The 57,671-nt window shown below is 53.2% G+C and carries 49 protein-coding genes and 1 tRNA gene (1 of these 50 cut by a window edge); 38 read left to right on the top strand and 12 right to left on the bottom strand.

What is annotated here, in order from left to right; all coding sequences use genetic code 11:
* The first annotated feature begins 158 nt into the window (after positions 1-158).
* The 5 genes from HMPREF2981_RS10160 to nrdR all read left to right on the top strand — a co-directional run bounded on the left by HMPREF2981_RS10160 (position 159) and on the right by nrdR (position 6,973).
* Positions 159-743, top strand: a complete 585-nt coding sequence (locus HMPREF2981_RS10160) for a DivIVA domain-containing protein (RefSeq protein WP_013398846.1) — start codon at positions 159-161, stop codon at positions 741-743.
* Between the two features lie 170 nt (positions 744-913).
* Positions 914-1,537, top strand: a complete 624-nt coding sequence (gene lspA / locus HMPREF2981_RS10155) for a signal peptidase II (protein WP_070662802.1) — start codon at positions 914-916, stop codon at positions 1,535-1,537.
* Between the two features lie 66 nt (positions 1,538-1,603).
* Complete coding sequence (locus tag HMPREF2981_RS10150; protein ID WP_246825467.1) at positions 1,604-2,512, top strand: RluA family pseudouridine synthase; 909 nt, start codon at positions 1,604-1,606, stop codon at positions 2,510-2,512.
* Positions 2,513-2,568: 56 nt separating this feature from the next.
* Positions 2,569-6,111 (top strand): DNA polymerase III subunit alpha, encoded by a 3,543-nt coding sequence (gene dnaE / locus HMPREF2981_RS10145; RefSeq protein ID WP_013398849.1) that lies wholly within the window; start codon positions 2,569-2,571, stop codon positions 6,109-6,111.
* A 250-nt stretch (positions 6,112-6,361) separates the two neighbouring features.
* The gene (gene nrdR / locus HMPREF2981_RS10140; RefSeq protein ID WP_013398850.1) at positions 6,362-6,973 is read left to right on the top strand and encodes a transcriptional regulator NrdR; all 612 of its coding nucleotides are present in this window, start codon (positions 6,362-6,364) and stop codon (positions 6,971-6,973) included.
* A gap of 103 nt (positions 6,974-7,076) precedes the next feature.
* On the opposite strand, the gene ppgK is transcribed toward nrdR, so the two are convergent.
* Positions 7,077-7,868, bottom strand: coding sequence for a polyphosphate--glucose phosphotransferase (ppgK, locus tag HMPREF2981_RS10135; RefSeq protein WP_172461400.1), 792 nt, complete (start codon positions 7,866-7,868; stop codon positions 7,077-7,079).
* A 123-nt stretch (positions 7,869-7,991) separates the two neighbouring features.
* Positions 7,992-8,888 (bottom strand): type I methionyl aminopeptidase, encoded by an 897-nt coding sequence (gene map, locus HMPREF2981_RS10130; protein WP_070662796.1) that lies wholly within the window; start codon positions 8,886-8,888, stop codon positions 7,992-7,994.
* Between the two features lie 228 nt (positions 8,889-9,116).
* Here map and HMPREF2981_RS10125 point away from each other — a divergent pair, with 228 nt between their 5' ends.
* Positions 9,117-9,311, top strand: coding sequence for a hypothetical protein (locus tag HMPREF2981_RS10125; protein WP_004004406.1), 195 nt, complete (start codon positions 9,117-9,119; stop codon positions 9,309-9,311).
* Between the two features lie 107 nt (positions 9,312-9,418).
* Here the strand turns inward: HMPREF2981_RS10125 and panB are convergent, their stop codons facing one another.
* A complete protein-coding gene (gene panB, locus HMPREF2981_RS10120) occupies positions 9,419-10,342 on the bottom strand; it encodes a 3-methyl-2-oxobutanoate hydroxymethyltransferase (protein WP_004004407.1) in 924 nt (307 codons plus the stop codon).
* A 331-nt stretch (positions 10,343-10,673) separates the two neighbouring features.
* Between panB and HMPREF2981_RS10115 the strand changes: the two genes are divergently transcribed.
* From HMPREF2981_RS10115 to HMPREF2981_RS10105, 3 genes are all read left to right on the top strand, one after another.
* Positions 10,674-12,014, top strand: coding sequence for a glutamine synthetase family protein (locus HMPREF2981_RS10115; protein ID WP_004004410.1), 1,341 nt, complete (start codon positions 10,674-10,676; stop codon positions 12,012-12,014).
* A gap of 27 nt (positions 12,015-12,041) precedes the next feature.
* Positions 12,042-15,428 carry a bifunctional [glutamine synthetase] adenylyltransferase/[glutamine synthetase]-adenylyl-L-tyrosine phosphorylase gene (locus tag HMPREF2981_RS10110; RefSeq protein WP_070662793.1) on the top strand — a complete coding sequence of 1,129 codons (3,387 nt, stop codon included), beginning with the start codon at positions 12,042-12,044 and terminating at the stop codon, positions 15,426-15,428.
* Positions 15,429-15,618: 190 nt separating this feature from the next.
* Positions 15,619-16,614, top strand: coding sequence for a hypothetical protein (locus HMPREF2981_RS10105; protein ID WP_141756684.1), 996 nt, complete (start codon positions 15,619-15,621; stop codon positions 16,612-16,614).
* Between the two features lie 312 nt (positions 16,615-16,926).
* Here HMPREF2981_RS10105 and HMPREF2981_RS10100 read toward each other — a convergent pair whose 3' ends face one another.
* Entirely contained in the window at positions 16,927-17,394 is a 468-nt protein-coding gene (locus HMPREF2981_RS10100; RefSeq protein ID WP_246825456.1) for a hypothetical protein, read from the bottom strand.
* 120 nt (positions 17,395-17,514) lie between these two features.
* The gene (locus tag HMPREF2981_RS10095; RefSeq protein ID WP_246825455.1) at positions 17,515-17,931 is read right to left on the bottom strand and encodes a hypothetical protein; all 417 of its coding nucleotides are present in this window, start codon (positions 17,929-17,931) and stop codon (positions 17,515-17,517) included.
* A gap of 353 nt (positions 17,932-18,284) precedes the next feature.
* Here HMPREF2981_RS10095 and HMPREF2981_RS10090 point away from each other — a divergent pair, with 353 nt between their 5' ends.
* Together HMPREF2981_RS10090 and HMPREF2981_RS10085 are read left to right on the top strand one after the other, a co-directional pair.
* Complete coding sequence (locus HMPREF2981_RS10090) at positions 18,285-18,539, top strand: type II toxin-antitoxin system Phd/YefM family antitoxin (RefSeq protein WP_070662783.1); 255 nt, start codon at positions 18,285-18,287, stop codon at positions 18,537-18,539.
* Positions 18,540-18,541: 2 nt separating this feature from the next.
* Positions 18,542-18,802, top strand: coding sequence for a Txe/YoeB family addiction module toxin (locus HMPREF2981_RS10085; protein WP_013398864.1), 261 nt, complete (start codon positions 18,542-18,544; stop codon positions 18,800-18,802).
* A gap of 89 nt (positions 18,803-18,891) precedes the next feature.
* Here the strand turns inward: HMPREF2981_RS10085 and hrpA are convergent, their stop codons facing one another.
* Complete coding sequence (hrpA, locus tag HMPREF2981_RS10080; RefSeq protein WP_070662781.1) at positions 18,892-23,331, bottom strand: ATP-dependent RNA helicase HrpA; 4,440 nt, start codon at positions 23,329-23,331, stop codon at positions 18,892-18,894.
* A 111-nt stretch (positions 23,332-23,442) separates the two neighbouring features.
* Between hrpA and HMPREF2981_RS10075 the strand changes: the two genes are divergently transcribed.
* Positions 23,443-24,093, top strand: a complete 651-nt coding sequence (locus HMPREF2981_RS10075) for a GNAT family N-acetyltransferase (RefSeq protein WP_070662778.1) — start codon at positions 23,443-23,445, stop codon at positions 24,091-24,093.
* An 86-nt stretch (positions 24,094-24,179) separates the two neighbouring features.
* Here HMPREF2981_RS10075 and HMPREF2981_RS10070 read toward each other — a convergent pair whose 3' ends face one another.
* The 3 genes from HMPREF2981_RS10070 to HMPREF2981_RS10060 form a co-directional block, all read right to left on the bottom strand.
* Positions 24,180-25,124, bottom strand: a complete 945-nt coding sequence (locus tag HMPREF2981_RS10070) for an NADP-dependent oxidoreductase (RefSeq protein WP_210398826.1) — start codon at positions 25,122-25,124, stop codon at positions 24,180-24,182.
* Positions 25,125-25,346: 222 nt separating this feature from the next.
* The gene (locus HMPREF2981_RS10065) at positions 25,347-25,865 is read right to left on the bottom strand and encodes an HXXEE domain-containing protein (protein ID WP_070662775.1); all 519 of its coding nucleotides are present in this window, start codon (positions 25,863-25,865) and stop codon (positions 25,347-25,349) included.
* A gap of 126 nt (positions 25,866-25,991) precedes the next feature.
* Positions 25,992-26,064 (bottom strand) — tRNA-Arg (locus HMPREF2981_RS10060).
* A 118-nt stretch (positions 26,065-26,182) separates the two neighbouring features.
* Here HMPREF2981_RS10060 and argS point away from each other — a divergent pair.
* The 10 genes from argS to HMPREF2981_RS10015 all read left to right on the top strand — a co-directional run bounded on the left by argS (position 26,183) and on the right by HMPREF2981_RS10015 (position 39,218).
* Positions 26,183-27,847: an arginine--tRNA ligase gene (gene argS, locus HMPREF2981_RS10055; RefSeq protein ID WP_180950105.1), complete on the top strand. Its 1,665-nt coding sequence runs from the start codon at positions 26,183-26,185 to the stop codon at positions 27,845-27,847.
* Positions 27,847-28,002, top strand: a complete 156-nt coding sequence (locus tag HMPREF2981_RS10910; protein WP_168165929.1) for a hypothetical protein — start codon at positions 27,847-27,849, stop codon at positions 28,000-28,002. Before argS ends, HMPREF2981_RS10910 begins: the two co-directional genes overlap by 1 nt.
* A gap of 27 nt (positions 28,003-28,029) precedes the next feature.
* Positions 28,030-29,544: a diaminopimelate decarboxylase gene (gene lysA / locus HMPREF2981_RS10050; protein ID WP_070662769.1), complete on the top strand. Its 1,515-nt coding sequence runs from the start codon at positions 28,030-28,032 to the stop codon at positions 29,542-29,544.
* 206 nt (positions 29,545-29,750) lie between these two features.
* Positions 29,751-31,034: a homoserine dehydrogenase gene (locus HMPREF2981_RS10045; RefSeq protein ID WP_070662766.1), complete on the top strand. Its 1,284-nt coding sequence runs from the start codon at positions 29,751-29,753 to the stop codon at positions 31,032-31,034.
* Positions 31,035-31,113: 79 nt separating this feature from the next.
* Entirely contained in the window at positions 31,114-32,214 is a 1,101-nt protein-coding gene (thrC, locus tag HMPREF2981_RS10040) for a threonine synthase (RefSeq protein WP_013398873.1), read from the top strand.
* Between the two features lie 195 nt (positions 32,215-32,409).
* Positions 32,410-33,390: a homoserine kinase gene (gene thrB, locus HMPREF2981_RS10035; protein WP_070662764.1), complete on the top strand. Its 981-nt coding sequence runs from the start codon at positions 32,410-32,412 to the stop codon at positions 33,388-33,390.
* Positions 33,391-33,780: 390 nt separating this feature from the next.
* Positions 33,781-35,871, top strand: coding sequence for a transcription termination factor Rho (gene rho, locus HMPREF2981_RS10030; protein WP_070662762.1), 2,091 nt, complete (start codon positions 33,781-33,783; stop codon positions 35,869-35,871).
* 163 nt (positions 35,872-36,034) lie between these two features.
* The gene (gene prfA / locus HMPREF2981_RS10025) at positions 36,035-37,117 is read left to right on the top strand and encodes a peptide chain release factor 1 (RefSeq protein WP_004004426.1); all 1,083 of its coding nucleotides are present in this window, start codon (positions 36,035-36,037) and stop codon (positions 37,115-37,117) included.
* 17 nt (positions 37,118-37,134) lie between these two features.
* Entirely contained in the window at positions 37,135-38,076 is a 942-nt protein-coding gene (prmC, locus tag HMPREF2981_RS10020; RefSeq protein ID WP_070619960.1) for a peptide chain release factor N(5)-glutamine methyltransferase, read from the top strand.
* A gap of 92 nt (positions 38,077-38,168) precedes the next feature.
* On the top strand, positions 38,169-39,218 hold the full coding sequence (locus HMPREF2981_RS10015; RefSeq protein WP_048780200.1) for an L-threonylcarbamoyladenylate synthase: 1,050 nt from the start codon (positions 38,169-38,171) through the stop codon (positions 39,216-39,218).
* Between the two features lie 121 nt (positions 39,219-39,339).
* Here HMPREF2981_RS10015 and HMPREF2981_RS10010 read toward each other — a convergent pair whose 3' ends face one another.
* The gene (locus HMPREF2981_RS10010; protein ID WP_070662758.1) at positions 39,340-40,350 is read right to left on the bottom strand and encodes an NAD-dependent epimerase/dehydratase family protein; all 1,011 of its coding nucleotides are present in this window, start codon (positions 40,348-40,350) and stop codon (positions 39,340-39,342) included.
* A gap of 307 nt (positions 40,351-40,657) precedes the next feature.
* Here HMPREF2981_RS10010 and HMPREF2981_RS10005 point away from each other — a divergent pair, with 307 nt between their 5' ends.
* The 13 genes from HMPREF2981_RS10005 (at position 40,658) to HMPREF2981_RS09945 (ending at position 53,752) form a co-directional block, all read left to right on the top strand.
* On the top strand, positions 40,658-42,577 hold the full coding sequence (locus HMPREF2981_RS10005; RefSeq protein WP_246825454.1) for a glycosyltransferase: 1,920 nt from the start codon (positions 40,658-40,660) through the stop codon (positions 42,575-42,577).
* Positions 42,578-44,488 (top strand): polysaccharide biosynthesis protein, encoded by a 1,911-nt coding sequence (locus tag HMPREF2981_RS10000; protein WP_048751860.1) that lies wholly within the window; start codon positions 42,578-42,580, stop codon positions 44,486-44,488. It begins immediately after the preceding gene.
* Between the two features lie 150 nt (positions 44,489-44,638).
* Positions 44,639-45,745 (top strand): MraY family glycosyltransferase, encoded by a 1,107-nt coding sequence (locus HMPREF2981_RS09995; protein WP_070662756.1) that lies wholly within the window; start codon positions 44,639-44,641, stop codon positions 45,743-45,745.
* Positions 45,742-46,233 (top strand): hypothetical protein, encoded by a 492-nt coding sequence (locus tag HMPREF2981_RS09990; protein WP_048754811.1) that lies wholly within the window; start codon positions 45,742-45,744, stop codon positions 46,231-46,233. Before HMPREF2981_RS09995 ends, HMPREF2981_RS09990 begins: the two co-directional genes overlap by 4 nt.
* 39 nt (positions 46,234-46,272) lie before the next feature.
* On the top strand, positions 46,273-46,527 hold the full coding sequence (locus HMPREF2981_RS09985; RefSeq protein ID WP_048751857.1) for a DUF2339 domain-containing protein: 255 nt from the start codon (positions 46,273-46,275) through the stop codon (positions 46,525-46,527).
* Between the two features lie 99 nt (positions 46,528-46,626).
* Positions 46,627-47,424, top strand: a complete 798-nt coding sequence (gene atpB, locus HMPREF2981_RS09980; RefSeq protein WP_004004435.1) for a F0F1 ATP synthase subunit A — start codon at positions 46,627-46,629, stop codon at positions 47,422-47,424.
* A gap of 129 nt (positions 47,425-47,553) precedes the next feature.
* Positions 47,554-47,745, top strand: a complete 192-nt coding sequence (gene atpE, locus HMPREF2981_RS09975; protein WP_004004436.1) for an ATP synthase F0 subunit C — start codon at positions 47,554-47,556, stop codon at positions 47,743-47,745.
* 50 nt (positions 47,746-47,795) lie between these two features.
* Positions 47,796-48,353, top strand: coding sequence for a F0F1 ATP synthase subunit B (locus tag HMPREF2981_RS09970; protein WP_048754810.1), 558 nt, complete (start codon positions 47,796-47,798; stop codon positions 48,351-48,353).
* Positions 48,353-49,168 carry a F0F1 ATP synthase subunit delta gene (locus tag HMPREF2981_RS09965; RefSeq protein WP_013398886.1) on the top strand — a complete coding sequence of 272 codons (816 nt, stop codon included), beginning with the start codon at positions 48,353-48,355 and terminating at the stop codon, positions 49,166-49,168. The genes HMPREF2981_RS09970 and HMPREF2981_RS09965 overlap by 1 nt, the downstream gene beginning before the upstream one ends.
* Positions 49,169-49,320: 152 nt before the next feature.
* Positions 49,321-50,946 carry a F0F1 ATP synthase subunit alpha gene (gene atpA, locus HMPREF2981_RS09960; protein WP_037230835.1) on the top strand — a complete coding sequence of 542 codons (1,626 nt, stop codon included), beginning with the start codon at positions 49,321-49,323 and terminating at the stop codon, positions 50,944-50,946.
* Positions 50,947-51,025: 79 nt separating this feature from the next.
* Entirely contained in the window at positions 51,026-51,970 is a 945-nt protein-coding gene (locus HMPREF2981_RS09955; RefSeq protein WP_037230839.1) for a F0F1 ATP synthase subunit gamma, read from the top strand.
* A 55-nt stretch (positions 51,971-52,025) separates the two neighbouring features.
* Positions 52,026-53,468, top strand: coding sequence for a F0F1 ATP synthase subunit beta (atpD, locus tag HMPREF2981_RS09950; RefSeq protein WP_013398888.1), 1,443 nt, complete (start codon positions 52,026-52,028; stop codon positions 53,466-53,468).
* 2 nt (positions 53,469-53,470) lie between these two features.
* Positions 53,471-53,752, top strand: coding sequence for an ATP synthase F0F1 subunit epsilon (locus HMPREF2981_RS09945; protein ID WP_048780182.1), 282 nt, complete (start codon positions 53,471-53,473; stop codon positions 53,750-53,752).
* Positions 53,753-53,865: 113 nt separating this feature from the next.
* Here the strand turns inward: HMPREF2981_RS09945 and nucS are convergent, their stop codons facing one another.
* The gene (gene nucS / locus HMPREF2981_RS09940) at positions 53,866-54,579 is read right to left on the bottom strand and encodes an endonuclease NucS (RefSeq protein WP_048780206.1); all 714 of its coding nucleotides are present in this window, start codon (positions 54,577-54,579) and stop codon (positions 53,866-53,868) included.
* A gap of 124 nt (positions 54,580-54,703) precedes the next feature.
* On the opposite strand from nucS, the gene HMPREF2981_RS09935 reads away from it, so the two are divergent.
* Complete coding sequence (locus HMPREF2981_RS09935; RefSeq protein WP_048780180.1) at positions 54,704-55,030, top strand: hypothetical protein; 327 nt, start codon at positions 54,704-54,706, stop codon at positions 55,028-55,030.
* 66 nt (positions 55,031-55,096) lie between these two features.
* Positions 55,097-55,915, top strand: a complete 819-nt coding sequence (locus tag HMPREF2981_RS09930) for an alpha/beta hydrolase (RefSeq protein WP_048780178.1) — start codon at positions 55,097-55,099, stop codon at positions 55,913-55,915.
* Positions 55,916-56,001: 86 nt separating this feature from the next.
* On the opposite strand, the gene HMPREF2981_RS09925 is transcribed toward HMPREF2981_RS09930, so the two are convergent.
* Positions 56,002-57,237, bottom strand: a complete 1,236-nt coding sequence (locus HMPREF2981_RS09925) for an AI-2E family transporter (protein ID WP_070662754.1) — start codon at positions 57,235-57,237, stop codon at positions 56,002-56,004.
* A gap of 300 nt (positions 57,238-57,537) precedes the next feature.
* On the opposite strand from HMPREF2981_RS09925, the gene HMPREF2981_RS09920 reads away from it, so the two are divergent.
* Positions 57,538-57,671 carry the start of a co-chaperone YbbN gene (locus HMPREF2981_RS09920; RefSeq protein ID WP_070662746.1) on the top strand. It continues 823 nt past the right edge of the window, so only the first 134 of its 957 coding nucleotides appear in the window; it begins with the start codon at positions 57,538-57,540; its stop codon lies beyond the right edge, outside the window.

The raw sequence follows: 57,671 nt of genomic DNA, 5'->3' as shown, positions 1-57,671 counted from the left end.
AGGTTCTCTGCGCCGAATTCCTGGAAAATCGGGTCTTGAAGTGTAGAGAAGAGTAGAATAATGGGCGGTACCCTAGCCAGCACCGTAAGTTTACTTAATAAATTTATGGGCATCCCAAAACCTATTCACAGATAACTTTATTCCAAAGGAGATAAGCTGTGGCTATCACCCCCGAAGATCTGATTAACAAGAGCTTCAAAATTGTGAGAAACGAATCCGGGTACGACCGCGATGAGGTTGATAATTACCTTGATGAGCTTGTTGTTGAGCTCCGCGCACTGTACACCGAAAACGAATCCCTCAAGCGTAAGCTTGCGGCCGCCCAGTCTGGTTCGGCAACTCCGGCGACCAACAATACGTCTTCTTCGTCTGCAACGGCTAAGTCCGCTGCACAGGATAAGACCAGCACCCCAGCACCCGTCGCTGCTGGCGGCGCTCAGGATGCAGCAGGTCTGCTTGCCATGGCTCAGAAACTCCATGACGAATACGTCTCTCAGGGTGAAAAAACCCGTGCAGAACTCGTTGCTAAGGGTGAGAAAGAAGCTAAAGATCTGGTGGCAGCTGCACGTTCTCAGCGTGATGAGGTTCTTTCCAAGCTCACCGATGAGCGTGACAGTTTGGAAATCACCGTGGAGTCCCTGCGTGGTTTTGAGTCGCGTTACCGTTCGAAGTTGCAGGAACACCTCACCTCTCAGCTTGAAGAGCTGAAGACTCTTAAGTCTTTTGAAGCAGATGCTCGCTAAGCTCTAAGTTTCGATACCTTTTTATAAACACCGTCCGCATCCGTGGCAAGAAGAACTTTGCTACTGGCTTTGCGGGCGGTTGTTTATACCTGGCTTAAGATAAGCTAGAGGAGGGCGAATTCAGGTACAACATCCGCCGCCCCGCTCATTGCCCTTCACCGAGGAGATACATGGAATCTGAAGAGACCACTGCGTCTGCCGCTGGTTCAACAGCATCGCATAAGTCTGTTACGCGCATACTCTCATCACGCGGCGCATGGGTAGTCGGGATTCTAACGGCTCTTATTATTTTTTTCATTGACCAGGGCACAAAGCTTCTGGTGGTTACCAAGATGCAGATTGGGGAGCGCATCCCCGTGATCGATGGTCTTCTGTGGTGGTATTCCATCAGGAATTCTGGCGCTGCCTTTTCTCTCGGCGAGAATGCAACCTGGATATTTACGGTTATTATGGCGCTTGCCGCTGCAACCGTCCTTTACCTCTTCCGAAGGACGCGGGCTCTGAACTGGACCCTTGCCCTTGGAGGGCTGCTGGGCGGTGTTCTCGGAAACCTTTTTGATCGTCTTTTCCGTGAGCCAGGATTCGGTATGGGACACGTGGTGGACTTTATTTCGGTGCCTAACTTTGCCATCTTTAATATTGCCGATTCGGCGATCTGCGTTTGTATGGCTTTAATCGTACTGCTTAACTTCCGTGGCATAACGCTGCTTGGTACACGTGCTAAATCCTCTGCGAAGAAGGTTTCCGCACTATCTACCCACGTGAAAACTCAGAAGATCTCCGAAGGGGAATAATTGACCGATAATGTTGCGCCAGCAGGCATAACCGCCGAGTTCGATGTTTCTGAGGCTCTAGTAGGTATGCGATTGGACGCTGCTCTCGCCGGTGCCCTTGAGATACCGCGTACCCGCGCATCCGGCTGGATTCGCGACGGGCATGTGCGTGTGGTTCAGCGTGGAAATGAGCTGAAAATCGGTAAATCGCATAAACTTTCTGCGGACGAAACTGTAATTGTGAATGCGCCTGCTCCGCGTGACCTTGCCGATATTCAGCCCGAAAAGGTAGATGGCTGCGGCATAGTCTATTGCGATGACGATATTGTGGTGGTCGATAAACCTGCTGGTGTTGCCGCGCATCCTTCTCACGGGTGGCATGGGCCCACTGTTCTTTCGGCTCTTCTGGGAGAAGGCGTTACCGTGGCTACCTCCGGGGCGGCAGAGCGTCAGGGGATTGTGCACCGGCTGGACGTCGGCACTAGCGGGCTTATGGTGGTGGCGCGCAGCGAGCGGGCATATACCGAGCTTAAACGTGCCTTTAAGGATCGTACCGTTGAGAAGGTATATCATACCCTGGTACAAGGACTGCCGGATCCTCTCATGGGGACTATTGATGCTCCCATCGGTAGGCATCCCGGGCATGAATGGAAATTCGCCGTTATTGAGGATGGACGTTCTTCTATTACCCACTATGAAACTTTGGAATCTTTCGGGTCTGCCTCTCTTGTTGAGGTGCATTTAGAAACGGGACGGACTCACCAGATCCGTGTGCATTTCTCTTCATTACGGCACCCCTGTTGCGGCGACCTCACTTATGGAGCCGACCCCCGGTTTAGCGCCGAACTTGGCCTGACCCGGCAGTGGCTGCATGCGCATCGCCTAGGGTTCACTCACCCTACCACCGGAGAGCGCGTTGAATTTGAGAGCCCCTATCCGCAGGATTTAGACTATGCACTTGAGGCGCTTCGCACCGGGAACATCACCAGAGCATAACTAAAACTCAGTCAGCACACTAAGAGACCAACAACCACAGCTAATGAGGAGAAAACGTGGCTAAGAAGGGCTTCGCGCATCTGCACGTGCATACCGAATATTCCATGCTGGACGGCGCTGCCCGCCTAGGCGACCTCTTTCAATACGCACGGGAACTCGGAATGGACTCTATGGCCACCAGCGATCACGGGTTCCTTTTCGGCGCGTTCGACTTTTGGCGTCAAGCGAAGGCCAATGACATTAAACCCATTATCGGTGTGGAAGCGTACCTGACTCCCGGAACCCACCGTACCGACCGTTCACGTGTGCGCTGGGGCGATGGCTCTCGCGACGATGTTTCCGGTGGTGGTGCATACACCCATATGACTATGTGGGCGGAAACCACCGAGGGCATGCACAATCTTTTCCGCGCATCATCTGTCGCCTCTCTGGAAGGTCAGCTGTACAAGCCGCGTATGGACCGCGAAGTACTGCAAACCTACTCTAAAGGGCTCATCGCCACGACCGGATGTCCTTCCGGAGAAATTCAGACTCGTCTGCGCTTGGGTCAGTACCAAGAGGCAGTCGCAGCGGCAGCAGAATTCCGTGACATCTTTGGCAAGGACAATTTCTATTGCGAGGTCATGGATCACGGGCTTGATATCGAGCGTAATGTGCAAGCAGATCTGCACCGTCTGGCCAAAGAGCTTAACCTGCCGTTTGTCGCGACGAACGATCTGCACTACACTCGCCAAGAAGATCACACCGCGCACGCTGCACTTCTGTGCGTGCAGTCTGGTTCGACCCTGACCGACCCTAAACGCTTTAAATTCGATGCTGACAACTTCTACCTGCGCTCGCCGGAAGAGATGTATCAGATATTCGGCGATGTTCCAGGGGCCTGCGAGAATACTCTTGAAATCGCTGAACGATGCAACGTCGAGTTCAATACCAAAGCGAACTATATGCCGAATTTCCCTGTACCCGAGGGGGAAAACGAAGAATCCTGGTTCGTGAAGGAAGTTGAACGAGGACTGCACTACCGATTCCCCAATGGCGTGCCCGATAAGGTACGTGAACAAGCGGAATATGAGGTAGGCGTTATTACCTCCATGGGGTTCCCCGGATACTTCCTTGTGGTGGCGGACTTTATCAACTGGGCGAAGAACAATGGTATCCGTGTGGGCCCAGGGCGTGGCTCCGGTGCAGGCTCGATGGTCGCCTACGCCATGCGTATTACCGATCTGAACCCGCTCAATCACGATCTGATTTTTGAGCGCTTCCTCAACCCCGACCGCGTGTCAATGCCCGACTTCGATGTGGACTTTGACGATCGCCGTCGTGCCGAAGTGATCGACTATGTGACCGAGAAATATGGCGAAGACAAAGTCGCACAGATCGTCACCTTCGGAACCATTAAAGCGAAGCAGGCGCTCAAAGATGCTTCTCGCGTGATGGATCAGCCCTACTCGGTAGGTGAGCGCCTCACAAAGGCGATGCCGCCGGACGTTATGGGTAAGAACATTGCACTTGCCAATGTGTATAACCCCGAAGATAAGCGCTACTCCGAAGCGGGCGATCTGCGTGCACTTATCGAGGACCCGGTCGATAAGATTTACGGCGAAGTCTTCGAGACCGCAAAAGGTCTGGAAGGTCTGAAACGTCAGTGGGGCGTGCACGCCGCGGGCGTTATCATGTCGAGCAAAAACCTGACTGACGTGATTCCCGTGATGCGCCGCGAGGCTGATGGGCAGGTTATTACCCAGTTTGATTACCCCACCTGTGAAGGTCTGGGTCTTATCAAAATGGACTTCTTGGGTCTTCGCAATTTGACGATTATTTCTGACGCACTAGATAACGTCAAGATGAACCGCGGCATAGAGATAGACCTCGAAAACCTAGAGGTTGATGACAAAGAGTCCTATCGCCTACTGGCGCGTGGTGACACCTTAGGCGTATTCCAGCTTGATGGCGGTCCGATGCGCAGCCTACTCAAACTCATGGAGCCTGAAGAGTTCGAGCATATTTCCGCTGTGCTTGCCCTGTACCGTCCTGGACCTATGGGTGCGAACTCACACACGAACTATGCCCTTCGTAAGAACGGTAAGCAAGAGATTCAGCCGATTCACCCCGAGCTTGAAGAGCCTCTTGCCGAGATTCTTGATACTACCTATGGCCTGATTGTGTATCAGGAGCAGGTGATGGCGATCGCCCAGAAGGTTGCAAATTATACGCTGGGTGAAGCGGATCTGCTGCGTCGCGCGATGGGTAAGAAGAAGAAAGCTGAGCTGGATAAACAATATGAGGCTTTCCACGATGGCATGATTTCTAACGGGTACTCGGAGGGCGCAGTTAAGGCCCTGTGGGATATTCTGCTTCCGTTTTCCGATTACGCATTCAACAAAGCCCATACTGCGGCATACGGTTTGGTATCGTACTGGACCGCCTATTTGAAGGCGCATTATCCGCAGGAATATATGGCGGCTCTGCTAACGAGTGTGGGCGATAACAAGGATAAGCTGGCTCTATACCTCAACGAATGCCGTGCCATGGGTATTACCGTGCTGCCCCCGGATGTGAACGAATCCACCCTGACTTTTGCGCCTGTGGGGAAGGATATCCGTTTCGGCATGGGCGCTATTCGTAACGTGGGCGCAAACGTGGTCGACGGCATGATTGCAGCCCGCGAAGAGAAGGGACACTTTGAGTCTTTCAACGACTTCCTGAAGAAAGTTCCGCTGGTTGTGTGTAATAAACGCACCATAGAATCGCTGATTAAGGCGGGTGCTTTCGACGAGTTGAAACATACTCGCCGTTCTCTTTCTCTGGTGCACGAGTCGGCAGTAGATGCTGCAGTCTCCGTGAAACGCAAAGAGGCAGCAGGTCAGTTTGACCTCTTCGGTTCCCTGGGCATGGATGATGCGCTCGGTGACGATCTTTCGGTGACCGTTCCAGATATTCCCGACTGGGAACGCCGCGAGAAACTGAATTTCGAACGTGAAATGCTGGGTCTGTACGTTTCCGATCATCCACTGCGCGGTCTGGAACGTGCGCTTTCGGACGCGGCAACCGCATCCGTGCACGATATTATCGACGAGGACTCGCATATTCGCGACGGCGAAGTGGTAACGATCGCGGGCATGCTCACGAGCGTTTCGCGGCGTATTGCCAAGTCGAGCGGTAATCAGTATGCGTCGGTAGAGCTTGAGGACTCATCGGGTGCTACCCTGACCGTCATGTTCTTCTCCCGTGCATATGAGACGATGGGCAATGCCCTGGCGGATGACCTGATTTGTTCTATTAAGGGCCGTATTCAGAGGCGTGATGACGGTAGCGTGAATATGAGCGCTCAGGAAATGCAGATTCTTGAGCTGAGCGATGATGGTCGCGGCGCCCCGATTACGATTTCGGTGCCCGAGTACCATGTGACGGAGGACCGTCTCAAGGAACTGAAGGACGTTCTGCGTGATCATCGCGGGAATGTGGATGTCCGGATGCTCCTGCGCACTCGTGATAAAGAGCAGCTGGTCCTTCTGGATTCGAGTGTGCGAGTTGATCCCAATCCCAGCCTCTTTGGTGAGATTAAGACGATTTTCGGTCCCAGCTGCATTCGCAGGTAGGGGAGAAGCCCTCAATATCTAGCGGTATAGGTAAGGCTTATTCAGGAGGGATAATTCCCCTGGATAATCCTTACCGAACCGTTAGGTCAGCTCTTCAGAGATCTACACAGCGGGCTAATGCTGGGTGTTAAACCATCGTGGGCGTGGCTGGATGAACACAAGCCTCTGACGGTTCTCTTGACGGCATCTGTAAAATAAGAATGATGATGCTCGACGCGGGTGCTGCACAGTGCCCACCTGAGGAGACACCATGTATTGCCCGTACTGCAAACACACAGACTCTCGCGTAGTAGATTCGCGAACTACCGACGACGGTGCGGCCATCCGCCGCCGTCGTCAATGTACCGCGTGCAGTCGGCGTTTTACAACCGTTGAAACAACTACTATTTCCGTCATTAAACGCTCCGGTGTGACCGAGCCATTCGACCGTTCCAAAATTGCTGCCGGTGTGCGCAAAGCCTGCCAGGGGCGTCCGGTGGGTGAAGACGATTTGGCAAAACTTGCTCAAGAAGTCGAAGAGCTTATTCGGGCCCGCGGACTCGCCGAAATTAACGCGCACGAGGTGGGACTTACCATCCTTGAACCGCTCTCCAAACTGGATGCGGTAGCCTACCTGCGCTTTGCCAGCGTTTACCAAGCATTCGAGAACCTTGAAGACTTTGAATCTGCGATCGCTCTTCTGCGTGAGGACCGCGTGGGAGATGCCGAGCCTCCAGAGGACGCGGTAGCCTCTTCGGATAAAACTTCCCAAGACAAACGAAATAAAGACGCGAAGCCTGCGAAGAAAAATACCGCCAAAACTACCAAGGCTCGCTCTGGGAAATCAAACGAGAGCAACCCGCTTCAGGGGACATTCCTCTAAGCATCAGTTGTTTAATCCCGCGAACAGATAATATTTTGACGAAACAGGGCTACCTGTTTCGTCAAAATATTATCTGTTCGCGCTTTATGAAGTTTTACAGGCTTTAGAGTTCGCCGCGCCGCTGACGTTCGGAAGGCATTCCGCCAGCCCAAAGCGCAGCGCCCACAATGCCTGCATTATTGCGCAGAGTCGCCATCACCATAGGGGTGCGAATCTCGTCCTCGAAGTAGGGCATAAATTTTTCGGGGTTCTTTGAGATGCCTCCACCAATAATGAAAAGGTCAGGGGAGAACAACGCTTCAACATGCTGGAAATACCGGCGCAGACGCTTTTTGGCGTACTTCTTCCACGAAAGATCATGAACTTCGCGTGCTCGCGCGGATGCGCGGGACTCCGCATCATACCCGTCAATTTCAAGGTGTCCGAGTTCGGTGTTCGGCACCAAAACCCCGTTGTTAATCAGGGCGGAACCAATACCGGTTCCTAAAGTGATAACGGCGATGAGCCCCGTCTTGTCTCGTCCTTGCCCGTAGGTGGCTTCGGCAAGACCTGCGGCATCAGCATCATTAATGCCGTAAACAGTCCTTGAATCCAGAGCGTCGCTGATGAGCTGTTCAAGGTTAGTGTTAATCCAGGCGGGATCAACATTTGCAGCTGAGAAAACCACACCATTCTTCACAACGGCGGGGAAATCGACGCCGATAGCAGAATAAGGCTCTGGCGCTATCTCACGTGATTGAAGCTCATCAACAATCTGGCGTGCCACCTGTGCGATAGCCTGTGGGGTTGCTGGCTGCGGGGTGGGAATACGAAAACGCTCGGATACCAGGTTACCGGTTCGCAGATCGACGATACCGCCTTTCATACCGGTACCGCCAATATCAATACCGATCATCAGGTCTTTGGGGGTGGGCGCCGGAACATCGACGTATTCTACCGAGTTTTCGACCGGAGGAATTGCAGCAGTAGTCTCGTTCATAGGTCTCTCTTTCGTCGTGTCTGTGTTATTGGGAGGAAACTAAGGCAGGGTGAGAACATCCACGCCGTCTGCTGTGACAACCATGGTGTGCTCAAATTGGGCGGTACGTTTGCGATCACGGGTGACCACAGTCCAATCATCATCCCACAGATCCCATTCGATCGTGCCGAGGGTCAGCATGGGCTCGATGGTGAAGATCATGCCCTCTTTGATCTCCATATCATAGGCGGGAGCTGCATCGTAGTGAGGAATAATAAGGCCCGAGTGGAATTCGCGCCCCACGCCGTGCCCGGTATAGTCACGCACTACACCGTATCCAAAACGCGCCGCATATTTTTCAATCACGCGACCGATAACGTTGATCTGACGGCCCGGTTTAACCGCCTTCATCGCACGGTTGAGGGCTTCTTCAGTACGTTCGACCAGCAGACGGGATTCTTCATCGACATTGCCCACCAACAAGGTTTTATTGGTGTCGCCGTGCATTCCATCAAGGTATGCGGTGACGTCAAGGTTCAGAATGTCGCCGTCCTCAAGTACCGTGGAGTCTGGAATGCCGTGGCAAATAACCTCATTCAGTGATGTGCATACCGATTTCGGGTAGCCGCGGTAATCCAGGGTGGAGGGGTAGGCACCGTGATCGCAAATATACTCGTGGATCAGCACATCGATCTGATCGGTTGTCGTGCCCGGGACGGCAATCTTTGCCGCTTCCACAATAGCGCCTGCAGCAACCTTACCCGCTGCACGTACTCTCTCAACCTCTTCAGGGGTGTACATATTTGAGTCGTTGCCCTCATTGGGGGTTTTCTTCCCCACGTATTCGGGGCGAACAATATCTGCCGGTACAGTGCGCATGGGGGTGACAACTCCGGGGGTCAGGCACCCTATGGGCGCGGCACCCGGTTCTGCGGGAAGATTATGAGAAGTAGCCATAAAATTATCTTACCGGCAGAACACAGGTGTATCGCTAGGTACCCCATACAAAACCCGAACCTTTTTCCATATATGCAGAATATTTTTCGCCATGCGTGCGCAGGGCCTTAAAGTTGACGAAAATTGGTGAAAGACGGCGCATGAGGATATAAAAGGTGCTACCGTGAAGGACATAAAGAACCTGTGTAGTTTTCTGTCACCAAAACGCAGGCATGCTGAAGGAGAATAATGAGCATTACCGAAGACATCACCCCCGGTCCGCACCCGGTGCAGTACTGGTACAACACCTTTACTGGGCAGGTAGAAGAAGGGCAGCAGAGTAAGATTACCCACCTGTGGGGTCCTTATGCGACACGCGAAGAGGCCGAAAAGGCCATGGAAACAGCACAGAAGCGTAATGAAGAATGGGATAACCAGGACTAGCCGATTTCCGCGCAAATCTATAAGAGCCAGACTCACCGCGTGTGAGGCTGGCTCTTGTGCTTTGTAGATTTTCCGCTGCTCCCTAAGACGGTTTTTCTGAGGAGATCCTACTCAAAAGTGTGTTCTTGGGCGGGGAACTCGCCCGAGCGCACCTCGGCGCGGTAGGCACGTGCCGCATCTTCAAGAAGCGAACCGATCTGCGCAAATTGTTTGACGAACTTGGGGAGTTTGCCCTCGCGCATTCCCATAGCGTCTTGCCAGACAAGCACCTGACCGGTAGTGACGTTGCTTGCGCCAATACCGATAGTAGGAACTGCGCCCACCGCCTGATCAACGCGGCGCGCGGTCTCTGTAGTCACCATTTCAAGAAGCACACAGAATGCGCCAGCTTCGGCGAGGGCGCGTGCATCCGCAACAACGGCATCGCTTTTTTCGCCGCGGCCCTGCACCCGGAAACCCCCGAGAGCATGCTCCGACTGCGGGGTGAAACCGACGTGTGCGACAACCGGAATACCTGCACGAACTATGGCACGAACCCACTCGGTCATAGCGGCGTTGGCCTCGATTTTGATAGCGTGTGCCCCGCCTTCTTTCATGAGGCGCGCCGCCGAAGCGACCGCTTGTGCGGGAGACTGCTCGTAACTGCCGAAGGGGAGATCGGCGACCACCATAGCACGGGATGCGCCGCGTGCTACTGAGGCTACGAGCGGAATCATCTCGTCAAGAGTAACGGTGAGAGTGGACTCATATCCGTAGACGACATTAGCGGCGGAGTCACCGATAAGAAGCATATCGATTCCCGAGCGGTCAAAAATCTGGGCTGTTAAGAAGTCATAGCAGGTGAGCATTGAGAACTTTTCGCCCGCAGCTTTGGCTTGCGCGAGGTGGAGGGTACGCACTTTCTTCACCGCTTCAAGGTTGAAAGGCTTATCCCCGGTTCCTGTGGGGGCGGCGCTCGTCGCGTTGTGCGGGTGCTGTGCAGATGCGGCAGGCGCGGATGGTGCGTAAGGGGCGTTTTCGTTCTCGCTCATGGGGTCTATTTTATCGTGGTTGCTCCGGTAGTGCTGGGGAGCGGTTCGCTGATAGATAACGCCTGATGCTATGGCTGCGCCAATTCATCGAGGAGTCTAATGTCCTTTAGCGTGAACGAAACATACAACAGCTGAGCTAAGATGCTTACCTGACCCACAGAATTTACATAAACGAAACCTGAACATCAGGCTTTTGCGGGAAGAAACCGATAGTCTAGAAAGAGACATAAAACCGTGCCAGCGCACTCGCGTCTTGCGGCACCAACATATGCGTGAGCACGGCATCACTCACCGCCGAGTCAGCTACCGCCCGGAATACAGGGAGATATCTATGGACCGTCAACAGGAATTTGTACTGCGCACCATCGAAGAGCGCGACATTCGCTTTATTCGGCTGTGGTTTACCGACGTGGTGGGAACCCTCAAATCCGTAGCATTAGCCCCAGCTGAGGTTGAAAGCGCCTTCGAGGAAGGGCTCGGCTTTGACGGTTCCTCTATTGAGGGTCTTTCACGCGTGTACGAATCCGATATGCTGCTTCAACCCGATCCCTCCACATTCCAGATATTGCCTTGGCGCGGGATTGAAGACCATACCTCCCGCATGTTCTGCGATATTCTTACACCCGATGGTGAGGCGAGCGCATCCGACACTCGCGGCGTACTCAAGCGAACCCTCAACAAAGCGGCTGAAATGGGATTCACTTGCTATACCTCGCCCGAAATTGAGTTTTATCTGCTCAAATCTGCTCAGCTGGGTGATGACGGTTTTCCGGTACCGGTAGACTATGAATCCTATTTTGATCACACACCCGGCGGGATTGTGCAGGATTTCCGTCGCAAGGCAGTGACCATGCTTGAAGAGGTTGGTATCTCGGTGGAGTTCAGCCACCATGAAACTGGTCCCGGGCAGAACGAGATCGACCTGCGCCACGCTGATGCCCTGCAGACCGCCGATAATGTGATGACGTTCCGCACCGTCATCAAAGAGGTTGCATACACACGGGATCTTTACGCAACTTTTATGCCTAAGCCTTTTACCAAATATGCCGGCAGCGGTATGCACACCCATTTCTCGCTTTTCGAAGGCGATACCAACGCGTTCTTCGAGGCCGGGGCTGAGTATCGTCTCTCAAAGACGGCACGGCACTTTATTGCCGGGGTACTCAAGCATGCCCCGGAGTTTACCTCGGTCACCAATCAGTTCATCAATTCATATAAGCGGCTGTGGGGCGGCGGGGAAGCACCCAGTTATGTTTCATGGGGGCACAATAATAGGTCGGCGTTGGTGCGTGTGCCGCTCTATAAACCGAATAAGATGCAGGCGGCGCGCATCGAATACCGCGGGCTTGATTCGGCCTCGAACCCTTACCTGGCATATGCGGTAATTCTCGCTGCAGGGCTCAAAGGTATTGAGCACGAGTATGAGCTCATGCCTGCCGTGACTGAAGACCTTGCCGCCATGACAACCGCAGAACGCCGCGCTATGGGGTACAATCCGCTGCCTGCTTCTCTGCGTGAGGCTATTAACCGTACCGAGGACTCCGAGTTCATGGCAGAGGCTCTGGGCGAGCAGGTTTTCGAACAATTCTTACGCAATAAGCGCGCCGACTGGGAACAATACCAGGCGCAGGTCACTCCGTATGAGCTCAAGCATAATCTGGGTATTCTCTAGCGGATAGGCGAGTTTCGGGAGGGGACCATGCCAGAGCAGCAACCTACTGAAGGCACAACGGCGGCACCGGCGGATGCGGAACGTCAAGAACACGCACGCAGGCGCACGCGCATGGTCGCCGCTGGGTTCTACGATGCCACAAAGAGCGAGCGCTGGCTTGATTCCCCCGAACTCGCCCAAGTTAATATGGATGCCCTCTTTGCCGGGCTGCGCTGGGCACCCTCGCCGGATATCGCGTTACCTTCGTTGGTGAGGCTTATCGAAAAGCACCCCGCAACGGCGGAGCGCGCGAACCGCGGGGATGCCGAATTTAGCATGTTCCGGCTTTTGGGCTCTTCGCAGGCGTTGGGCGATTTTCTGTACCGCAACCCGCATTTAATCGACCAAGTTCTCGACAGCCACGGGCTAGACTCTGAACCCGAGCTTATCGCCACTCAAGAGCCCAGCACCGTTCAGGCGGAGGATATTGAGCCGCAGATAGACCCGCACGATGTTGAAGAAACCCCGCATATTCGCGGGTACAGCGGCACTGCCGGGGGTAAAAAGCTCGACGATATTGATGAGCCTAAGGCCCCGCTGGCAACCGCATACCGTACGGATCTGTTGGAAGCGGTGGGTGCAAATCCCGACGATGAGCGGCCGCGCGCATCACGTGAGATGACGGGTAAAGACGGGTATACGGCGCTGCGCGTGGCGTACCGTGCCGCACTCACGAAAATTGCGCTTGTTGATGTGTGTTCGCCCGATCCTGTGGAACTTATGCCCACGGTTGGGCGGCATCTTGCTGATCTTGCCGCCGCCGCTCTGGAAGGAGCGCTCGCGATAGCCCGCACCGAAGTTGCCGAGGGTCTGGGTGGTGGACTGTGCTCGGCACCCGCGCGGGGTGCATCCGTAGATGCCCTGGATTTGGCGATTATCGGTATGGGCAAATGCGGGGCGCGCGAGCTGAACTATATTTCTGATGTAGACGTGGTGTATGTGATAGCACCCGTTCCCGCCAGTGAACTGCCCGAGGGAGTAGAACCCCTCACCGAGCAGGACTGTGCCCAGATCGGTACTGAGCTGGTTCATGCGCTAACGAAGGCGATTATGGCGCCTGCCTCCGAACCACCGCTGTGGGAGGTGGACGCGAACCTGCGCCCCGAAGGCAAGGACGGGCCGCTGGTGCGCACCGTCGAATCCTATGTGCGGTACTACAAACGTTGGGCTGAGAACTGGGAGTTTCAGGCGCTTTTGAAAGCCCGACCGATCGCTGGGTCTGCGCATTTAGGTGAAAAATATGCGCGCGCAATCGAGCCGTTCGTATGGGAATCAGCCGCACGGGATTCCTTCGTGGAATCTGTGCAGGCTATGCGCGCTCGCGTGACCGATAATATTCCTGCCGCTCAGCTGGAACGTCAAATAAAACTCGGTCCCGGTGGTCTGCGCGATGTTGAGTTCACAGTTCAGCTTTTGCAGCTGGTGCACGGGCGAACCGACTCTGCGGTGCGTACCAAATCTACCCTGGATTCGCTTGCCGCACTTACCCGTGCCAGTTACATTAGTCGCGCCGATACCGAAGCGTTCTCACGCGACTACAAGAAATTGCGTCTGCTGGAGCACCGCATTCAGCTTATGCACTTGCGCCGCACCCACCTGATGCCCGACCGCGCCGGAGAACAGCGCGCTCTTGCCCGCTCCCTAGTGCCCGCTGAGCGTATGGGAACGCTCTCGGCTGAGCAGATGCTCAAAGCATGGCGGAAACTCAAACGCAATGTGCGTTCCCTGCATGAACGTATATTCTTCCGCCCGCTGCTGGCCGCGGTTTCAACACTGAGCCGCGATGAAGTGGCGCTTTCTGACCAGGCGGCGCAGGATCGTCTGGCTGCTCTCGGCTACCGCGACCCGCGCGGAGCCATGCGGCATATCGAAGCGCTCACCAACGGGGTCAGCCGCCGCGCCGAGATTCAACGGCATCTGATGCCTGTGCTCTTGGGCTGGTTTGCTGAGGGCGTAGATGCAGACGCCGGGCTGCTGGGGTTCCGCCTGGTCTCAGAGTCTTTGGGCACCACGAGTTGGTACCTGCGTATGCTTCGTGATTCGCCCGCCGCAGCGGAGCGGCTGTGCCAGATACTCTCAAGCTCACGGTATATTACCGACCTGCTGGAAGACGCGCCCACCTCCATCACCTGGCTTGACAAGGTTGCCGACCTGCAGCCGCTGAGCGCGGGCGCTCTCAAGGCTGAAATTACCTCGCTCCTATCACGACACGAGGACTCTGCGGACGCTATGCGCGCGGTACGGTACCTGCGCCGCCGCGAGATTCTGCGCATTGCGATGGGGGACGCCCTGAACCTGCTGAACGTGCAGCAGGTATGCACCGGGCTGGCGACCGTGGACGAGTGTACCATTGGCGCGGCGCTTGCCCTGGCGGAACGCGAAGAGGTCAAGGCAGGGGAGCGCAACGAGGAAACTGCGCCCCAGAAGAATGACGCACCGCAGAGTGATTCTCAAGAGGCAACGGGGGAGAACCCCGAAGAGGGACAGAGGAACCCGCTACTAACCGAGATCACGGTAATTGCGATGGGTCGTCTGGGCGGTGCAGAGAACGGCTTCGGTTCGGATGCAGACGTGATGTTTGTGCACCGCCCCGTGGAGGGCGCCGATGAGAAAGAAGCCCAGGCGCAGGCGAACCGCATTGTGAACCGGCTGATGCAGCTAATTAAACAGCCGGTACGCCCGGCAATTCGTGCCGAACGCCCGCTTGAGGTAGACGCAGATTTGCGCCCCGAAGGTAAGCAGGGGGCGCTGGTGCGCTCGCTGGATTCGTACCGCGCCTACTATGAGCGCTGGGCTGAGACCTGGGAGTTTCAGGCGCTCTTGCGGGCGCGCCCGATCGCCGGTTCTGAAGACTTGGGGAGCGCGTTTGTTGAGCTGATTAACCCGTACCGGTATCCGCGTGAGTTCACGGTGGAGCAGGTACAGCAGGTGCGGCGCATGAAGGCGCGCGTGGAGCATGAGCGCATGCCGCACGGTGCGGACCGTACCCGGCAGTTGAAGCTGGGGCGTGGCGGCCTTTCGGATGTGGAGTGGCTGGTTCAGCTGATTCAGCTTCAACATGCTCATAAGGTTGAGGGGCTTCGCACAACCTCGACTTTGGAGGCGCTGGATGCTGCTGTTCAGGCTAACTTGGTGGCTGCCGAGGACGCGGAGGTTCTGCGGGATGCGTGGCTGCTGGCAACCAAGATTCGCGGCGGCAACGTGCTACGCGGCGTGCGCCAATCCGATTTGCTGCCGACTCTGCGTGATGCCCTGGAGGCGGTAGCCCGCTGGAGCGGCTACACCCCAGGCAGCGCCCGCCAGCTGGAAGAAGATTATTTAAGGGCTACCCGAAATGCTAGGAAAGTCTATGAAAGGCTTTTCTTTGAGGGGTAATTATTTCTTAAGAAAATAATATAAGTCATATTCTTGTCTGGTTGACATAATTTATGGAATGTTCTACTCTGATGCTAGAGTTTTTTATAAGAGAAGGATATCATGTTGGAATACTTTCCATAGTATATAAAATTGGGTTTGTGTGTAATTACTTTGATGAGCAGGTGGCAGTTGTAGAGGTGAAGTTAAAGTGAATGAAAGAAAAAGAATTCCATCCTATATTAAAGGCATGCCTAGACATGCAGGAAACAACCCCGGTTTATTTAATGTAATACTCCATTCTATGGATAATTGGGATAGGGTGTTAAAAGTTGGTGGTGCGGTTTTTGCATTTTGGGGAGTTATTAATATATTTCTCTGGGGTTTAATAATTACCTCATTTGATTTTCATGCTACTTTATTTTTGGTATCTAAAGAAGGGTTTGGTGGGGGATTAGTAAAGCTTCTTTCGAGCACCATACTTATAGGTGTCTATCTGCTAATACTCTTTGCTGTTTGGAAATTTATTAAGCCGTATATGTCGAATCGCCGTTACAGTGATGGTAGTAGTATGCGTAAGAAGCTTATGAAGCTTTATGGCCAGAGTCTTATTGTGTCATCTGTATCTATGTCTGTGTTTATAATAATTCTATGGTCATTAAGATTTGATATTTTAAATATTTATTACTTTCTAACATTTATAATAATGTTATTTTCTTTAACGTTTTATATTGGAAGTTTATCAGTGGTATCCAATCGTATAATTGAAAGAAAAATATGGAACCGTCAGAATATTCGTTACAAGAAATATTTAGGACTTAAATTTTCACGATGGTTTTTTGTAGCTGTGCTTATATTTTCCTTCTTTGTTGCTATACCATCTATTGAGTATAGTGGAGGATATGGCACTGGATGTATGCGTGTATCAGGTATAAATTTTAGTAATAAAAGTAATGATATCTATCATGGCTCTAAAGGTTACAGTGGTTCTCAAGTATTATCCTATTATTCGTATAATGAAGATAAAGATAATATTAATATTGTTATAATAGATTCGTATAGAGACGAAAAGACAAAATCTGGGTTATGGGTATCTTCAGAAGGATTAATGGGAGAGAAGCGAAATTCTTTGGCGGTTGTACCTAAGAAAAATATTGTTGAATTAACCCAAGATTCTAGTAAGTGTTTTAAATCATATGGTAGATAGGCAAGAAAATATTTATATATACAGTTTTATATATAAAAGTTCTTTGATGCTCTTCATTATGAAAGTAGTGTAAATACTCCCGAATAAAGAAAGGCTCCCACCTTACTTAGATTTAACTTATCTACCCCAAATAAGTGCCGTATCTATATCTATTATCTCCGCAAGCCCCGAACTCTCGGATTCTTTACAAGGTACTGCTGGGGAGCTCTCATGGATGATTTCTCTCCTAAGACTCGTTGTTTCTCCTGGTCATATGGAGAGACAACGGCCACTAATCTAGCGAAACGTTAACGCAACAATCACCCGTTCACTCTATGGAAAACGAGAGTTAAAGGCTATCTTGCGCTTATCTGCTGTCTTGAGAACCAACCATCCACCAGGATGCCCCGAGCTATACGCATACGAATCAATCTCGTGAAAGGGGATACGGGTAACTTTGCCGTACCATGTGCACTGCTCTATGTAATCTACGCCGGTTTCAACATACTGACGTTGGCCCATGAGAATTGCCCAGACGCCAAACACTAAGCAGATTCCAATAACCCCAAACGCCATATATGGAGGCATCGGATTACTGCCCGAGATCAAGGCTGGGGTGATAAGGGCAAAGAGTATTCCCCCAGCGACGAGGAAGTAACCACAAAATCTGTACCAACTGGGCAGCTTTGCCCTGATCGTCCCATCGGGTTGAGGCTTTACCTGTGCGGCATGTTTTCTATAGAAGTATCCGCTAACCGTACCGATACACACCAGAAGAATCGCAGTAATAATAAAAGTCATATATCCATAATACGTGTTCAAAAAACTGAGGAAGAGGAGACCAGATACTTGCGGACCGACCTTAGAGCAAGGTTTTCTTGCCCACCTCCGAATCTCTTGCTGTTGTAGGTACCGTATCTGTTACCGCCGCAAGCCCGGAGCTTTCGGAGTCTTCGCAAGGTACTGCTGAGCAGCTCTCAGGGATGATTCCTCTCCCAAGACTCGTTGTTCCTCCTGGTTGTATGGGGAGGGCCAGCGGCCATTAATCTGGCGAAACGCCAACGCAGCAATCACCCGTTCACCCCGTAGAAAACGAGAGTTAAACGCTATCCTGCGTCTATCCGCCGCCTTAAGAACCAGCCAACCGCCAAGGCCCGCTGGACTATACGAGTACGAGTCAATCTCATGGAAGGGAATTCGGGTCACTTTGCCGTACCAAGCGCGGCGTTCGATATAGTCCACGCCAGTTTCAATGTATTGGCGCTGACCCATAAGAATCGTCACGATACCAAGACCGAAGGTCATAGCAGGAAAGCCAATCGCCATGTTTAGGGGCATAGGATTGCTGCCTGAACTTAAAATAAGTGAAGCAAAGGCTAAGAAGACTCCTGCTGCAATGAGAAAATAACCAAACGCGATGTACCAGCCGGGCAGCTTCGCTCGGACGGTTCCATCAGGCTGAGGTTTTATCCGCGCGGCATGTTGTCTGTAAAAATAGCTGCTTCCCGCACTAATACCTATCAGAAGAACCAACGTAGGGATAAAACTCATACCATCATCATACGTGTTCAAAACTTTCGGACTGGCGCAGAAATAACTGGAGAAACCGGTCTAAATGTATGGTAACCGAGCTTCATTGCTTTCCTATCAAGCCCTCTGTACATTATACTGTACAGAGAAAGAAGGTGTTTATGAAAACCATGTCTTACACCGAGTCTCGGGCTCGGTATGCTGAAGTACTTGACCACGTTGAAGACCACCGTGAAGAAATTGTTATTACTCGATCGGGGCACGAGCCAGCAGTTATCCTCTCCTTGTCTGAATATGAATCTCTTCAAGAGACTGCCTACCTTATGCGCTCCCCGGCTAATGCACGTCGTCTTATGGAATCTATCTCTCGTCTTGAAGTTGGTCTTGGGTCTGAACATCAGCTGATTGAGGAATAGTTGTGAGAATTATTTTTGACGATTCAGCATGGAGCGACTATCTCTGGTGGCAGGTGCAAGATCGGAAGGTTCTCAAGCGCATTAATCTACTGATCAAAGATGTTGAGCGAAATGGTAATGAAGGTATAGGGAAGCCTGAAGCTCTCAGACATCAATTTTCAGGCTGGTGGTCACGCAGAATTACTGATGAACACCGTCTCGTATACAAGCTTACTGACGACTCTATTGTCATAGCTTCATGCCGATATCACTATGGCGCGTAGAAGGGTTGGGTGTTGCCACAAGATTCAGAATCTTGTGGCAACACCCAACCCTTCGAGGAACGAAAACCTAGATAGAGCTCGCCGAAAACCTACCTTTTCACTTGCTCCAGCGCCTCGCGTTGTGCCTTGGCGATGCGCTTCTCAGAGACCGTGTACGCCGTGCCGAGTTCCTGGGCGAAGAAGCTCACGCGCAGCTCCTCAAGCATCCAGTTCACGCGGGCGAGCGCATCGGGAATGAGAGTACCCTCAGGCAGCGATTTGACGGCGAAATCGTAGGAGTCTTCCAAATCCTGCACAGTGAGCATGAGCTGATTATCCCGGTTCAGGTTCGGCCCCAGCTTCGTCAAGCGTATCTGCGCGGCCTTAAGATAGCGCGGCAAGTGAACCAGCTGATCGTACCCGGTATTCGCCACGAATCCGGGGTACACCAGGTTATCGAGCTGCCCCTTCACATCTGAGACGGCGTGCATGGTGCTCAGCGAGGTTGCCTTCTTAATGGCTTTGCGCAGCGCCGCCGCCTCTGAGAGGATTTCGGCAACCAGCTTGGTGACATCAAAGACGGTATCGATCAGCTCGGCGCGCACATGCTCGAACAGCTCGCGGTATTCGCCGCGCGTGAACACGGGCGTATGCGGAACCAGCTTGTCGAGCGCGGCAACCGTGCAGTCCCGAATCAGCTCGTCAATCGAGCCGTGCGGGTTCTGTGTGAACACAATCTTCTCTTTATTTGACAGGTGATCGCTCACATACCGCTCAGGCGAGGGCACCTGCAGCTGCAGAAGACGAATAATACCGCGCCGCTGCGAATGCACCTGCTCGGCCTCGGTGGGGAAAATACGGATGCCCACACTCGTTTTTTCGTCCACCAGCGCCGGGTATCCGCTGACCGCCTGGGTCGCAATAATGCGCTGTACCTTGCGCGGAATCTCTTCGCCAGGAAAGTCGGTCAGGCCCGTGGTTTCGTGGATAGAATCTTGCGATCCTATACCTTGAGCGGCGGTTTTCCCGGGTTTTGCGCCCGATCCTGCGCTGTTTTCCTGCGCGCCCTGCTGCGCCGAACCGGTTTGCGATGAGGCTACCTGAGCGGAGTTCCCACCTGCGAGCGCCGCCATCTTCGCCACCGTATCTTCAGAAGCGCCCAGCGAATCTGCTAGGGCTGAGCGAATCTGCGCATGGAGTTTTTGCTGCAGCTCACGAATATCTTTGCCTTCGCCCAGAATCTTATTGCGGGCGTCACGTACCTGGAACGTGAACTTCAGATGATCCGGCACGGAGTCCCAGTCGAAGGCATCCGGCTCAACCACCACGCCGCGCAGACGACGCAGCACCAGCGCGAACGAGGGCAGAAGCTCGTCAGTCGCGGGGGAGTAGTCAGCCTCTAAAGACTCCAACGCCATGCGTGCAACATCCGGGGCGGGCACAAAATTACGGCGAATCGCCTTCGGAAGCGATTTAATGAGTGCCGTTAAAAGTTCATGGCGCATTCCCGGAATCTGCCAGCGGAACGGCTCGGGGGTCAGCTGGTTCAAGAACAGAATCGGTACCTGAACCGCCACTCCGTCGCGTTTTGCCGCATCCGTGCGGGCACCGCCCAACCCTGCCCCCGGGGCGTATTCGTACCGCAAATCCAGGGTGAGTTCGCCGCCGTCAGTACGCTGTACCCACTGGCGCGGGAACTGCGAATCGTCATAATCGGCGGCGTCCTCATTAATAAGGTTTTCCGGGTTGAAATCGAGCAGGTTATCGTTTTCTAAACGTGCGTGCTTCCACCATTTATCGAAGGAACGAACGTCCGTCACATGCTCGGGGACGCGCGCATTATAGAACTCGAAAAGCACGGCGTCATCCACTCGCAGATCGCGGCGGCGCAGGCGGGCCTCAAGCTCCTCGACCTCAGCCAGGGCACGCAGGTTGCGCTTGTAGAACTTGTGCTGGGTGCGCCAGTCGCCCTCCACCAGGGCGGAACGAATAAAAATCTCACGTGCAGCGGCGGCATCTACCCGGGAATACTGCACTGGACGGTCAGCATAAATCGTCAGCCCGTACAGTGTGCCCTTCGTATACGCCACGGCGGCACCTCGGCTTGCCGACCAATGCGGCTCGGAATACTGCTTCTTCAGCAGGTGCCCGCCCACTTCTTCAACCCACTGCGGCTCAATCGCGGCGTTTGTGCGCGCCCACAGCCGGGAAGTCTCCACAAGCTCGGCAGAAAGCACCCAGTCAGGGTTCTGCTTGAAAAGCCCTGAACCTGGGAAGATAGCGAATTTTGTGCCGCGCGCCCCCAGATATTCACGCGGGCCACGCGGGGCTTTGCCGTAGGTTTTCTCACGCTCCTCCTTAGCGCCCACATGCGAGAGCAGACCCGAAAGCAGGCTCTTATGAATCTCAACCTCACGCCCCGACGCGTCAATATCGCGCCCGTTCGACACGCGGATATTCGCGGTGCGCCCCATCTCACGCAGCTGGGCGAAAAGATCCTGCCACTCACGAATACGCAAAAAGTTAATAAACTCGCGGTGGCACATCTTTCGCAGCTGCGAAGAGGAAAGCTCAGCCTGGCGCTCATTAATGTACTGCCACAGCAGCAGGAACGACGAAAAATCAGATTTATCGTCCGTGAAACGGGCATGCATCTCATCGGCGGTGCCACGCACCTCAGCCGGGCGTTCGCGCGGATCCTGAATCGTCAAAGCAGCGGCAAGAACCATCATCTCTTTAGCACAGTCACGGCGCGAACCCTCAATAATCATGCGTGCCAAGCGCGGATCGACCGGGAACGCACTCATTGCACGCCCCGTAGCGGTCAGCGTCGAGGTAGTACGATGATGCTTCCCCCTTTTATCCGTGCGCGCCGGTTTTTCAGAAAGCGCCCCAAGCTCACGCAGTAGATTCACGCCGTCATTAATCGCGCGTGATGCGGGCGGCTGCACAAACGGGAAACGCGCAATATCGCCGGGCTCACGCACCACGCCGATCGCAATCATCTGCAAAATAACGGCCGCCAGGTTCGTGCGCAGAATCTCCGGGTCGGTAAACTCGCTGCGCGACGCGAAATCCTCCTCAGAATACAGCCGAATTGCAATACCATCGCTCACACGGCCGCACCGCCCCGAGCGCTGGTTCGCGCTTGCCTGCGAAATCCGTTCGATCGGCAGGCGCTGCACCTTCGTGCGCGCCGAATACCGCGAAATGCGGGCGGTACCGGTATCGATCACATACTTGATACCCGGCACCGTCAGCGAAGTTTCCGCAACGTTCGTCGCCAGCACGATGCGCGGCCGACTCCCCGGCGTAAACACACGATGCTGCTCCGCGAGAGACAGACGCGCATACAGCGGCAGAACCTCATAGTTCATACGTGGGGACTTGGCAACCAAAGACTCTAAAGCATCGTGAGCATCGCGAATTTCACGCTCGCCCGAGAAGAAAATCAGGATATCGCCGGGCGCCTCCTTCGACAACTCCTCAACGGCGGCAAGGATTCCATCGGTTGGGTCACGGTCTTCGTCGCCTTCATCTTCATCAGCGTAGTCGTCCCCATCGAGCGGGCGGTAGCGAATCTCCACCGGGTAGGTGCGCCCCGAAACTTCAATAATCGGGGGAGCATCATCGGGAAGAATCTGCTCGGCAAGCTCACGTTCCTCATCGCTGAGAGAATCGTCTACCACACCCTTACCTGGCACGAAACTCGGTGCGAAATGCCTCGCGAATCGTTCAGGATCAATGGTTGCGGAGGTAATAATGACCTTCAAATCGGGGCGCTTCGGCAGAATCCGCTTCAGATACCCCAGAATAAAATCAATATTTAGGCTGCGCTCATGTGCCTCGTCAATAATGAGCGTGGAATACTTGCGCAGCAGCTTATCGTGCTGAATTTCGGCGAGCAGAATACCGTCCGTCATGAGTTTGATAGCGCTGTTCTCGCCCACCTCAGAGGTGAAACGCACCTGGTAACCCACGGTCTCACCAATTTTCTGCCCCAGTTCTTCGGCGATGCGCTCCGCCACCGAACGTGCGGCAAGGCGGCGCGGCTGGGTGTGCCCAATCATGCCTTTTTCAGCAAGACCGAGTTCCAAGCACATCTTGGGCAACTGCGTGGTCTTACCCGAGCCGGTCTCGCCAGCGACAATGATGACCTGGTGATCACGAATAGCCGTCTTAATGTCTTCGCGGCGCTCGCTGACGGGCAGTTCTTCGGGATAGGTAATCTCAGCGGGAATCAGCGGGTTGTAGGGACGCTGTTCGGGCTGGTCCCGGTGGTTCTTGTGATGCGCGCGTTTGTGCGGGTTTTTGGAGCGTGAAGCGTTATTTTTACGCGAGGAATTCTTGTGGGAAGTAGCCCGCTTTGCACCTGGCTCTGCTGTGGAAGCATCGCCGGGTTTCTCATCGGATGTTTGGGATGTGCGCGCGGGCTTTTGAGGTGCGCGCACCGGCGCCGCATGAATGGCAGCCGCCAGGCTCGCCATACTGGGCGCGGTTCGAGTGGTCTTAGGAGTATCTGTGTGTTCGGTGGGTTTCTGCTCAGACATATCGTTACTAGTTTACTCTTCTGTATTTGGTGCCCAAGAAACCCGTTTTTTCGGCGAAGTCTTGTGTAATCTTGGAGCAGATACTAATAACCTCAAACGCAAAGGCAGGTCATGAAAATAAAACTGCGGGCTTGGCGGGAAGATGACGCCTCAAGACTCTATGACATATACCGTGCAACGCCCGACCTTGTACATCAGATGCCAGCTCTCGGTAGTGTAGAAGATGCACGAACTCTCATCTGCGAAGAGCTTCTTCCGTCTTCTGAACACATAGCATGGTGTCTGGAAGCTGATAACCAAGCTGCCGGGTGCGTAGGTTTCAGATGTATGGGGCGCCAGTCTTCTGGAACCTGGGATAGAGCTTGGGTTTATTACTGGATCTCGGCAGAAACCCGAGGGCTCGGTATAACAAGTCGATGCGTGCGTGCGGCGTGCGACTGGGCACAGAATATAGACGCGTCGAATGATAGCGCTGTATCACCTGGAAAACCCGCAGAACAAGCCAAGATCAGCTACGATTTCTCAGCTCTTACATCCGCAAGGTCCTCACGTGTTCGTCGTTTAGAACTTGGGTACCGCACCAATAACCCGGCGTCAGCGGCAGTGGCGCGCCATGCGGGGTTCGTGGTTGAGGGCGTAGAACGTGAAAAGTTCTGCTACGACGGCGTGCTCTATGATGCCGCCATAGCTGCGCGCCTTCACAGAGACGTGGACCATGTGCTGGCAGCCACCTCATCGTCTGGAGCATCGGCAGCCCTATAAAGATTCAGATTCTTCTTCCAGAAGAATGTGAGAGACAGCAGACTTCTACCTAAGAAGTCGTGCGCACCCAAAGGCCACGTAGAATCCTAAGGAACAAGCACTACTTTGCCGCGCACATGCCGGGAGCCCACAAGCTCATGAGCCTTCGCTGCCTGCTCTAGTGGGAAAGTCTGATCCACGTGAACTTTCACAATCCCCAGCGACATGAGTCGAGCAATCTCACCCAGCTGATAACGGTCGGGATGCACCGTCAGCCACTCTGCCGTAAACCCGCGCTCGCGTGCAGTCTCTAAAGGATCGGGGCTTGTGAGGGTCACGATTCGTCCGCCCGGAACCAGTACATCCAAAGAATCTACGAAGGTTTGTGCACCCGTAGAATTCAGTACCACATCAAGGGTAGGACCTAGAACCTGCCGGAAATCTTGGGTTGTATAGTCGATAAATTCTGCGCCCAAAGACTGTATAAACTCATGGTTTTTCTCAGAAGCCGTGGCGTAAACTGTCGCGCCAGTGTTGAGAGCAAGCTGAATCGCGAGATGACCAACACCGCCGGCGCCCGCATGGATTAGCACGCGCTCCCCAGCGCTAAGGTTCGCAACCTCAAAAAGTGCCTGGTATGCCGTCAAGGCTGCCAGGGGAGCGGCACCTAGCTGCTCATCGGGAATATCTGCAGGTGCGTGCACAAGCTGATGGGCAGGAGCCAAAACGTATTCGGCATATGCCTTACCCGGATGCGGAAACTGCACCAGCCCGAAAACCTTCTCGCCTGGCTGGAATCCCGTGTAATCGCCCGCCGTTTCGCAAACCAAACCGGCGACATCCCATCCTAAAACGGCGGGTTCTTGGTCAAGATTAATCAATGATGCCGCAGGGCCCAATCCCTTGCGCGTTGTAAGGTCTATAGGGTTAACACCAGCGGCGGTAACTTTGAGAAGAACATGCCCGCGAAGGGGTGAAGGCATAGGAGCCTCTGTAAAATGCAGATTCTCGGGCTCACCCCATACGGTGAGCTGTACCTGGTGCATGGTCATGATGAGCCCCTTCTGCCGTGACGATAACGGTTGGAAACATTCTCTCAAGCGCAAGTCACGGGGCAAAATAGCATGTCATAAAAGGCAACTCTCACACGTGCCGTTCTCATGACGAGTATGTGCATATCTAGCTAAATTGAAGCCCTATCAGTTCCTGTAGTAGAGAGCTATCAGCGTCGTGAGGGCTTATTGTCTAACTATAGAAACCCGGGAAACCCTGTATTACGCGATCTTCTGAATGAACGTTTCAATCTTTCCCGATAGCCGGTAAAGCATCTGTAGGTTAATAAGAACTACAGCACTCAAGACCACGGTCAAAATAACTAATTTGAGGTAATCGATATGCTGGGTAGCAAAGATAGCGTATAAGGTAATAGCGTTAAGCGGCATCGTAAATACTGCGGTCCTGCTGCCTGGTGCCCATCCCGGAAAGATAAACGCCTCGCGGATATGAAGGATAAGATGCAGAATATAAGCGATAAAGATAGCTGTGACGGTCTCAATGGAATCAAATATGACCCCGCTAAAAAGGATCAGACAAGCAACAATAAATTCCTCACCGATCATGGCGGCAATAGCTGCGGTTGAGGGGTAATGGTCTTGCCCCGCTATAAAGAGTTCGTCGTGGTACCGGTTATCGCTGGAGTACTTCTCGATGTAGCGGCGCACGAAGATGATCTCCTCAAATTCGTGCACCATGAAGAGAGCGATCGTAATAAATGCAAAAGTGCCTATAGACATCCTAGCCTCCCAGGTTCCTGCATAGTTTCGTTTCTCCACGTTATTTCATGGTATGGCTCAGCGGGCTAATGTCAGTAGTTCAATAAAAATGGTCTACCCGCTGAAGCGGATAGGCCAATAAAAAAGTGCCCTTGAAAGGATTCGAACCTTCGACTTCTTGCTCCGGAGGCAAGCGCTCTATCCACTGAGCTACAAGGGCTGACATATGAAATTTTGGCGACCGCCTTGGCACCTCGACCAAAAACTAGGCGTTTCAGCCGCATACGGCGCACAAGCGAACCTCTATATCCTATCAGATGTTGCTAGAATATGTAGCTATGACTCCCGAAGAATTATCAGCAGCAATTGCTCAAGAACTCGATAAAACTATCGCATCCGGTCAGCTTACCCTCGCAGATAACGCAGAGCTTCCCCTCGCGCGCGTGGAACGCCCGAAATCTCGCGAACACGGTGACTGGGCGACTAATATTGCGCTGCAGCTCGCCAAGAAAGTTGGCAAGAATCCTCGCGAAGTAGCAGCTGTTCTTGCCGATAAAATTGCCTCAATTCCGGGAGTTTCAACGGTAGATATTGCCGGTCCAGGCTTCCTCAATATAACCCTGGATGCGGCTGCGGCAGGCACCCTCGCCGCCACTATCGTCGAAGCCGGGAAAACATACGGAACCAGCGATAAATTCGCGGGAAAAACCATTAACCTTGAATTCGTCTCGGCTAACCCCACCGGTCCTATCCACTTGGGTGGAACCCGCTGGGCGGCCGTAGGTGATGCGCTCGCCAATATCCTCGAAGCCGAGGGCGCAAATGTGGTGCGCGAATACTACTTCAACGATCACGGCACTCAAATTGATCGGTTCGTAAACTCGCTTCTTGCTGCAGCCAAGGGAGAGCCTACCCCTGAAGACGGCTATGCGGGCGCCTATATTACCGATATCAAAGATCAGATTCTCGCCCAACGCCCAGACGCGCTCGACGCCGAAAACCCCGCAGAAGTTTTCCGTGAGATCGGAACCGAGCTTATGTTCGCACAGATTAAAGAGTCTCTGCACCGTTTCGGTACCGACTTTGATGTCTTCTTCCACGAAAACTCGGTATTTGAATCTGGCGAGGCCGACCGCATCATTGAGCAGATGAAACAGGATGGTCAGCTTTTTGAATCCGAGGGCGCGTGGTGGATGCGCACCACTGACTACGGCGATGACAAAGACCGTGTGGTCATTAAATCGGATGGTAATCACGCCTATGTTGCTGGAGATATTGCGTATTTCCGCAATAAAATGACTCGTCCTGAGAACCCTGCGGACATAGCCATCTATATGCTTGGTGCAGACCATAGCGGCTATGTGGGACGGCTCAAGGCTATCGCTCAAATCTTGGGGTACCGGACCGAGCAGATTGAGGTCATGATTGGGCAGCTGGTGAACCTTGTCAAGGACGGCAAACACGTGCGTATGTCGAAGCGTGCCGGTAACGTCGTCACCCTTGAAGACCTTGTAGAGGCTGTGGGTGTGGATGCGGCACGTTACGAACTGATCCGCTACTCGGTAGACAGCACAATTGATATCGATCTTGATCTGCTGGTGCAGAAGAGCAGCGATAACCCTGTCTATTATGTGCAGTATGCGCACGCCCGCACTGCGGCTGTAGAACGTAACGCCATTGATGCTGGCGTGCATCTTGTCGATGGCGTGGACACAGGGCTTCTGAATACGCCCGCAGATACTGAGCTTCTTGCAGTGCTGGGGCAATACCCGGCAACCGTGCGTACCGCAGCGGAATTCTACGAACCGCACCGCGTGAGCCGTTATCTGGAAAACCTTGCGGCGGCCTACCACAGCTGGTACGGCCTCTCGCGCGTGGCTCCGAAGGGCGATGAGCCAGTGACTGATCTGCACCGTACCCGTTTGCTTCTCAACAATGCAACACGTCAGGTACTCGCCAACGGATTGGGTCTGCTGGGGGTCACCGCCCCCGAGCGTATGTAATGCCGAACCGACCGGAAGCTGCGTACCCCGCCAACACGATGACGGGGCACGCGGCTTTTGTCTATCGGTTCATCCGCTATCTGAACACCACCTATGAGCAGCATCGTGGCAGCAAGGCGTTCCGATATAGTGGTGATGGCATCACGAATCTGTGACCGTGACACAAGACCCGAGGACTATGCATGAGCGACGCACAATCCCTGTACGCCCCCGACTGGCTTACCTGCCCCGAATATCCGGCCGAGCTGAACCGTACCATCTGGACGGACTCATTTCAGCGTAATCATGGGGGAGAGCTAACCATCGACGGCATTGCAGCGAGTGAGCTTGTCAAAGAGTTCGATACTCCGCAGTACGTATTTTCGGAAGATACATTCCGAGCTAGGGCACGCGGGTACCGCCAGGCATTCGAGGATGCTTTCGCCCGGTATGGCGCGCAGGTGAGTGTCTACTACGCGGGAAAGTCATTCCTGTGCACATCCGTGGCGCGGTGGGCGCATGAAGAAGGTTTGTGTCTTGATACGGCGTCGGGAGGGGAACTGGCGATTGCCCTGCGGGCTCAGGTTTCCGGGCAAAATATTGCGCTGCACGGTAATAACAAGTCGCGCGGCGAGATTGCGCGCGCCATCAAACACGGGGTAGGGCGTGTGGTGGCAGATTCCGTTGACGAGCTTAAACTCATCGCGGATGTGCATGCCGAGCTGAACGCAGAACGCTCCGCTGCGGGGCAGGAGCCGTATCCGGCGGTTCCCGTGCTCGTTCGGATTACGCCCGGTGTACATGCCTCCACCCACGAATCTATTGCTACGGCGCATGAAGATCAAAAATTTGGGATGTCGCTTCAACCTGGAACCGCGCGTCTTGCCGGGTTAGAGGCAGATGAACTTGAGTATTGGTCAACCACTGAGGACGAATCCTACGCGATGCTTGCCGCCGGTATCCTCACTGCCACAGATTCCCTGGAATTCCGGGGTATTCACTGCCATATAGGTTCGCAGATTTTTGAGGCTCAGGGTTTCGAGCAAGCGGCAGATACTGCCCTCACCTTTATGCACGCCGTGAACCAGAAATACGGTATTAGTCTGCCTGAGCTTGACCTGGGCGGCGGCTACGGTATTGGCTATACCGAGGCCGATACCCCGCGCAGTATTGAGCAGATTACCGTCTCTATTGCGGATGCGGTCGCGGCAACCTGCGTGCGTCTTGGCATGAGGATTCCGCATATGTCTTTTGAACCTGGCCGCTCGATTTCAGGTCCCTCAGGGGTGACGCTCTACACCGTCGGCACCATTAAAAACGTGAGTATTGAGGATGAGCACGGTCAGATTCGAGTACGCCGGTACATCTCGGTGGACGGAGGTATGAGCGATAATGCGCGCCCGGTGCTCTATGACGCCGACTATGCGGTAACCTTGGCGAACCGCGCCCCGGCGGGAGAGCAGGTGCTTTCTCGTGTGGTGGGTAAACACTGCGAATCGGGTGATATTGTGGTGCGGTATTGCTATCTTCCTGCTGACCTGTGTGCGGGGGATATTCTCGCGGTGCCAGCTACCGGTGCGTACTGTTATGTGCTGGGGTCAAACTATAACTACCTGAGCCGTCCGCCGGTTATTGCTACGTCGGCGGGGGAAACGGCGCATCCTATTATTCGCCGGCAAAGCGAAGACGAGATGCTCGCTCTCGATACGGGCTTCTAGTACGGGCTCCAAATCTTTTCCGCATGATGACCCCGCGTGGCGCATGTTTGGGTAAGAAGCTGCACGTAATATAACGACACCCCCGTAAATGGCGGTAATGTTGGCGTCCTGACCGCGCCCAGGCGCCGCTCTCTTGATACAGTTGATGATGACGTCGCCCGTTCGTACAGGCGCGTTCACCACTCGGTCAAAATGTAGGAGATAACGTGACTGACACCATTAAGGTTGCTCTGCTCGGCGCTGGGAACGTTGGTTCTCAGGTAGCGCGTATTTTTAGTGAGGATAGCGCGGTTCTCAAAGAACGGATAGGTGCGCCTGTTGAGCTGATCGGTATAGCCGTGCGTGATACTGCGGCTAAACGCCACTGGGACGCCGACCCGAAACTGTACACTACCGATGCAGACGCCCTGATTGACGCTGCCGACGTGGTGATCGAGCTGACCGGCGGTATTGAACCTGCACGAACCCGCATTCTGCGCGCTCTAGAGGCAGGTAAATCGGTGGTTTCAGGGAATAAAGCGCTCCTGGCAAAGCACGGTGTTGAGCTTCAGGCTGCTGCCGATAAGTCCGGTGCACAGCTTTCCTATGAGGCGGCGGTCGCTGGCGCAATTCCGATTTTGCGCCCCCTGCGCGATTCTTTGGCAGGCGATACCGTAACACGTGTGCTGGGCATTATGAACGGCACCACCAACTACATTCTGGACCAGATGGATACCACCGGCGCAACCTTTGCCGATGCGCTCAAAGACGCCCAGGAACTCGGCTACGCCGAAGCAGACCCCACCGCCGACGTTGAAGGTCATGATGCCGCATCAAAGGCTGCTATTGTAGCCTCATTGGCGTTCCATTCTGATTTCACCATTGATGACGTTCACGTTGAGGGTATTACCGCCGTAAGCGCCGATGACGTTGCCGCTGCAGATGCCGACGGCTACGTGATTAAACTCCTGGCCATTTGTGAGCGAGATGGTGACGGAGTCAATATCCGTGTGGCTCCTACGCTTATTCCGCGGCAGCATCCACTGGCAGGTGTTCATGGCGCATTTAATGCCGTGTTTGTACAGGCACAGAACGCAGGCGAGCTGATGTTCTATGGCCCTGGTGCTGGCGGAGCACCGACTGCTTCCGCCGTTCTGGGTGATTTTGTGTCGTTAGCACGCCGTCTGGTATTGGGTGGTCCAGGTGTGCCCGAGTCCTCTTATGCGCAGCTGCCTGCTACCGGATTGGGCGACATTATCTCCCGCTACTCGGTAGGCATGCTGGTTGATGACAAATTGGGCGTGCTCGCAAACATTGCCCGTATTTTCGCCGAACACGGTATTTCGGTGGATTCTTTGCGTCAATCTACTCCGCGGGATGGCGCCGCACAGATTCGCCTGGTGACGCACTCTGCCAAAGACTCTGACCTGCGCCGCGCGATCGCGGTGATCGACGGTTTAGATACTGTGCGCGAGATTATTTCCGTGATTCGCGTCGAGTCCGGTAAATAGATCAGGAAGACTAGAATTTCAGCGCGGAAATTCTCAAGTCCGCGCGAGTAAAACCATCAGCAGAAAGTAGGAGAATCCCATGGCACATGTGTGGCAGGGCGTCATTAACGAATACCGCGATCGTCTTCCGTTCGGGGACGAGGTAAAACCGGTAACTCTAGGCGAAGGCGGAACCCCGCTGATTCACGCACCGGCGCTGTCAGCGCAGACTGGCAATACGGTATACCTCAAATTCGAGGGAATGAACCCCACCGGATCTTTCAAAGACCGTGGCATGACGAGCGCTATTACCGCCGCTAAACGCGAAGGTGCGAAGGCTGTTGTGTGCGCTTCGACCGGTAATACTTCAGCGTCGGCAGCGGCATATGCGCTTCAAGCGGGGATGCGTTGCGCGGTACTCGTGCCGGACGGCAAGATTTCGATGGGTAAACTCTCGCAGGCCATCGCCCACGGTGCCGATATTATTCAGATTGACGGAAACTTCGATAACTGCCTCGAAATTGCCCGTAAACTCAGCGAGAATTACCCAGTATTCTTGGTGAACTCGGTGAACCCCTACCGCATTGAGGGGCAGAAGACTGGTTCTTTTGAGGTCGTCGACACCCTGGGAGACGCCCCCGATTACCATCTGCTCCCGGTAGGTAACGCGGGCAATATTACCGCTTATTGGAAGGGATACAAGGAGTATTCCGAGCCCTATACGAACCGTGACGGCAAGGTCCTAGAGCCGGTCGCCACCAAGCGACCCATCATGTGGGGTTTCCAAGCAGCTGGCGCGGCCCCGATTGTTGCAGGGCACCCGATTGACACTCCCGAAACGATTGCGACCGCAATTCGCATCGGTAACCCTGCCTCATGGGAGAAAGCTGAAGCGGCACGTGACGAATCCGGCGGCGTGATTGAGGCCGTTACCGATGAAGAGATTCTTGAGGCGCACCGCTGGCTCTCTTCCCGCGAGGGCGTTTTCGTTGAGCCCGCTTCAGCCGCTGGTGTTGCGGGTCTGCTCAAGAAACATCGCGCGGGTGAGGCTCCTGAAGGCAAGACCATTGTCATTACGGTGACAGGTCATGGTTTGAAGGATCCGCAGTGGGCGCTGGAACCGGTCAACGGTGCGAAGGTTGAACCGACTAAGGCAGCCTTCGATGTTGTGGCTGTGGCAGATATTCTTGACCTGAACTAACCACCCTATAGCCTGTTAACCGATAGGTCGATGCGCCCTTGTCCGAGAAAATTTTCTTGGGCAAGGGCGTCTTATTCTGTCCGTAACCCGCTCAATGCTAGGATAAATTCTCGTAAAGTAAGTGACATTAGTGTTGTTCCACCGCTTGAACAGCACGGTATGCGCTCCTAACATCCACATGTACCCGAGGTTTCCATGTCGAATTCCGATACCCCTATCACATGCGCAGATATTCCTGTCGGTAAAACCGTCACCGTCAAGGTTCCGGCATCAAGTGCTAACCTCGGGCCCGGCTACGATACCTTAGGGGTGGCTTTAGGGTTTTATGATGAACTTAGGGTTGAGTGTATTTCTGAAGGTTTAGAATTTGAGCTTTCCGGCGAGGGCAGTGAGGCCGTACCGCGCGATGAAACCCATCTAGTGATTCAGGCGATGCATGCCGCCTTCGAGAGGGGCGGGCTTCATGAGTTCCCCGCCCTCAGGCTGACGGCACACAACCGTATTCCGCATTCACGTGGCATGGGCTCATCTGCCTCCGCTATTGTTGCGGGCGTTGCGGCGGCTTCCGGGTTGCTTCCCGAGCACGCTCAATTGAGTCGTGACCAGATTCTTCAAGTAGCTTCAGACCTTGAAGGGCACCCCGATAATGTGGCGCCTTCGGTGTATGGTTCGCTGTCAATATCCTGGGGCGAACTGGGGGACTGGCGTTCGTTGGTCGTACCGGTTCATTCTGCCGTTGTACCTATCGTAGCGGTGCCCGATTATGAAGTTTCTACAAAACTTGCGCGTTCGCTGATTCCCGCCGAGATTCCGCATGAGCAGGCTGCGGCAAACTCAGGTCGTGCCGCTTTATTGATTCAAGCCCTTTCGCAGGCACCGGAGTATCTTATGGATGCGACCGTGGACTATCTGCATCAGGGCTACCGTGTACCTGCGATGCAGCCGAGTGCGGCGCTGGTCGCCTATCTGCGTGATCGACAGCTTCCCGCCGTAATTTCGGGGGCCGGGCCTACCGTATTAACCTTCTCCCGTAGCTGTGAAGAAGTCGCTGCAGCACAGCGAGCGATCGCTGAGTTTGAGGCTACTCATGAGGGGAGCGAATATGAGGGGCGTCGCCTGTCATGGCGCGTCATGCCCCTTGAAATCGATGCAGAAGGTGTTATAGTTACACAGTAAGGTGTTTTTCACCTGACGGGTTTATCGTGTTTGTTTTTATCTCCCGGTCGCACGAAAAACCGCCACATCCGGGAATGGAAAGTATTTTCTTTGAGCCACGTCTTTTTGTGTGTTCGCGTATGCTTCTTCTTCCGTGGGGAGCTCGCGAGGAAATATTTTTCTGTGGTTATGTATTTTTTTGCCTCACTTCACAAGGACTTTGCCGTTTCTTGACCTCACGTAACGACGGTTCGAAAGTGAGTGCCTCGGATATATATGAGGCAATACAGCGTAGCGCGATACCGCACAGTATGCGGTATGTAGTTTCTACACTGTATGCATGATGAGAAAAACCCGATCCTCAATTCTGAGAGGATTTTCTGGGTGTCCCTGACTAAAAGGATAAATCGTTTGGCAAAGAACATTGTCGTGATCGAGGATAATGGCACCGGTTCCGGTGACGCCTTCTCCGAATTCAGCGGCTTGAAGGTCGCACAGCTTCGTACTCTCGCTCAGCAGCTCGGTATTCGTGGATACCTGAAAATGAAGAAAGCTGAGCTTGTGGAAGCGTTAACCCTGCATCAGCGCGGCGGCGCCACCGAAGGTGCCGAGACTGCCTCGACTCAAGAAAGCACGAAAACTTCTAAAAACACCCGCTCAAAGTCGCAAGATTCTCAAGCGCAGGATGAGACTCCGGCACAGAAGCGTGCGCGTAGTCGTAAGGCCGCTAAGGCAGCTTCTGAAGAAGCCGCTAAACCTGATGAGGCTTCCTCAACAAAGAAATCTTCCGAAGAAGCAGCATCTGGCGAGAGCACCGAGACCCCCGAGCGCGAGGAACGTACCACTCGCCGCACTCGAAATTCACGATCTCGGAAAGACCGTGAAGCTAAGAACGGTCGCGGTCCCCAAGAGGGTAAGAATGCGGATTTGCCTCCCTTAGATGTGAAAGCAGAACTGGCTTCTGAAAGCATCGGTTCGCGTTCTGCACAGCGTGATCTTCCGGAGAATTCCGCCGATTTGAAAGCCACAACTTCGGACGGCTCTACTACCCTGGACTCCATTACGGCGGCTCTGGATATGACTTTCGGCTCTGAACCTGAGAAGCCGACTAAACGTACCCGCACACGCGAGCGGAATAACCGTCGTAAGGGCGAAGAAGAGGCCGAAGAGCGCACTAGTCGCCGTAACAAGCGTGACCGTTCTGAGAAGAATGAGCGTTCTGAGAAAAACGATCAACGATTCGAAAAACAGAATCAGAATCGTGAGGAGCGCACTAGCCGCCGCAATAAGCGTGACCGCTATGAAAAGAACGATCGTCGTAACCGTCGTGGGGATTCCGATGAGCCTCAGGTGAATGAGGACGACGTACTGGCACCTATTTCCGGTGTCCTCGATATCCTCGATAATTATGCTTTTGTGCGTACCTCCGGCTATCTGCCCGGTCCGAACGATGTCTATGTATCCCTGGCTCAGGTTAAGCGTTACCACATGCGTAAGGGTGACCATATTCTGGGCGCTATTCGCGTGCCGCGCGAGGGAGAACAAAACTCGCGCCAGCGTTTCAACGCGCTTGTGAAAGTTGAAGCTATTAATGGGCAGCCTGTGGAAGAAGCTTCCAGCCGTCGTGAGTTCTCGAAACTTACCCCGCTGTATCCCAAGGAACGACTGCGCCTAGAGACCACCCCGAAGAAACTGGGTACCCGTGTTGTTGATCTGGTATCTCCGATTGGTAAAGGTCAACGCGGTCTGATCGTCTCGCCGCCAAAGGCCGGTAAAACCCTTATGTTGCAGTCGATCGCGAACGCTATTACTGCCAACAACCCTGAGGTTTACCTCATGATGGTTTTGGTGGATGAACGCCCTGAAGAAGTAACCGACATGCAGCGCACGGTCTCCGGCGAGGTTATAGCTTCAACCTTCGACCGTCCTGCTGAGGATCACACCACTGTTGCTGAGTTGGCTATCGAACGCGCTAAGCGCATGGTTGAGCTGGGTTACGATGTGGTCGTGCTGCTGGATTCCATGACTCGCTTGGGGCGTGCCTACAACCTGGCGGCTCCCGCCTCCGGTCGTATTCTGTCCGGCGGTGTCGATTCTGCCGCTCTGTACCCGCCGAAGAAATTCTTCGGTGCCGCTCGTAACATCGAAGAAGGTGGCTCGCTTACTATTCTGGCGACGGCTCTGGTAGAGACCGGCTCAAAGATGGATGAAGTTATCTTCGAAGAGTTCAAGGGCACCGGTAATATGGAACTGCGTCTGTCACGTCAGCTCGCGGATAAGCGTATTTTCCCGGCGGTGGATATTAACGCCTCCGGCACACGCCGCGAAGAGAATCTGCTCTCTCCGGACGAAGTTAAGATTATGTGGGGTCTGCGCCGTGCTCTGGCTGGTATGGAACCTGAGCAGGCTCTAAATATTCTTACGAACCAGCTTCGGAAGACTGAGAGCAACGTTGAATTCTTGCTGACCGTTCAGAAGAATGGGCTGCGCCTTGTGGATTAGCAAGGTAACCGTCTCGTAGCGGTTATCGCACAGCATTGTTCGCCCCGTACCGCCCAAAAGATTGTGCGGTACGGGGTGTGCGGTGCCTAGACCCTGTAATAATGAAGTGAAGATATACGCGAGTCCCGAAAATCGGCGCGTATACAAAGGTAAGAGAGCAAAAATGTTTGAGTCTATCCAGGTGCTCCTTGACGAGCACACTGAGCTTCAGGAGCAGCTGGCTGACCCCGCCGTTCAGGCAAATCAGGGGAAGGCTCGCCGCGTGGGGCGGCGTTATGCGGAACTCACCGGTATTGTGACCGCATATAACAAATACAAGTCCCTGGCGGATGACCTAGAAGCGGCGCGTGAAATGGCCTCAGAAGACCCCGATTTTGCGGCTGAGATTCCTACTCTTGAGGCCGAGCTTGAAGAAGCCCAAGAGAGGCTACGCCGTCTTTTGATCCCTCGTGATCCTGATGATGGTCGCAACGTTATTCTTGAGGTCAAAGCGGGCGCGGGCGGTGATGAGGCGGCTCTCTTCGCGGGTGACCTTTTGCGCATGTATCTGCGTTATGCCGAGCATAAGGGCTGGAAGACTGAGGTTATTTCCTCCACCAGTACCGATGTGGGTGGGTACAAGGATGCCCAGATAGCAATCAAGGGAACCTCCAACGAACCTGCCGAAGGCGTATGGGCACACATGAAATATGAAGGCGGCGTGCACCGAGTTCAGCGTGTTCCCGCGACTGAATCGCAGGGGCGCATTCACACGTCGGCTGCGGGCGTGCTCGTATTTCCTGAGGTTGATGAACCCGAAGAGATCGAGATCAGTCAGAACGACCTGAAGATTGATGTTTACCGTTCTTCCGGTCCCGGCGGACAGTCTGTGAATACAACCGACTCTGCCGTGCGTATTACTCACCTTCCTACGGGCATTGTTGTGGCTATGCAGAATGAGAAATCACAGCTGCAGAACCGCGAAGCTGCAATGCGCGTGCTGCGTGCCCGTTTGCTGGCGCATCAGCAGGAGCAGATCGATGCTGAGAACGCCGCGCATCGTGCCTCTCAGGTGCGTACGATGGACCGTTCGGAACGCATACGTACCTACAACTTCCCCGAGAACCGTATTGCCGACCACCGTACCGGATACAAAGCATATAACTTAGACGCGGTTTTGGACGGCGACCTTGATCCAGTTGTGCAGTCTGCCATCGAAATGGATGAGGCTCACCGGCTGGAACAGGTTGGCCAAGAGCAGGAATAATCCGAGGCAACGCAGAAGTGACAGGATTACGGGTCACCCCAACAGCACACCGCGGCGAAGGGCTTGATGAAGCCTTGCGCCGCGGTGCTGACGTACTGCGTCGCGCTGGGATAGAACAATATCGGGCAGACGCCGAACTTCTTGCCGCATATCTGTTAGATACGGATTCTCAAGGTATTCAGGGCGGTAGCTACGGGAAAACCCATGTAACTCGTGCGGACGTGCAGCGGTTCGCCCTGATGGGGCGTAGGATTACGCCACAAGATTCAGTACGCTATATGGAACTGCTAGAGCGCAGAGCTCAGCGCGTTCCGCTGCAGCATATTACGGGGGTCGCACCTTTTTATCACCTGGAGATGAAGGTAGGTCCGGGCGTTTTTATCCCCCGTCCTGAAACTGAGCTTCTAGTGGAGGAAGCTCTGCGGGTCTTGGCGACATACGAGTCTAACGCTCGCCCTCGCGTCGTGGATTTATGCACGGGATCCGGGGCAATCGCCGCAGCGATTAAAGAAGAGAATCCTCAAGCGGAAGTTTTTGCGGTTGAACTTTCTGAGCAGGCTCTCCTTTGGGCACGCAAGAATCTTGATCCTCAGAACGTACATCTTATTCCGGGCGATATTCGTACCTCGCTTGAAGACCTGCCCGGATACTTTGACTTGGTGCTTTCAAACCCTCCGTATATTCCTTCCCACAGCAAACCCCAGGCTCCTGAAGTCGCCGAGTATGACCCGCAGATGGCGCTTTATGGCGGGGGAGAAGAGGGCATGGAAATTCCTCGGGAGGTAATCGCTCGGGCTCATTATCTTTTGCGTCCCGGCGGTTTCTTTATGATGGAGCATGATGATTCACAAGAGATCCGCGTGGCTGAGACATTGGCGGCACAGGGGTTTGTGAGCATATACTCAATCCAAGATTTGAACGGCAAACCCAGACACACTGCGGGATATAAACCCCGGTAGAGAGCGGTATATTCGGGCGTGACCACTCGCTTATTGCGTAACCTTGTCACACCATCCACCGCCTCGTACCAAAACATGAGAGAATAAGGCACGTGAACGCAAAGCTGTACCCAGTAACGACTGATACCGAGACCACGGAGGCCGTCGAAGCCGCTCGTGAGGCATTGAATGCCCACGAAACTATCGTGATTCCTACCGATACCGTCTACGGCATCGCCTGTGATGCTTTCTCGCATCAGGGCGTTTCGAAGCTTCTGGCTGATAAAGGCCGTTCCCGTACCATGCCTCCGCCTGTGCTGATATTCGACCTTGCAGCTCTTGCGGGCGTTGCTGACGAAATCCCCAACGATGTATATGATTTGGGCAATAAGTTTTGGCCCGGAGCTCTAACGATTATTCTGTATTCCTATCCATCGCTGACGTGGGATTTGGGCGAAACTCAAGGGACGGTTGCCGTACGTGTGCCCGACGATAAGTTTGCGCTCAAGCTTCTGACTGAGCACGGTCCATTGGCGGTGTCTTCGGCTAACAAGACAGGACAGCCTGCGGCAGCTAATGCCGAAGAAGCGCTTAATCAGCTGGGTGAGGACGTCACGCTTGTTGTGGACGATGGCCCTCGTCCTGCACCGCAGGAAGACGGAAGCGTTGGCGATAGCAAGCCGTCCACAATTCTGGACTGTACTTCGACCCCTTATGTTGTGGTTCGTGAAGGTGCTATTACCGTTGAAGAGCTTCGTGAGGTTGTGCCTTCAATCGTGACCCGTAGCGAGCTCAATGCTCGTAACGATGAGAAAGATAAGCAAGAAACCTCCACTCAAGAAGATACTGAGCAGAAACCTACCGGTCAGGAAGACCTTGATGAAGCATATGACCAGTGGGACGCAGAGCATTCCGGCAGCGGCAAAGAACCGGAACGGGCAGCATCACCAGTAGCCGGTTCCATTGCAGATATGTTGTTGGGCGCCGTTAATACCGCAACCTCGCTTGCTGCCGATAAAAAGCCTGAGGTTGATCAAAAACGTTCGCGCGGCTACCGCAACAACACACCTCAGCCGGTCAAGACAGCGCAGGCTCCGGTTAAGCCGGTATCGACGGATGCTGCTCGCGCCCTTGTGCACGGCGAGGCGAAATCAGAATCTTAGAGGGCAGATAATTCTCACAAAAAAAATACTGTTATTCAAAAATGGGTGAGGGAATCGAGATACTAACTCTCGAATCCCTCACCGTTGCTTATTCTGTGTAGAAAAGTGTAAGGGCCTGTAGCTAGGCGTTCTTAAACCGCTTATCTTTCTTTTTACCGAGTGCAGTATGGGCATTGCGCAGCACTTCACGCACTCGCGGCTCGGGTAGAAGACCATTTTCACGAGCCCAGGAATCGTCGAGTTCTTGTCCAAACCACATGAGCTCGATTTTGCGAACGGAACCTTGGAACCTATCGTTCATCATTTCGGAGACCGTATACCCGGTCTTAACCGCCAGATGGCACAGCCATTCAGGCAGGTGCACGGGCTTGCGGCGACCGGCATCCGCCATGGTAGAGGCTACCGTCTCGCCTTCCCACGGCTGCAGCACAATAGAGGGCAGCTCACCCTTAAAGGAGCCGACTTTAACCACAAATTCAGCCAGTGCATATGAGCTCGATACGGGGGATTTGCGGGTTCCTGCACCTGCTACAGAAGCTAACGGGGAAGAGGCTATTTTGGCGAAGACCTCGGTAGTGCGGCGCCCGCGCCCCTGCACGCTGGTGGCACGCAGGATGCACAGCTCAACAGATTCAGAGTCTTCGCCATGCGAGGCCTCGTGGAACGTATCTTGCAAGTCTAAAAGGGCTTCTTCACCCAAGGCTTTTGAAAAGGAGTATGCGCTAAAGGGAGCTGTGTATTCGCTCGCATCAAGAACAGATTTTGCGCCCTGAACTGCTGCCGAACTGAGGTGAATAACTCGGCGTACTCCGGTACGGTGTGCTGCTATAGCGATAACCGCCGGTAACAGAGCATTAGCACCCACTAGCGCAGGTACGTCTTGCATATTGGGGGCAGCAAGACCTGCTGCGTTAACAACAACCTGAGCCCCGGCAAACGCATCCGCTAGGGAGTCGATGATGCCTTCAAGGAGCTGAGCTTCTTCGATAATAGTTCTTGAGTCGAGTGCTCGGGTTGCTAAACGGGGTGCCTCAATGGGATCTACGCTGATTCCTTCGGCATTTAGTCGTGCCACGATGGACGACCCCACGAAGCCACTTGCACCGATAACTTTCCATTTAGACTCGGACACGTCTTTTCACCTTTCTCACCCCAAACTGTTACGGAGTGTGTATTTCAACTTTCGCATATTCGGTGGTGTTTAAGAAACAGAAATAACGTTTTAGAGTAGTACTTCAGGGCAGAAGAGAGCTAAAGCATAGTCGTGGCACAGGAGCACGTGGCGGAACTAACTTTTTGGTCTCTAGTCGAAACTGAAGCTGGAACGTAATGTTTAGCTATAGAGCTTTCGACGGGTAGAATAGCTATCTTGGGATGTCTCATATATCCGTGTGTTTATAGGTCCGCCTGAAAAGTGCGTGCTGGGGGAGGAAGCGTCGATGCCTGATGAGAGCGAAAACTCGGTGAGTGCGCCTGTCTGCGGTGTGGCACAGCTCGGTAGGCCGCGTGTTGTAGCGGTTGTTGTGACCTATAATCGTCAAGATTTATTACCCATTACCCTTGCGGGTATCGCCGCAGGGCAGGTTGTGCCGGACGCTGTTGTCGTGGTTGATAACGCCTCTACCGACGGCACGGTCGAGTATCTAAAAAATCTAAGCTATTCGCTTCCGCTCGATATCATCACATTGTCTCAGAATATGGGAGGTGCGGGTGGATTCGCCGTTGGAATCGATCGAGCGTTAGCGCGCCACAATCCAGATCTTGTGTGGGTTATGGATGATGACACTGAACCAACCGAAAACACCCTGCATGAGTCTGTTCAAGCATGGGAATCATATTCGCCGGACCGCAGCCGTCGTCCCGCCTTGATAGCTTCACGGGTTGTGTGGACCAATGGGGAAGACCATCCCATGAATACGATGCGCACTATGTTCGGTGCTGGCTCTGGGCGGCATCGTCGTGCACAAGCGGTGGGGGGTCGGCCTATACGCAGCGCCTCCTTTGTATCTTTGGTGATGGACGCTCAAGTTATTCGTCAGAATGGCGGCCTACCGATTGCGGATTTTTTTATCTGGAATGATGACTTTGAATTTTCGACCCGTCTTGCGCATCACCGAGATGCCATTGCTGTACCCGCCTCGGTGGCTCGTCACCACACGAAAACTTTTGGGACGACGAATGCGAAGCCGGGCCCACGATTTTATAACGATGTTCGCAATAAATTGTGGGTTTTCACGCGAGCCCGTACTCTGAGCCCGCTTGAGAAGTTTTTATATGGCGGGTCGGTAGCAAGACTTTGGGCTTCGACGGTTCTGCGTACGGACGAAAAATCTATCTACTTGGGGTATTTCCTGAGGGGCATCAAGGATGCGCTGCATGCCCCTCGCCTTAATCGTGATGTGCTTCGCGAAGTGTACGACCTTGAATTTCCGGGGCATTATGGTATTCAAGAAGACCATGATTCCTTTGGCGCACCACAATCTCAGGCAGAGTTCTCCGTTCTGATGAGTGTTTACGCTCGGGAATCTGCTGATCATGTGGAGGCGGCTATTGCCTCGAACGCTCAGTATCAGACCCTTCTGCCTGCTGAACTGGTTTTGGTTCAGGATGGCCCGTTGCCTTCTGAAGTGTGCGCGGTCATTGACCGTTGGGTCGAACGTAGCAGGGCGGGGGAATGCGCTCCTATCGTCACAGTCAAACTGCCTCAGAACGTGGGTCTTGCCGCTGCACTCAACGAGGGGCTGAATGCTTGTTCTTACGGCATCGTTGCCCGAGCGGACTCTGACGATATTTCGGAGCCAGACCGATTTGCAACCCTAATTCCGGCGCTTATCGAGAGCGACTGTGCGGTGATGGGCTCTGCCATGTACGAAGTTGATGCGCAGAATACCACAGTAGAGGCTACCCGCCAGACGGTAACTGACGCATCTCGGTTGGCTGACATGATGCCTTCGCGCAATCCCCTGTACCACCCAACGGTGGCTTTCTACAAAGACGTTGTTCAACGTTTAGGCGGGTATGAATATGTACCAGGGGCCGAAGACTGGTGGCTGTGGTCGCGGGTTATCGCCGCCGGTTATAAGATTGGTAATGTGCCTGAGCCATTAGTCCGTTATCGTGTGGGTGCGGGTGCCTACACGCGGCGGGGCGGACTTAACGCCTGGAAACAGGATTGGGCGATTCAACGTCGACTATATACCGGGCACGCGATCTCAAAGCTCGGGTGGATTAAGAATATGAGCGTTCGAACGGCGTACCGGTTTATTCCGGAGAGTACGCGCCGTAAGGCATTTCGAGCGCTCACCGATATACGGCCTAGTAGGAACGTAGAGAATAGTTTGCAGGGGAAGGACGCATAAGTGGAGAACTATCCCACGACTCAACCGATTGCGGTGGTGGATCGCCAACGCCCCTACACCCCTAAAAGCTGGTGGCTTCTCGTTCAGATTGCACTAGATTCCGTAGCCTGGATTATAGGGCTCGTCATCGCGTTTATGCTGCGGTACAGCCTGCTTCTGAACCAGAACTCTGTCTTTGATGTGATTGATCTTCAAAGCGTGGCGCTCAGTATGGGGTTTGCGATTATTCTGCAAATTCTTGTGGGCTACGGTATGAAGGTGTACCGCGGCCTGTATTCTTACGGTTCTTTCGAGGAAGTCTGGCGTGCGGGCGCAACCGTAGGTATCGTCTCGGTGGCGCTTTTCCTCTTCAGCTACGTAGACGAAGCTCTCGGACTAGTACATGTGCCTCATGGTGTGCCGCCTATTTCGGTGGGTATTACATTGCTATTCATGGCGGCGATGCGCATGGTTAAGCGTATTTATGTTGAGCATAAGACTTTGCGTAATCTTGATGGTGAGCCTGTTATCGTCTATGGCGCCGGGTTTACAGGTCGCACAGTTATCGAAGCTCTTATGCATGATGACTCTGCATATATGCGACCTGTTGCGGTAGTGGACGATAACCCTCAGCTACGCGGTATTAACATTCATAATGTGCCGGTTTATAACACCGGTAAAGAACTGGATGCGGTCATCAGGCGCTATGCCCCTAAAAAAATGATCGTCGCTATCACCAACATGCCGCATGATCGTTTCGACAGGGTCTGGGCACGCATGCAAAAACACGGAGTCGAAGTAACTCGTGTAGCGAGCGCCAGCGAAAAGCTCTTCGGCAACAATGTGGTAGAAACCGACGATAACGAGCTCATGAAGCTTATCCGCGGTGAAATCAACTACGATGTCGATACTGAAGTTTTGCGCAGCTACCTTCAAGGTAAGCGGGTCTTGGTGACCGGTGCAGGAGGATCTATTGGTTCTGAGCTATGCCGTCAGATCCACGAATACGACCCTGAGCTGCTCATGATGCTCGATCGTGACGAAACCCTGCTGATGGAAACAAAGCTCTCGATCACTGGCGAGTCCAGCCTGGATGATGAGCGTATTATTCTCGCGGATATTCGTGAGGGAGAAAACCTGCGTAATATCTTCCTTGAACGAAAACCGCAGGTGGTTTTCCACGCCGCAGCTTTGAAGCATGTTTCTGCACTGGAGGCATACCCTGAGGAAGCATGGAAAACAAATTCGCTGGGCACCCTTAACGTTCTATATGCTGCGCAAGCGGCGGATGTTGAAACGTTTGTGAATGTTTCAACTGATAAAGCGGCAGACCCTAAGACCGCTTTGGGGCAGTCAAAACGAACCGCTGAATGCTTAACCTCGTGGTTTGGACAGCAGACGGGGAAGACTTATGTATCGGTTCGATTCGGTAACGTTTTTGGCTCGCGCGGCTCTATCAAACCTCTGTTTACGCAGCAGATTCTCAACGGCGGTCCCATTACACTTACTGATGAGAACGCTACCCGATACTTTATGCTCATCACGGATGCTTGCCTGCTGGTGATGCTGGCAGGGGCTATTGGTCATCCGGGTGAAGTTATGGTGCTTGATATGGGTGAGCCTGTATTTATCTACGATGTTGCACATGAGATGCGTAAAGCCTATGAACGTTACGATGTTGATATTGTAGTGACCGGTCTGCGTCCTGGCGAAAAATTGGATGAAACCCTCTTTGGTGCTAATGAGCAACACACTCGAAGCACTCAAAACAAGTTTATTTCTCACTCGACGGCACCAGCTCTCAATCCTGAGGATTTGGATTATGAGCAGTGGATTCAGAATTATGAAGCGCATCGTTCTTATGAGCGTCATGGATTTACCCGCGTAGTAGACCCGCGTCAGGGTCGTCTTCTGGAAGAACACAGGAATTAGCCGTTTTGAATATTGAACGATGAAATTTTGCCCCGTTAACGTCTACATAGGCGTGTACTACGTGATGAATTCGTCTTGTAGAACCAGCAGCGGGGAAGTAGAATCCCAAATTACACCCTGTTACGAGGTTTTACCGTCTAGAGGAGAGACATGAACCAGGCATCTCTGGTGCTTATACTAGCGTTTGTGTTAGGAGCGCTTCTGCCTTTTGCGGTACGCCCCCTGTTGCACACGCTAAATATGGTTGATATACCCAATGAGCGTTCCTCGCATACGACTCCGACGTACCGGGGCATGGGGCTGGCAACCGCTAGCGCTACCTGTTTGAGCTTCGCGGTCGCTACCCTCATGGGGTGGACTGTAAATCTCCCCATCTCGTTAACTTTTTTGGCAGGCGGCGGTCTTGCTTTGCTTTTGGGATGGACCGAAGATGTCTACGGAGTCAGCGTTGCCAAGCGTGCCGGGATGCAGCTTGTTATAGGACTCGGTATTGCACTTTCTCTCGCTATTATTCAAGAGGCATCATTGCTGTGGGTTCCTGTAGCAGGGCTCTTTATCGCGGGGTATATAAACGTTACAAACTTTATGGACGGCATCAACGGTATCTCCGGATGCCACGGGCTGGTTGCTGGGCTTGCCTACGCCTATATGGGGGGCGTAAGTAGTTTGCCGTGGATGACGATAGGTGGTCTGGCAATTGCAGGTGCCTATACGGCTTTCCTACCTTGGAATTTACGCACGGGTCACAATGTTTTCTTAGGTGATGCTGGTTCTTACTTTCTAGGTGCCTCTCTTGGAACAATTGCCGTTGGTGCTTTCTATGCTGGAATTCCGTTCCTTGCGTCGATAGCCCCGCTTCTGGTTTATCTTGCAGATTCTGCGATGACTCTTATACGTCGTATGGCTGCTGGGGAGCAGTGGTACAAACCGCATCGAACCCATGTGTATCAGCGTCTGACTGACGTCGGATTGGGACATATCAGCGCAACAATTATGGTGAGTTCTGCGACTGCGATTGTATGGGCTTTTGTACTCTTTGCCTCAGATCTTTTCCTAACAGGTGCCTTTTTTGCTGGTGTTGGCGTTCTTGCCCTTGCTGTAGCCGTCATTGTTTTATACCTGCGACTTCCCGAACTACTGGATACGCGTCTGCAGCCTGCCGAGCAAGGGCACTCTAATTCCAAGCAGAATATTGCAGATCTGAACACAGAGACGCATCCTATGAGCGAGCGGAAGTCTGAAGGTTCACAGGAGTGAAACAACGGCGGCTAAATTCGATTCGGAGGGCTCTGTGGAACCCAAAATTTATCTATGGTATAGGTAAGAAAGACAATAAGCAAAATAGGGTGCAAGGCTTTTCCTGGGGGCTTTTAGCCTATCGCGAGACCGTAATGTCTGCACTGGTTTTAGTTCTTTGTTTACCGATTCTGGGAATCATATTGGGCATTCGCGGGTCGGCGGGATTTATGGTTGGGTTTCTGGTAGTCTATATATGTTTCACCATGGGCGTAGCAACTGCTTTGGGGGCACACCGTATAAAGATTGGGATTCCTCAGGCTTTGCTTGTAAGTTATGTGGTGAAGGTGTTACTCATGGCGATGGTGCTTTTACTAGTACCTATGCCAGAGGCACTTAAACACGGTTGGACGCTTGGTGGTGCCGTCATAGGAGCGGTACTGTGGTTAAGTGTCGAGGCTGTAACCATTATGAATTCAAGGATTTTGTACTTCGATCCTGAGTCTTAGCACACACAAAGGCTTACTCAGAAGTAGATAGGGAAATTTTTGACCGATTCTGAGAAGAAATGGTGGGACGGAGATAAGAAACTCCGTACCACAGGAGAACTGGTATCCGGCGGTGGATTATCCGGCGGCGTGATGTCTGTTTTGTATCTTATTATCGGCATGGCTTTTTGGGGATTGGTCGGCTTTGGAGCTGACTGGCTCCTCAATACCCGGTGGTTTGTATGGGTTGGTGTTCTGATAGGTGCTTGCGGAGGCATCTACCTGGTATATCTGCATACGAGTCGCTCTAAATAAATAGCCTAAAAATTTTAGGTTTTGCACACATTCCATCCAGTTAGTTGAGCATAGTTTTGCACCAGCAAGTAGCCAGCTAACGGCAAGAAAGGACTTGCTTTGAACGAGAACGGGTCTGTACTCGCAGAAGGCTATACGCCGCCGACACCGGCCGATATGCATCTGCCTGACTTCTTCCAGGTTGATTCTCTTGGGTTCGGCTTTGGTAAACAGATGCTGCTCGTCATCCTGTCTGTCGTAGTCGTTTCCCTATTCTTTATGATGGCTGCACGCAAGCGTGCAATGGTTCCGGGTAAAGCCCAGTTCATTGCAGAATCAGGCTATCTCTTCACCCGTAATTCACTTGGCAAAGACCTGATTGGCGCACAGCATTTCAAGCCTTTCGTGCCCCTGCTCTTTACTTCTTTCTTCTTTATTCTGATTAATAACCTTTACGGTTCAATTCCCCTTATTCAACTTCCTTCTTTTTCTCACCCAGGCAGTGCATATGCATTGGCTATCGTCGGCTACCTTACCTGGGTCGGTGTAGGTATCAAGCGCAAGGGACTGGTTGGATTTTTTAAAGATCTGACGATGCCCTCCGGAGTTCCGGGGTGGGTGTACGTTATTTTGGTACCGATTGAGTTCCTCTCGAACCTTATTATTCGTCCCGTGACCCACGCGCTTCGTCTTTTCGCTACGATGTTCGGCGGTCACATGGCAATGATGGTGGCAGCATCCCTAACTCAGTTCCTAGTGATGAGCGTCGGCGGGGCTGCAGCTTTAGGCGGTATCGCCTCTGGGGCGTTGGGTCTATTCCTCTACTTCCTGGAACTGATGATTCAGGTAATCCAGGCTTATGTCTTCACACTGCTCCTCGCGGTATACCTGCAAGGGTCAGTTTCCGAAGGACATTAAAAATAATAGGTTTTCGTAACTGGCTATCCAGTTGCGAAGAAAGCAACCCGTTTTACGGGTCGAATACACATAAGTAGCTCTGTAACTTCGGTATTTTCACTGAAGCACACACTGTTGAAAGGAATCAACATGAACGTTATTGGTTACGGCCTCGCAGCTATTGGTGGCGGCATCGGCGTGGGTCTAATCTTCGCTGCCTACATGACAAGCGTTGCGCGTCAGCCCGAGTCCCAGCGTACCCTGCAGCCAATGCTGTTCATGGGTTTCGCGGTGGTTGAGGCTCTGGCGATTCTGGGCCTCGTTCTGGCATTCATCATCTAAGCTCAGATATAGCTGTTAACGAACCAACCTAAAGAACAGGAAATCCCTCAATGACTTATCTGGCAGAAGGAGGGGGCGCAGAGCACAGCTCCAACCCTCTAATTCCCAATCTCTGGGAATTGGGCATCACCGTCGTTGGGTTCGTGATTCTCTATTTCATCGTTCATAAATACGTTGTCCCGGCGTTCGAGAAGATCTACCAGGACCGTAAAGAAGCAATCGAGGGTGGTCTTGCCAAAGCTGAGAAAGCTCAGGCGGAGGCCGCAGCGGCTCGCGAAGAGTACAACCAGCAGCTTGAAAGCGCTCGTCTGGAAGCTCAGAAGATTCGCGAGGAAGCGCGTACCGAAGGCGAATCAATTATCGCAGCGGCTCGTGAGCGCGCAACCGTTGAGGCTCAGCGTATTACTGATAATGCGCAGAAGACTATCGAGGCTGAGCGCCTAGCTGCTTCAGTATCTCTTCGTCATGAAGTTGGTACTTTGGCGACTACTCTTGCAGGAAAGATTGTGGGCGAAGCCCTTGACGATGATGAGCGATCGGCCCGCGTGGTAGATCGTTTTCTTGCTGACCTTGAAACCGAGCAACAGAATGCAGGTGCAACTCGGTAATGGCAGGAGTATCTACTGAATCACTGAGCAAGGTGGAAGCGGTTCTTGAAGCCAACGCTTCGTTGAACCCACTCAACCTAGCTAGCGAGCTTTTCGCCGTGGTCGATGTACTTGACCACGATGGCGGTTTGCGTCGTGGTTTGACCGACTCTTCGCGTGAAGGGAAGGATCGAGAAAATATTGCACAGGCTATTTTTAGCGGCAAAATTTCTTCTCAAGCACTCAAAGTGCTGACTACGGCGGTAGCACTGCGTTGGTCTCAAGAGCGTGATCTTGCAGACGCGCTTGAGAAGGCTGCGGTACTCGCATCCATCGCATCCGCTCAGTCTCGTGGTGGTGCTGATGCCCTTGAAGAGGTTACCAACGAGTTGCTGACGTTTGTGCGCAACGTTGATGGTACCCCCGAAGCGCAAGCGGCGCTGTCCGACAACTTGGCAAGCAAAGAAGCAAAGAAGAAGCTCGCTGTAGCATTAGGCGGTCCAGCCGTCACCGCGGAAGGCGTACTTCTCTTGGAACGAATTGGTAGCGAATCCCGTGGTCACCATGCCGCTCGCCTCGCTGACGAATTCGTGGAAATCATCGTCACGCGACAGAACCGTTACATCGCAAAGGTAACTTCTGCAGTAGCACTGTCGCAGGCACAGCTTGAACGCCTGAGCCGGACCTTGAACAAGATCTATAATCGTCAGCTTAAACTCGACGTATCTATAGATACAGCTGTTCTAGGCGGTATGCGCGTACAGATTGGAGATGAGGTTATCGACGGAACCGTTGGTACCCGTCTTGATGATCTTGAACGTGACCTTCAAGCATAGAGATTAGCTGAACATTTCTGCGATACGTCGCAACGGTGATTTAGAAGATACCTTGGGAAGCAGACAAATTTTTAGAATATTGTTCCTTCCCACGAAGCAAGTTTCGGTTGTTCCGAGAGGTGCAACCACAATTAGGAGAGCAGGGACATAAGATGGCCGATTTGACCATCAACGCCGATGATGTCCGTAACGCGCTGAACGAATTTGCAGCGTCTTACGAACCCGGCAACGTGGAACGTGTTGAAGTGGGGCGCGTTGTAGCAGCCTCCGATGGTATTGCGCGCGTCGAGGGTCTGCCCTCGGTGATGGCGAACGAACTACTTCGTTTTGAGGATGGCACCCTTGGCCTCGCGCAAAACCTTGATACCCGCGATATTGGCGTCATTATTCTGGGCGACTTTACCGGTATCGAAGAAGGACAGCCAGTTCACCGTACCGGTGAGGTGCTTTCGGTCCCGGTAGGCGATGCTTACCTCGGTCGTGTAGTCGATCCGTTAGGTAACCCTATTGATGACCTGGGTCCTATTAAGGATGAAGGGCGTCGTGCTCTTGAGCTGCAGGCACCTGGTGTAACGCAGCGTAAGTCTGTGCATGAGCCCCTACAGACCGGTCTGAAAGCTATTGACGCTATGATCCCGATCGGTCGAGGGCAGCGTCAGCTTATTATTGGTGACCGTCAGACCGGTAAAACTGCGATTGCAGTCGATACGATCCTGAACCAGAAGGCTAACTGGGAAACCGGTGACCCCAGCAAACAGGTTCGTTGTGTTTACGTGGCAGTTGGACAGAAGGCCTCCACCATTGCCGCTGTTCGACATACCCTTGAAACCAGGGGAGCGTTGGAATACACCACGATCGTTGCTGCCCCCGCATCTGACGCAGCAGGCTTTAAATACTTGGCTCCCTACACCGGTTCTGCCATTGGTCAGCACTGGATGTATGGCGGAAAGCACGTCCTGATTATCTTTGATGATCTTTCAAAACAGGCAGAAGCATACCGCGCCGTGTCGCTATTGCTTCGTCGTCCGCCGGGACGTGAAGCATACCCCGGTGACGTTTTCTACCTGCACTCTCGTCTATTGGAGCGTTGCGCTAAGCTCTCTGATGAGTTGGGCGCAGGGTCGATGACCGGTTTCCCCATTATCGAAACCAAGGCAAATGACGTTTCTGCCTTCATCCCGACCAACGTCATTTCTATCACTGACGGCCAGATCTTCCTACAGTCCGATCTGTTCAACGCTAACCAGCGCCCCGCCGTGGATGTTGGTATTTCCGTCTCTCGTGTGGGTGGTGCAGCGCAGACCAAGGCTATGAAGAAGGTCTCCGGTACTTTGAAACTGGACCTTGCTCAGTACCGTGCTATGGAAGCGTTCGCAATGTTCGCCTCCGATCTCGACGATGCTTCCAAGGCACAGCTGACTCGCGGCGCCCGTCTTACCGAGCTGCTTCGCCAGCCGCAGTACACTCCGTATGCGGTAGAAGAGCAGGTTGTCTCCATTTGGGCAGGTACCAACGGTTACCTTGATGATCTTGAGGTTTCTGACGTTCTTCGCTTCGAGGCAGAGTTCATTGACTATCTGCGTCACCGGACCTCGGTGTTGAGCGATATTGCCGCATCCGGCAAGCTTGAGGATGAAACCCTAGATGCCTTGAAAGCTGCCGTTGCAGATTTCAAGAAGGGATTCCGCTCGGAGGGTACCAGCCACCTTGTTGATGCAGGTCATGAGGAGCATAAAGCGGCTCAGGATCGTGACATCACTCAGGAAACCATCGGTTAGCGATTAGTCCTAGGTGTTAGCCCCGCTCTGAACTTTCAGAGTTATGGGCGGGGCAGATGTCCAGGAGAAAGGAAGCTCTATGGGAGCCCAGATTAGGGTTTACCGACAGAAAATTGCTTCGACATCGTCTATGCAGAAGATCTTCAAGGCGATGGAGATGATCGCGACCTCCCGTATTAACAAGGCGCGTCGGAGCGCTCAAACCACGGGTCCTTACGCAAACGCATTGACCCGCGTTGTGACTGCTTTGGCAACGCAACAGTCCGTGCAGCATCCTCTGATCCATCGTCCCGATACCTTTGGCAAGCATGAGCATAAGCGCTCTGCAGTCTTGGTGATGACGAGTGATCGCGGTCTTGCAGGTTCGTATTCGTCGTCTGTGCTGAAGAAAACAGAAGAGCTTATCGAGAGGCTACGCGGCGAGGGGCGCGAAATACAGCTGTACTTGGTGGGGCGTAAAGCGAAGTCTTATTTTGAATTCCGGGAACGTCCCTATGAACGTGCTTGGGAAGGACACACCGATAATCCGCATATTGATACCGCAGTTGAGATTCGCGATGTGTTCTTGGAGGAGTACGAAAAGGGACATGAAAACGGCGGGGTAGACGATTTGCATATCGTATACACCGAATTTAAGTCCATGGTGACTCAAGAGACCAAGATTCTTCGTTTGCTTCCCATTCACGTGGCAGAAGCAACTAAATTGGGGGAGGAAATCGTACCTGACGAAGAACTGTCTTCGGCCGATTATCAGCAACCCGCATCCTTTGAATTTGAGCCTTCTCCTCAGGAAGTGTTGGATGCGCTGCTACCGCGTTATATCGCTTCTCGTATCTTCGCGTGCCTGCTCCAAGCCGCTGCAAGTGAACTTGCGTCGCGTCAGCGTGCGATGAAGACTGCGGGCGATAACGCTGAGACTCTAATCAAGAAGTACACTCGACTGATGAACAACGCTCGTCAGGCCGAGATTACTCAGGAGCTCTCTGAGATTGTGGGCGGCGCAGACGCTCTCGCCTCCTCTTAAGAACACTGCTAACTCGAAGCTATCTACTTTCAACTTTTCAAGGTAAGTGAGAAACATGACTACTACCACCACCCAGGGCGCGACGGGTCGTATTGCCCGCGTGATTGGCCCCGTGGTTGACGTTGAGTTCCCCGCTGGTCAGGTGCCGGATATTTACAATGCGCTGACCACTGAACTCACCCTCGACGGGAAAACCTACACCATCACCTTTGAGACTGCTCAGCATTTGGGTGATTCGATTGTTCGTGCCATCTCTATGCAACAGACTGACGGTCTTGTGCGTGGGCAGGCTGTCCTAGATACCGGGGCTCCTATCGCTGTACCCGTGGGCGATGGCGTGAAGGGGCACCTCTTCAATGTTCTTGGTAACGCACTAGATGTGCCGAACTCCGATATCGATGCTGACGCATACTGGCCTATTCACCGTGCCGCTCCCGGCTTCGCAGAGCTAGAGGGATCGACCGAGATGCTAGAGACCGGTATTAAATCTATCGACCTGCTCACCCCTTACATTAAGGGTGGTAAGATCGGTCTGTTCGGTGGTGCTGGTGTTGGTAAGACAGTGCTGATTCAGGAAATGATTACCCGTGTGGCGCGCAACTTCGGTGGTACCTCGGTGTTCACCGGCGTTGGTGAGCGTACCCGTGAAGGTAACGACCTGTGGGTTGAGATGGAAGAAGCAGGGGTTTTGAAAGATACTGCCCTTGTCTTCGGACAGATGGATGAACCCCCGGGAACTCGTCTGCGTGTGGCACTCACCGGCTTGACTATGGCGGAATACTTCCGCGATGTGAAGAACCAGGATGTGCTGCTCTTTATCGATAACATCTTCCGCTTTACTCAGGCAGGTTCTGAAGTTTCGACTTTGCTCGGCCGTATGCCCTCTGCTGTTGGCTACCAGCCTAACCTGGCGGATGAAATGGGTCTGCTTCAGGAACGCATTACCTCGACTCGCGGTCACTCCATTACTTCGATGCAGGCAATCTACGTTCCTGCAGACGATTACACCGACCCTGCACCGGCGACAACCTTCGCACACTTGGACGCGACTACCGAGCTTTCGCGTGAGATTGCATCGCGCGGTCTGTACCCGGCAATTGACCCGTTGACCTCGACCTCTCGTATTCTTGATCCGCAGTACATTGGGCAGGAACACTACGACACGGCTATTCGCGTGAAGGCTATCCTGCAAGAAAACAAGGACCTTCAGGATATTATCGCGATTCTGGGTGTTGATGAGCTTTCTGAGGAGCAGAAGGTCGTTGTTTCACGTGCACGCCGCATTGAGCAGTTCCTTTCACAGAACACCTATACCGCAAAGCAGTTCACTGGCGTTGAAGGTTCCACTGTTCCGTTGAAGGACACCATCGAATCATTCCAGATGATCTGCAATGGCGATGTAGACCATATTCCTGAGCAGGCGTTCTACAACATCGGTGGCATGGATGACGTAATGCGTCAGTACGAGGAAATCAAGGCACAGACCGGAGCCAAGTAATTATGGCACTAACAGTTGAAGTTGTTTCTCGCGAAAACGTCGTGTGGACTGGTGAAGCTTCCTATGTACGGGTGCGTACTACGAACGGCGATTTGGGCATTTATCCCGGACTCATCCCCACCTGTGCGCTTCTTGCGGAGGACGGAGAACTTCTGATTCGACCCGTCAATGGTGGTGAACTCACTACGCGTTTGCATGCTGGGTTCTTGACCGTCTCAAACGATAAGGTAACGATCGCGGCAAAGCATGCCGAGATCGCTACCCCTACGACGGATAAGAAATAAACCGTTAATAAGGTAAAAGCCGGTACAACCTATTGTTGGTTGTACCGGCTTTTACCTTCCCGAATATTTGAGTTTTAGAGTCGCGAAGATCTCTACAGCGTATAAATGTTGGCTTAGAAAAGCCGATCTGCTGCGTCGTCGATACCGCGCATCGCATCGTAATCGAGAGAGATGCAGCGGATACCGCGATCTTCGGCAAGAGTCCGTGCCTGGGGCTTGATCTTCTGTGCAGCAAAAACTCCCTTGACAGGTGCCAGTCGTGGGTCGCGGTTGAGCAGATCGAGGTACCGGGTAAGCTGTTCAACCCCGTCAATATCACCCACGCGCTTGAGCTCTACAGCAATACTGATACCGTTGGAATCTTTCGCCATAATATCCACGGGCCCAATGGCCGTAGGGTATTCACGGCGTACTAGAGAGTAACCCTTGCCGAGCGTTTCAATCTGTTCTGCAAGAAGACGCTGCAGATCGGCCTCTACACCGTCTTTGATGAGTCCGGGATCGGATCCTAAATCATGGGCGTGTTCATGGATAACTTCGTACACGCGTATGAGAAGGCGGTCATCACTTTTGGCGGCCTGCACCGTCCACAACTGCTGTACATCCGTATCAAGATCTTCACGGGTGCTTTCTGGAATTTCGTCATAGTCTGCGACAAGGAGAGAGCATGGCGGGCTCATCCAGTTTAGCGGCTTATAGGAACCACCATCGGAATGGATAAGCACAGAACCGTCATTCTTCACCATAAGTAAGCGGGTAGCACGGGGGAGATGGGCACGCAAACGCCCTTCGTAATCAACAGAACAGTCAGCTATAACGATACGCACCCCATCTACTCTACCGAGGAAGAGTATGACATGCCAGCTGTAGAAACCGCTGACTGACGCATCATAGCGGATAAAAGATGGGTAACCGCATTGCGCAGTCAGACTGAGCGCTAGAATAGAAAGCATGGCACGCAAGAATCACCCCGGTAAACGTTCCTCGGGCACAACCTCCAACAAATGGACGCGATCTGCCCCCGGTGGACGTGATATATCTCGTATTCTTGACCCGGCGCCGCGTATTGAACGTGACCGTTTTGGTGATTGGCTGGTGCAATACGTTCCCGCCGTAAATGCTCTGAAAACCTATACGTGCCCGGAATGTAACTGTCCAATTTCGCCAAGAACAGCGCATCTTGTTGTATGGCAAGAAAGCCATACACTGGGGCGTTCTCGTGCTATTGATGAGCGCCGCCACTGGCACCAACATTGTTGGCGTACCAGACGCGCTTAGAACTATTACGAAATCGGAATACCTATCGTGGGCGCGAAGACCTGTTAGAACGAAGAAAGTGACACTATGGCGACTGAAGAGTCCTCTGGAAAACTCCGAGAGTTTGACCCCTCACAGTATGTTTTTACCCAATCCGATCAGCCTGTTCTCATTAAATCTCGCACAGTACTTCCTGCACGCCGTGAAAACTTTGAGGTTACAACTGCTGACGGAAAACGCCTTGTGGGCGAATTGGCACTTCCCGAAGGAGACATTAAAGCTACTCTCGTGACTTTTCACCCGCTTCCAACACACGGTGGGTATATGGATTCGCATGTGTACAAGAAGGCTTCATTCCGTCTACCAGCGCTTGCAAATATTGCGGTTCTGCGATTCAACACCCGTGGTACTTCTTCGATCCGCGGTACAAGTGAGGGCGTGTTTGACGGAGGATTTGCCGAGAAAAAAGATTTTGACGCGATCTTACAATATGCCGTAGAACGCCAGCTGCCGAATATCTGGTTAATCGGGTGGTCTTTCGGTACGGAACTTGTGCTCAAGTATGCCCCAGAACATGCATCAGAATTTGTGGGGGCTATTCTGCTTTCTCCGCCTCTGCACCGAGTGCATCCCGCTGAACTGGACGAATGGAATAAAATCTCAAATCCGCTCTATGCCTTTATCCCGGAGTTTGACGATTATCTACGCCCCGCCGAAGCGCGCGAGCGTTTTAAATCAATAGCCCGCACTCAGGTCGTGCCTTTTGAGAACTGTAAACACCTTTGGGTGGGTGAAAAGTCGGTAAACAGCGTGATCAACGCCCTTGTCTCAGCGGTGACGGGTCAGCAGACCACACTTCCTACTGAATACAACGGCCCGGTCGCAGAAGAGATTACTGAACCATAATCTGTCTCTACTCCGTCTATACGAAGGATGCGCCTGCCGCTTTTCTCAACGGCGGGCGCATCCTTATATTTCTAAGAAAAGGGTTTTTACCGATGGTCTTGGCGGGGAATAAAGACTTCCTTCACCAGAATCAGTAGCGACGCGGCAACAGGAATCGCGATAAGCGCGCCCAAGACGCCCCACAGTGCACCGCCTGCAGCGACAGCAATAATAGCGACACCGCCGGGAACCGAAACAGCCTTTGACATAATACGCGGCGAAATTACGTACGCCTCGATCTGCAGGTAAATGAAATAGGCGATCGCAAATGTGACAGACATTTGCCAGCCCTGCGTCAAAAGAATAAGAGAGACCAGAACAAGCGCCGCCACGCCGCCAACCAATGGGATAAAGGCCAAAATCAAGACGAACACAGCCACAAGTTGAGGGAATGAGAACCCCAAGATAATCATGGTGATAAGCGCAAAGGTTGCGTTGAGAACAGCGACAACTCCCTGCCCCATCACATAGTTACCAACAGCACCCGTGATACGTTCGGTAAGTTCCTCAACACGTTCCCGCTTGGAAGCCGGAGCCAAACGCGACCCCCACGCCTTAATAGTGCGCATTGATGAGAGGAAATAGAGCGAGAGGAACAGCACAATAATAGTGCCGGTCAAAATCTGCGCAATTGTGGAACCCGCAGTAATTAGGTTACTCATGAATCCGCCGACCGCAGAGCTTGATGTAAGAGACTCTAGGAACTTTGGAACGTTGTTATTAACCCAGTCGTTAACATGCAGAACGTCATCAATGCGTTTGAAAGTATCAGAATCGATGAAATCCTGATAAATAGCGGGTGCCCGATAGACAAAGCTGCTGGCCTGTGCGCTGATAATAGGCACAATCCACACCACAAGTCCGCTAATGATGGCTGCGAAGGAAAGAACCACAATCACCACACCGGCACTGCGTTTAACGCCGAAACTCTCAAGTTTACGAACAATGGGGTCAAGCCCAAGCGCGATGAAGATAGCGCCAGTGACCCAGCCGACAAGCGCGCCGACATTGGTAAAAGCGTAGTAAGCCAGCAGGGCCAGACCAACACCAACCGTCGTCAGGAAACCGAAAGATACAGGATTATGCAGCGGTGAGCTTTTCTCATAAATATGAAGTTCAGAAGCCTCATCGACTTTTGGAGAGATGCGGGGAGGAAGAGAAGCTTTGCGGCGTTGTGAGCGTGCCTGACTGATGCTATCGGTCAAATCGCTGATGGTACCCGTAATATGTGAAGTCAGGGATTCGCGCTTTGTAGACGATGCGGAACCGTCCTGTTCAAACATGTGTTCTTCCTGCTCCGGCTTTTTCCGCGGAACCCGGGGAACTGGGGGAGGAGTCTGCTGGGCTTGCGGATTCGAGCTATCGGACATAGTCTGCCTTTCATAAAGCTTACCTGGCTATTCTACCGGGCATCTCTGAAAACTGTATGCGCTCGCAACATTCTTGAGGCAGAAAGCTACCGAGTAAGCCTATCTGAAATTTCGCGCACCTCGAACGATTGCCGAGAATCCTGTAAAACAGCGGGTCGCGCGGGATAATTAGGGAGTACGTTAAATTTCTCTGAGGCTCGCAAAGGATTCTCGATGACAATTCCTCCAACCCCGAACCAACTGCCAACAAACCCCCAAAGCTCAGCAGAACAAATTCCCGCGTCGGTACGTAGCGCTCCAGTGCTTGGCGGTCATGATATCAGTACTTCTACACCCACTGCAGCACA

The organism is Rothia sp. HMSC069C01 (assembly GCF_001814655.1).
GTDB classification, from domain to species: Bacteria; Actinomycetota; Actinomycetes; order Actinomycetales; family Micrococcaceae; genus Rothia; species Rothia dentocariosa.
This window is presented reverse-complemented; position numbering and strand designations above follow the sequence as displayed.

Coding starts and splice junctions, on each gene's coding strand:
- HMPREF2981_RS10075 (WP_070662778.1), top strand. CDS start 23,443: ATGAAAATAAAACTGCGGGCTTGGCGGGAAGATGACGCCTCAAGACTC.
- map (WP_070662796.1), bottom strand. CDS start 8,888: ATGGCTACTTCTCATAATCTTCCCGCAGAACCGGGTGCCGCGCCCATA.
- HMPREF2981_RS09955 (WP_037230839.1), top strand. CDS start 51,026: ATGGGAGCCCAGATTAGGGTTTACCGACAGAAAATTGCTTCGACATCG.
- argS (WP_180950105.1), top strand. CDS start 26,183: ATGACTCCCGAAGAATTATCAGCAGCAATTGCTCAAGAACTCGATAAA.
- HMPREF2981_RS09935 (WP_048780180.1), top strand. CDS start 54,704: ATGGCACGCAAGAATCACCCCGGTAAACGTTCCTCGGGCACAACCTCC.
- HMPREF2981_RS10070 (WP_210398826.1), bottom strand. CDS start 25,124: ATGACCATGCACCAGGTACAGCTCACCGTATGGGGTGAGCCCGAGAAT.
- HMPREF2981_RS10110 (WP_070662793.1), top strand. CDS start 12,042: ATGCCAGAGCAGCAACCTACTGAAGGCACAACGGCGGCACCGGCGGAT.
- HMPREF2981_RS09995 (WP_070662756.1), top strand. CDS start 44,639: ATGAACCAGGCATCTCTGGTGCTTATACTAGCGTTTGTGTTAGGAGCG.
- ppgK (WP_172461400.1), bottom strand. CDS start 7,868: ATGATCGGTATTGATATTGGCGGTACCGGTATGAAAGGCGGTATCGTC.
- atpD (WP_013398888.1), top strand. CDS start 52,026: ATGACTACTACCACCACCCAGGGCGCGACGGGTCGTATTGCCCGCGTG.
- HMPREF2981_RS10150 (WP_246825467.1), top strand. CDS start 1,604: ATGCGATTGGACGCTGCTCTCGCCGGTGCCCTTGAGATACCGCGTACC.
- HMPREF2981_RS10005 (WP_246825454.1), top strand. CDS start 40,658: ATGCCTGATGAGAGCGAAAACTCGGTGAGTGCGCCTGTCTGCGGTGTG.
- HMPREF2981_RS10125 (WP_004004406.1), top strand. CDS start 9,117: ATGAGCATTACCGAAGACATCACCCCCGGTCCGCACCCGGTGCAGTAC.
- nrdR (WP_013398850.1), top strand. CDS start 6,362: ATGTATTGCCCGTACTGCAAACACACAGACTCTCGCGTAGTAGATTCG.
- HMPREF2981_RS10100 (WP_246825456.1), bottom strand. CDS start 17,394: ATGACTTTTATTATTACTGCGATTCTTCTGGTGTGTATCGGTACGGTT.
- HMPREF2981_RS10090 (WP_070662783.1), top strand. CDS start 18,285: ATGAAAACCATGTCTTACACCGAGTCTCGGGCTCGGTATGCTGAAGTA.
- HMPREF2981_RS10910 (WP_168165929.1), top strand. CDS start 27,847: ATGCCGAACCGACCGGAAGCTGCGTACCCCGCCAACACGATGACGGGG.
- lysA (WP_070662769.1), top strand. CDS start 28,030: ATGAGCGACGCACAATCCCTGTACGCCCCCGACTGGCTTACCTGCCCC.
- HMPREF2981_RS10095 (WP_246825455.1), bottom strand. CDS start 17,931: ATGCCCCTAAACATGGCGATTGGCTTTCCTGCTATGACCTTCGGTCTT.
- HMPREF2981_RS09965 (WP_013398886.1), top strand. CDS start 48,353: ATGGCAGGAGTATCTACTGAATCACTGAGCAAGGTGGAAGCGGTTCTT.
- HMPREF2981_RS10115 (WP_004004410.1), top strand. CDS start 10,674: ATGGACCGTCAACAGGAATTTGTACTGCGCACCATCGAAGAGCGCGAC.
- HMPREF2981_RS10065 (WP_070662775.1), bottom strand. CDS start 25,865: ATGTCTATAGGCACTTTTGCATTTATTACGATCGCTCTCTTCATGGTG.
- atpA (WP_037230835.1), top strand. CDS start 49,321: ATGGCCGATTTGACCATCAACGCCGATGATGTCCGTAACGCGCTGAAC.
- hrpA (WP_070662781.1), bottom strand. CDS start 23,331: ATGTCTGAGCAGAAACCCACCGAACACACAGATACTCCTAAGACCACT.
- atpE (WP_004004436.1), top strand. CDS start 47,554: ATGAACGTTATTGGTTACGGCCTCGCAGCTATTGGTGGCGGCATCGGC.
- HMPREF2981_RS09925 (WP_070662754.1), bottom strand. CDS start 57,237: ATGTTTGAACAGGACGGTTCCGCATCGTCTACAAAGCGCGAATCCCTG.
- prfA (WP_004004426.1), top strand. CDS start 36,035: ATGTTTGAGTCTATCCAGGTGCTCCTTGACGAGCACACTGAGCTTCAG.
- lspA (WP_070662802.1), top strand. CDS start 914: ATGGAATCTGAAGAGACCACTGCGTCTGCCGCTGGTTCAACAGCATCG.
- HMPREF2981_RS09945 (WP_048780182.1), top strand. CDS start 53,471: ATGGCACTAACAGTTGAAGTTGTTTCTCGCGAAAACGTCGTGTGGACT.
- thrC (WP_013398873.1), top strand. CDS start 31,114: ATGGCACATGTGTGGCAGGGCGTCATTAACGAATACCGCGATCGTCTT.
- panB (WP_004004407.1), bottom strand. CDS start 10,342: ATGAGCGAGAACGAAAACGCCCCTTACGCACCATCCGCGCCTGCCGCA.
- HMPREF2981_RS09930 (WP_048780178.1), top strand. CDS start 55,097: ATGGCGACTGAAGAGTCCTCTGGAAAACTCCGAGAGTTTGACCCCTCA.
- thrB (WP_070662764.1), top strand. CDS start 32,410: ATGTCGAATTCCGATACCCCTATCACATGCGCAGATATTCCTGTCGGT.
- HMPREF2981_RS09970 (WP_048754810.1), top strand. CDS start 47,796: ATGACTTATCTGGCAGAAGGAGGGGGCGCAGAGCACAGCTCCAACCCT.